The 56,209-nt window shown below is 73.7% G+C and carries 53 protein-coding genes, 3 tRNA genes and 1 riboswitch (2 of these 57 only partly in view); of the genes, 18 read left to right on the forward strand and 38 right to left on the reverse strand.

The window, feature by feature from the left end:
• A protein-coding gene (locus tag QP090_RS05945; protein WP_285937459.1) for a beta-propeller domain-containing protein crosses the window boundary here: on the forward strand, positions 1-681 show its end. The gene continues 1,290 nt to the left of window position 1, outside the view; the window shows 681 of its 1,971 coding nt (coding positions 1,291-1,971); the start codon falls outside the window, past its left edge; it ends in the stop codon at positions 679-681.
• A gap of 37 nt (positions 682-718) precedes the next feature.
• On the opposite strand, the gene QP090_RS05950 is transcribed toward QP090_RS05945, so the two are convergent.
• The 3 genes from QP090_RS05950 to QP090_RS05960 all read right to left on the reverse strand — a co-directional run bounded on the left by QP090_RS05950 (position 719) and on the right by QP090_RS05960 (position 3,814).
• On the reverse strand, positions 719-1,831 hold the full coding sequence (locus QP090_RS05950; protein ID WP_285937460.1) for a D-alanine--D-alanine ligase family protein: 1,113 nt from the start codon (positions 1,829-1,831) through the stop codon (positions 719-721).
• Between the two features lie 73 nt (positions 1,832-1,904).
• The gene (locus QP090_RS05955) at positions 1,905-2,894 is read right to left on the reverse strand and encodes an NAD(P)H-dependent glycerol-3-phosphate dehydrogenase (protein ID WP_285938589.1); all 990 of its coding nucleotides are present in this window, start codon (positions 2,892-2,894) and stop codon (positions 1,905-1,907) included.
• Positions 2,895-2,911: 17 nt separating this feature from the next.
• Positions 2,912-3,814, reverse strand: a complete 903-nt coding sequence (locus QP090_RS05960) for a lysophospholipid acyltransferase family protein (RefSeq protein ID WP_285937461.1) — start codon at positions 3,812-3,814, stop codon at positions 2,912-2,914.
• A gap of 88 nt (positions 3,815-3,902) precedes the next feature.
• On the opposite strand from QP090_RS05960, the gene cofC reads away from it, so the two are divergent.
• Together cofC and QP090_RS05970 are read left to right on the forward strand one after the other, a co-directional pair.
• The gene (gene cofC, locus QP090_RS05965) at positions 3,903-4,574 is read left to right on the forward strand and encodes a 2-phospho-L-lactate guanylyltransferase (RefSeq protein ID WP_285937462.1); all 672 of its coding nucleotides are present in this window, start codon (positions 3,903-3,905) and stop codon (positions 4,572-4,574) included.
• A 97-nt stretch (positions 4,575-4,671) separates the two neighbouring features.
• On the forward strand, positions 4,672-4,890 hold the full coding sequence (locus QP090_RS05970; protein ID WP_285937463.1) for a hypothetical protein: 219 nt from the start codon (positions 4,672-4,674) through the stop codon (positions 4,888-4,890).
• Between the two features lie 125 nt (positions 4,891-5,015).
• Here the strand turns inward: QP090_RS05970 and QP090_RS05975 are convergent, their stop codons facing one another.
• The 4 genes from QP090_RS05975 to leuC form a co-directional block, all read right to left on the reverse strand.
• Positions 5,016-5,294 (reverse strand): HU family DNA-binding protein, encoded by a 279-nt coding sequence (locus QP090_RS05975; protein WP_285937465.1) that lies wholly within the window; start codon positions 5,292-5,294, stop codon positions 5,016-5,018.
• 157 nt (positions 5,295-5,451) lie between these two features.
• Positions 5,452-5,685: an SCO5555 family protein gene (locus QP090_RS05980; protein ID WP_285937466.1), complete on the reverse strand. Its 234-nt coding sequence runs from the start codon at positions 5,683-5,685 to the stop codon at positions 5,452-5,454.
• A 226-nt stretch (positions 5,686-5,911) separates the two neighbouring features.
• Positions 5,912-6,508 carry a 3-isopropylmalate dehydratase small subunit gene (leuD, locus tag QP090_RS05985; protein ID WP_285937467.1) on the reverse strand — a complete coding sequence of 199 codons (597 nt, stop codon included), beginning with the start codon at positions 6,506-6,508 and terminating at the stop codon, positions 5,912-5,914.
• Positions 6,509-6,521: 13 nt separating this feature from the next.
• Complete coding sequence (gene leuC / locus QP090_RS05990; RefSeq protein WP_285937468.1) at positions 6,522-7,973, reverse strand: 3-isopropylmalate dehydratase large subunit; 1,452 nt, start codon at positions 7,971-7,973, stop codon at positions 6,522-6,524.
• Positions 7,974-8,069: 96 nt separating this feature from the next.
• On the opposite strand from leuC, the gene QP090_RS05995 reads away from it, so the two are divergent.
• The 7 genes from QP090_RS05995 to QP090_RS06025 all read left to right on the forward strand — a co-directional run bounded on the left by QP090_RS05995 (position 8,070) and on the right by QP090_RS06025 (position 14,112).
• Entirely contained in the window at positions 8,070-8,789 is a 720-nt protein-coding gene (locus QP090_RS05995) for an IclR family transcriptional regulator (protein WP_285937469.1), read from the forward strand.
• A 54-nt stretch (positions 8,790-8,843) separates the two neighbouring features.
• Positions 8,844-11,180, forward strand: coding sequence for a glycoside hydrolase family 3 protein (locus QP090_RS06000; protein WP_285937470.1), 2,337 nt, complete (start codon positions 8,844-8,846; stop codon positions 11,178-11,180).
• Between the two features lie 88 nt (positions 11,181-11,268).
• Complete coding sequence (locus QP090_RS06005; protein ID WP_285937471.1) at positions 11,269-11,898, forward strand: MerR family transcriptional regulator; 630 nt, start codon at positions 11,269-11,271, stop codon at positions 11,896-11,898.
• Between the two features lie 238 nt (positions 11,899-12,136).
• On the forward strand, positions 12,137-12,535 hold the full coding sequence (locus tag QP090_RS06010) for a YidH family protein (RefSeq protein WP_285937472.1): 399 nt from the start codon (positions 12,137-12,139) through the stop codon (positions 12,533-12,535).
• Positions 12,532-12,840, forward strand: coding sequence for a DUF202 domain-containing protein (locus tag QP090_RS06015; RefSeq protein WP_285937473.1), 309 nt, complete (start codon positions 12,532-12,534; stop codon positions 12,838-12,840). Before QP090_RS06010 ends, QP090_RS06015 begins: the two co-directional genes overlap by 4 nt.
• A 64-nt stretch (positions 12,841-12,904) precedes the next feature.
• Complete coding sequence (locus tag QP090_RS06020) at positions 12,905-13,705, forward strand: SAM hydrolase/SAM-dependent halogenase family protein (RefSeq protein WP_285937474.1); 801 nt, start codon at positions 12,905-12,907, stop codon at positions 13,703-13,705.
• Between the two features lie 8 nt (positions 13,706-13,713).
• The gene (locus tag QP090_RS06025) at positions 13,714-14,112 is read left to right on the forward strand and encodes an NUDIX hydrolase (RefSeq protein ID WP_285937475.1); all 399 of its coding nucleotides are present in this window, start codon (positions 13,714-13,716) and stop codon (positions 14,110-14,112) included.
• Positions 14,113-14,116: 4 nt separating this feature from the next.
• On the opposite strand, the gene QP090_RS06030 is transcribed toward QP090_RS06025, so the two are convergent.
• Genes QP090_RS06030 through QP090_RS06065 form a run of 8 tightly spaced genes read right to left on the reverse strand, consistent with a single transcriptional unit; the run spans position 14,117 to position 22,174 of the window.
• Entirely contained in the window at positions 14,117-15,493 is a 1,377-nt protein-coding gene (locus QP090_RS06030) for an NADH-quinone oxidoreductase subunit N (RefSeq protein WP_285937476.1), read from the reverse strand.
• The gene (locus QP090_RS06035) at positions 15,490-16,998 is read right to left on the reverse strand and encodes a complex I subunit 4 family protein (protein WP_285937477.1); all 1,509 of its coding nucleotides are present in this window, start codon (positions 16,996-16,998) and stop codon (positions 15,490-15,492) included. The genes QP090_RS06030 and QP090_RS06035 overlap by 4 nt, the downstream gene beginning before the upstream one ends.
• A complete protein-coding gene (locus tag QP090_RS06040; RefSeq protein ID WP_285937478.1) occupies positions 16,995-18,875 on the reverse strand; it encodes an NADH-quinone oxidoreductase subunit 5 family protein in 1,881 nt (626 codons plus the stop codon). The genes QP090_RS06035 and QP090_RS06040 overlap by 4 nt, the downstream gene beginning before the upstream one ends.
• Positions 18,872-19,177, reverse strand: coding sequence for an NADH-quinone oxidoreductase subunit NuoK (nuoK, locus tag QP090_RS06045; protein WP_285937479.1), 306 nt, complete (start codon positions 19,175-19,177; stop codon positions 18,872-18,874). The genes QP090_RS06040 and nuoK overlap by 4 nt, the downstream gene beginning before the upstream one ends.
• Positions 19,174-19,713 (reverse strand): NADH-quinone oxidoreductase subunit J, encoded by a 540-nt coding sequence (locus QP090_RS06050; protein ID WP_285937480.1) that lies wholly within the window; start codon positions 19,711-19,713, stop codon positions 19,174-19,176. Before QP090_RS06050 ends, nuoK begins: the two co-directional genes overlap by 4 nt.
• A gap of 19 nt (positions 19,714-19,732) precedes the next feature.
• A complete protein-coding gene (locus QP090_RS06055) occupies positions 19,733-20,674 on the reverse strand; it encodes a complex I subunit 1 family protein (protein WP_285937482.1) in 942 nt (313 codons plus the stop codon).
• Entirely contained in the window at positions 20,667-21,836 is a 1,170-nt protein-coding gene (locus QP090_RS06060; protein ID WP_285937484.1) for a hypothetical protein, read from the reverse strand. Before QP090_RS06060 ends, QP090_RS06055 begins: the two co-directional genes overlap by 8 nt.
• Positions 21,827-22,174 carry an NADH-quinone oxidoreductase subunit A gene (locus QP090_RS06065; RefSeq protein WP_285937485.1) on the reverse strand — a complete coding sequence of 116 codons (348 nt, stop codon included), beginning with the start codon at positions 22,172-22,174 and terminating at the stop codon, positions 21,827-21,829. The genes QP090_RS06060 and QP090_RS06065 overlap by 10 nt, the downstream gene beginning before the upstream one ends.
• A 747-nt stretch (positions 22,175-22,921) precedes the next feature.
• On the opposite strand from QP090_RS06065, the gene QP090_RS06070 reads away from it, so the two are divergent.
• The 4 genes from QP090_RS06070 (at position 22,922) to QP090_RS06085 (ending at position 29,207) form a co-directional block, all read left to right on the forward strand.
• Entirely contained in the window at positions 22,922-25,045 is a 2,124-nt protein-coding gene (locus tag QP090_RS06070; protein ID WP_285937487.1) for a beta propeller repeat protein, read from the forward strand.
• Positions 25,046-25,179: 134 nt separating this feature from the next.
• Positions 25,180-26,256 (forward strand): hypothetical protein, encoded by a 1,077-nt coding sequence (locus tag QP090_RS06075; protein ID WP_285937489.1) that lies wholly within the window; start codon positions 25,180-25,182, stop codon positions 26,254-26,256.
• Between the two features lie 84 nt (positions 26,257-26,340).
• Positions 26,341-26,967, forward strand: coding sequence for an ArsR/SmtB family transcription factor (locus tag QP090_RS06080; RefSeq protein WP_285937490.1), 627 nt, complete (start codon positions 26,341-26,343; stop codon positions 26,965-26,967).
• A 116-nt stretch (positions 26,968-27,083) separates the two neighbouring features.
• Entirely contained in the window at positions 27,084-29,207 is a 2,124-nt protein-coding gene (locus QP090_RS06085; RefSeq protein WP_285937491.1) for an MMPL family transporter, read from the forward strand.
• 43 nt (positions 29,208-29,250) lie between these two features.
• On the opposite strand, the gene QP090_RS06090 is transcribed toward QP090_RS06085, so the two are convergent.
• From QP090_RS06090 to QP090_RS06125, 8 genes are all read right to left on the reverse strand, one after another.
• A tRNA-Glu gene (locus QP090_RS06090) sits at positions 29,251-29,326 on the reverse strand.
• A gap of 146 nt (positions 29,327-29,472) precedes the next feature.
• A tRNA-Glu gene (locus tag QP090_RS06095) sits at positions 29,473-29,545 on the reverse strand.
• Positions 29,546-29,756: 211 nt separating this feature from the next.
• The gene (locus QP090_RS06100; protein WP_285937493.1) at positions 29,757-30,152 is read right to left on the reverse strand and encodes a hypothetical protein; all 396 of its coding nucleotides are present in this window, start codon (positions 30,150-30,152) and stop codon (positions 29,757-29,759) included.
• Between the two features lie 309 nt (positions 30,153-30,461).
• Positions 30,462-30,533 (reverse strand) — tRNA-Gln (locus QP090_RS06105).
• A 143-nt stretch (positions 30,534-30,676) separates the two neighbouring features.
• The gene (locus QP090_RS06110; RefSeq protein ID WP_285937495.1) at positions 30,677-31,312 is read right to left on the reverse strand and encodes a DUF2461 domain-containing protein; all 636 of its coding nucleotides are present in this window, start codon (positions 31,310-31,312) and stop codon (positions 30,677-30,679) included.
• 70 nt (positions 31,313-31,382) lie between these two features.
• Positions 31,383-32,147, reverse strand: a complete 765-nt coding sequence (locus tag QP090_RS06115) for a fumarylacetoacetate hydrolase family protein (RefSeq protein ID WP_285937496.1) — start codon at positions 32,145-32,147, stop codon at positions 31,383-31,385.
• 42 nt (positions 32,148-32,189) lie between these two features.
• Positions 32,190-33,311 (reverse strand): cellulose binding domain-containing protein, encoded by a 1,122-nt coding sequence (locus QP090_RS06120; protein WP_285937497.1) that lies wholly within the window; start codon positions 33,309-33,311, stop codon positions 32,190-32,192.
• Between the two features lie 112 nt (positions 33,312-33,423).
• The gene (locus QP090_RS06125) at positions 33,424-33,801 is read right to left on the reverse strand and encodes a tetratricopeptide repeat protein (RefSeq protein ID WP_285937499.1); all 378 of its coding nucleotides are present in this window, start codon (positions 33,799-33,801) and stop codon (positions 33,424-33,426) included.
• A gap of 214 nt (positions 33,802-34,015) precedes the next feature.
• On the opposite strand from QP090_RS06125, the gene QP090_RS06130 reads away from it, so the two are divergent.
• Positions 34,016-34,378, forward strand: coding sequence for an antibiotic biosynthesis monooxygenase family protein (locus tag QP090_RS06130; RefSeq protein WP_285937500.1), 363 nt, complete (start codon positions 34,016-34,018; stop codon positions 34,376-34,378).
• Between the two features lie 7 nt (positions 34,379-34,385).
• On the opposite strand, the gene QP090_RS06135 is transcribed toward QP090_RS06130, so the two are convergent.
• From QP090_RS06135 to QP090_RS06150, 4 genes are all read right to left on the reverse strand, one after another.
• The gene (locus QP090_RS06135) at positions 34,386-34,664 is read right to left on the reverse strand and encodes a GNAT family N-acetyltransferase (protein ID WP_285937502.1); all 279 of its coding nucleotides are present in this window, start codon (positions 34,662-34,664) and stop codon (positions 34,386-34,388) included.
• Positions 34,665-34,707: 43 nt separating this feature from the next.
• Positions 34,708-36,285, reverse strand: a complete 1,578-nt coding sequence (gene cimA, locus QP090_RS06140) for a citramalate synthase (protein ID WP_285937503.1) — start codon at positions 36,283-36,285, stop codon at positions 34,708-34,710.
• 295 nt (positions 36,286-36,580) lie between these two features.
• Complete coding sequence (locus QP090_RS06145) at positions 36,581-37,684, reverse strand: branched-chain amino acid aminotransferase (RefSeq protein ID WP_285937504.1); 1,104 nt, start codon at positions 37,682-37,684, stop codon at positions 36,581-36,583.
• Positions 37,685-37,857: 173 nt separating this feature from the next.
• Positions 37,858-38,913: a 3-isopropylmalate dehydrogenase gene (locus QP090_RS06150; protein WP_285937505.1), complete on the reverse strand. Its 1,056-nt coding sequence runs from the start codon at positions 38,911-38,913 to the stop codon at positions 37,858-37,860.
• Positions 38,914-39,032: 119 nt separating this feature from the next.
• Positions 39,033-39,217, forward strand: a riboswitch (cobalamin riboswitch).
• Between the two features lie 32 nt (positions 39,218-39,249).
• Between QP090_RS06150 and QP090_RS06155 the strand changes: the two genes are divergently transcribed.
• Positions 39,250-39,474: a CbtB domain-containing protein gene (locus QP090_RS06155; RefSeq protein ID WP_285937506.1), complete on the forward strand. Its 225-nt coding sequence runs from the start codon at positions 39,250-39,252 to the stop codon at positions 39,472-39,474.
• Between the two features lie 19 nt (positions 39,475-39,493).
• A complete protein-coding gene (locus QP090_RS06160; protein WP_285937507.1) occupies positions 39,494-40,240 on the forward strand; it encodes a CbtA family protein in 747 nt (248 codons plus the stop codon).
• A 116-nt stretch (positions 40,241-40,356) separates the two neighbouring features.
• On the opposite strand, the gene QP090_RS06165 is transcribed toward QP090_RS06160, so the two are convergent.
• The 7 genes from QP090_RS06165 to QP090_RS06195 all read right to left on the reverse strand — a co-directional run bounded on the left by QP090_RS06165 (position 40,357) and on the right by QP090_RS06195 (position 50,220).
• On the reverse strand, positions 40,357-41,079 hold the full coding sequence (locus tag QP090_RS06165) for a (2Fe-2S)-binding protein (protein ID WP_285937508.1): 723 nt from the start codon (positions 41,077-41,079) through the stop codon (positions 40,357-40,359).
• Between the two features lie 331 nt (positions 41,080-41,410).
• A complete protein-coding gene (gene serA / locus QP090_RS06170) occupies positions 41,411-43,000 on the reverse strand; it encodes a phosphoglycerate dehydrogenase (RefSeq protein WP_285937509.1) in 1,590 nt (529 codons plus the stop codon).
• Positions 43,001-43,249: 249 nt separating this feature from the next.
• Positions 43,250-43,891 carry a thymidylate synthase family protein gene (locus QP090_RS06175; protein ID WP_285937510.1) on the reverse strand — a complete coding sequence of 214 codons (642 nt, stop codon included), beginning with the start codon at positions 43,889-43,891 and terminating at the stop codon, positions 43,250-43,252.
• Between the two features lie 365 nt (positions 43,892-44,256).
• Complete coding sequence (locus QP090_RS06180; RefSeq protein WP_285937511.1) at positions 44,257-45,885, reverse strand: DUF2079 domain-containing protein; 1,629 nt, start codon at positions 45,883-45,885, stop codon at positions 44,257-44,259.
• Between the two features lie 84 nt (positions 45,886-45,969).
• Positions 45,970-48,615 (reverse strand): FtsX-like permease family protein, encoded by a 2,646-nt coding sequence (locus QP090_RS06185; protein ID WP_285937513.1) that lies wholly within the window; start codon positions 48,613-48,615, stop codon positions 45,970-45,972.
• Between the two features lie 244 nt (positions 48,616-48,859).
• Positions 48,860-49,576: an ABC transporter ATP-binding protein gene (locus QP090_RS06190; protein WP_285937514.1), complete on the reverse strand. Its 717-nt coding sequence runs from the start codon at positions 49,574-49,576 to the stop codon at positions 48,860-48,862.
• Positions 49,573-50,220 (reverse strand): PadR family transcriptional regulator, encoded by a 648-nt coding sequence (locus tag QP090_RS06195; RefSeq protein WP_285937515.1) that lies wholly within the window; start codon positions 50,218-50,220, stop codon positions 49,573-49,575. The genes QP090_RS06190 and QP090_RS06195 overlap by 4 nt, the downstream gene beginning before the upstream one ends.
• Before the next feature lie 139 nt (positions 50,221-50,359).
• Here QP090_RS06195 and QP090_RS06200 point away from each other — a divergent pair, with 139 nt between their 5' ends.
• Positions 50,360-51,145, forward strand: a complete 786-nt coding sequence (locus tag QP090_RS06200) for a hypothetical protein (protein ID WP_285937516.1) — start codon at positions 50,360-50,362, stop codon at positions 51,143-51,145.
• A gap of 86 nt (positions 51,146-51,231) precedes the next feature.
• On the opposite strand, the gene ilvC is transcribed toward QP090_RS06200, so the two are convergent.
• From ilvC to QP090_RS06220, 4 genes are all read right to left on the reverse strand, one after another.
• Positions 51,232-52,215 carry a ketol-acid reductoisomerase gene (ilvC, locus tag QP090_RS06205; protein WP_285937518.1) on the reverse strand — a complete coding sequence of 328 codons (984 nt, stop codon included), beginning with the start codon at positions 52,213-52,215 and terminating at the stop codon, positions 51,232-51,234.
• Between the two features lie 47 nt (positions 52,216-52,262).
• A complete protein-coding gene (gene ilvN / locus QP090_RS06210) occupies positions 52,263-52,787 on the reverse strand; it encodes an acetolactate synthase small subunit (RefSeq protein WP_285937519.1) in 525 nt (174 codons plus the stop codon).
• Positions 52,788-52,792: 5 nt separating this feature from the next.
• Positions 52,793-54,577, reverse strand: a complete 1,785-nt coding sequence (locus tag QP090_RS06215) for an acetolactate synthase large subunit (protein ID WP_285938590.1) — start codon at positions 54,575-54,577, stop codon at positions 52,793-52,795.
• Positions 54,578-54,825: 248 nt separating this feature from the next.
• A protein-coding gene (locus QP090_RS06220) for a putative bifunctional diguanylate cyclase/phosphodiesterase (protein ID WP_285937520.1) crosses the window boundary here: on the reverse strand, positions 54,826-56,209 show its final stretch. The gene runs 1,637 nt beyond the window's last position; only the last 1,384 of its 3,021 coding nucleotides appear in the window; the start codon falls outside the window, past its right edge; it ends in the stop codon at positions 54,826-54,828.

A 56,209-nucleotide genomic window follows, 5' to 3' on the forward strand; every position in this document is an offset into this window, starting at 1 on the left:
CCCTCGCCGCCGCGCTCCGAGAGCGCCGTGCGCGTGCTCGCGCAGCACGGCGCGCGGCTCGACCTCGCGGGCGAGATCGGCGGGCTGGGCAGGGGCGAGCGGATCTACGCGGTCCGGTTCCTCGGCCCGGCGGCGTACGTGGTGACGTTCCGGCAGGTCGACCCGCTGTACGTGGTCGACCTCAGGAACCCGGCCCGGCCGCGGGTCAGCGGCGAACTGAAGATCAGCGGCTACTCGGCGTACCTGCACCCGATGGCGGACGGGCGGCTGCTCGGCGTCGGCCAGGACGCCGGCCCGTCCGGACGCGTCCGGGGCACGCAGGTGTCGCTGTTCGACGTGAGCGCGGCCCCGCGCCGCGTCGGCGCGTTCAAGCTGCCCGGCTCGTCGGCCCAGGCCGAGTTCGACCCGCACGCGTTCCTCTACTGGCCGCGGACCGGCCTGACGGTCGTGCCGGTGACGCGCGGCGCCACCGGGGCGAGCGAGGCGCTGGTCCTCAAGGTCGACGGCGGCGGCGTGCGCCGGCTCGGGAGCGTCGAGCATCCGGGGAACGACTACGCGGGCTCGATCCGCCGCTCACTGCTCGTCGGCGGCACCCTCTGGACGTTCTCCGACGCGGGCGCCCGCGCCACCGACGCCGCCTCCCTGGGCCAAGGCGCCTGGCTCCCCTTCACCGCCGGCTGACCCGCCGCCCCTCCGCCGGGGGCGGGGGGCGGCACGGTCAGCGAAGGCCGGTGGGGCGGGTCAGGGCGGTCTGTATGAGGCGGTCGACGAGCGCCGGGTAGTCGAGGCCGCCGGCCGCCCACATCTGCGGGAACGCCGAGGTCGGGGTGCAGCCCGGCATGGTGTTGATCTCGTTGAGGATCCAGCGCCCGTCCGGGGTGTAGAAGAAGTCGACCCGGGCCAGCCCCTCGCAGTCGAGCGCGTCGAACGCCCGCGCCGCGAGCCGCTGGACCTCCTCGATCGCCTCGGCCGGCAGGTCGGGCGGGATCGACAGCCGCAGCGAGGCGTCGAGGTACTTGCTCTCGAAGTCGTAGAAGTCGTGGTCGCCGGCCATCAGCACCTCGGCCGGCGGGCCGGCCTCGGTGGGGGCGTCGTCGCGTCCCTCCAGCACGCCGCACTCGATCTCGCGGCCGACGATCGCGGCCTCCACGATCACCTTCGGGTCGTGCTCGCGGGCCGCCTCGATCGCGGCCTCCAGCTCGTCCTCGGCGGCGACCCGGGTGATGCCCATGCTCGACCCGGCCCGCGCGGGCTTGACGAACACCGGCAGGCCGAGCTCGGCGACCTCGTCGAGCTTGCGCTTGCGCTCGCGCCGCCACTCCCGGTCGCCGATCATGACGTACGGGCCGACCGGCAGCCCCTGCGCCTGCCAGACCAGCTTCATGAAGCCCTTGTCCATGCCGACCGCGCTCGCCAGCACCCCGGCGCCCACGTAGCGGACGCCGGCCAGCTCCAGGAGGCCCTGGATGGTGCCGTCCTCGCCGTACGGGCCGTGCAGCAGCGGCAGGACCACGTCGACGTCGCCGAGGGCGCGCGGCACCTGGCCGGGCTCGACCACCATCAGGCCGCCGGCGGACGGGTCGAACGGGAGGGCCAGCGCGTGGCCGGAGCCGTCGACCTCGGGCAGCGCGCCGTCCTCGATCGCCAGGCGCTGCGCGCCGGAGGCGAGCACCCACCGGCCGTCGCGGGTGATGCCGATCGGCACCACCTCGTAGCGGTCCCGGTCGATGGCGGCCATGAAGGCGCCGGCGGTCACGCACGAGATGGCGTGCTCGGAGCTGCGCCCGCCGAAGACCACGGCCACACGGATCTTGGAAGATACCTGGGACATGATGCCCGACCTTACCGGTGATCAGCCCGGACCGGCCACGAGCGGGCCGCGCCGCCGGTCGGACCCGCAGCGCTCAGACCCCGTAGCGCTCGGGCTTCGGCGACCGGGAGATGAGCGAGACGGCCGCCTCCTTGATCGGCATGCCGCCGTACAGCACCGCGACGACCGCCTCGGTGATCGGCATCTCCACGTTGTGCTTGCGGGCCAGCTCATGCACCGCCTCGGAGGACTTGACCCCCTCGGCCGTCTGCCGGGTGACGGTGATCACCTGGTCGAGGGTCATCCCGCGGCCCAGGTTCTCGCCGAAGGTGCGGTTGCGCGACAGCGGCGAGATGCACGTGCCGACCAGGTCTCCCATCCCGGCCAGCCCGGCGAAGGTGTGCTCGTCGGCGCCGAGCGCGGCGCCCAGCCGGGCGATCTCGGCGAGCCCCCGGGTCATCAGCAGCGCTTGGGTACTGGCGCCGAAGCCGAGGCCGGCCGCCATCCCCACGCACAGCGCGACGATGTTCTTCACCGCGCCGCCCACCTCGCAGCCGATCACGTCGGTGGAGGTGTAGACGCGGAAGTAGGGGGTCATGGTGGCGGCCTGGAGCCGCTGCGCGGTGCGCTCGTCGACGCACGCGGCGACGGCCGCGCCGGGCTCGCCGGTGGCGATCTCACGGGCCAGGTTCGGGCCGCAGAACGCCGCCACCCGTTCCGCGGGGACGCCCGCGACCTCCACGATCACCTCCGACATCCGCCGGGTGGTGCCGAGCTCGATGCCCTTCATCAGGCTGACCAGCACCGCGTCCGGGGGCAGCAGCTCCGTCCAGCCGGACAGGTTCTGCCGCAGCGTCTGGGCGGGCACGGCCAGCGCGACGAAATCGGCGCCGGCGAGCGCCTCGGCCGGGTCGAGCGTGGCGCGGATCCCCTCGGGCAGGACGACGCCGGGCAGGTAGTCGGGGTTCTCGCGCCGCTCGTTGATCGCCTCGACCACCTCGGGACGGCGGCCCCACAGGGTGACCTCGCCGCCCGCGTCGCGCAGCATCTTGGCGAAGGTGGTGCCCCAGGACCCCGAGCCCATCACCGCGGTACGGAAGGTCACGAGGCGGCACTCCCCTTCGCCCCGGCCTCAGGCTCAGGGTCGGACGCGGGCCCGGGCACGGGCTTGGCGGCGGGCTCGCAGGCGGGCTCGGCCTGGGCCCGGACGGTCTCGGCGGCGGCCGGCGCGGGGCTCTCGGCGGCCAGGGCCCTGCGGCGCTCCTCCAGGACCTTGTGGTGGTCGAAGGCCCGGCCCGGGGGCTCCTCGCCGCGCAGCTCGCCGAGCAGCGCGGTGATCTCGCGCATGATGTCCTCGGTCGCGGCGTGCAGCGTCTCCTTGGTGAGCGGCAGGCCGGCGTAGGGCGACAGGTCGACCGGCGGGCCGGCGATCACCTTCATGGTCTTGCGCGGGAACGGGTGGAAGCCCTTCTTCAGGCTCCCGGCCAGCCCGCGCTGCTCGGCCTTCTTGTACGGCAGCAGTTCGTGCGCGCCCCAGTTCGCGACCGGGACGACCTTCGCGCCGGTCTTCAGGGCCGTCCGCGCCACCCCGGTCTGCCCGGTCATCGGCCACAGCTCGGGGTCGCGGGTGCAACTGCCCTCGGGGTAGAACATCAGGCACTCGCCGTCGAGCAGGGCCTGCTCGACGTCGCGGAGCGCGTTCGCGGCGTCGGCGCTGTCGCGGTGGACGGGGATCTGGCCGGTGCCGCGCAGCACGCCGCGGAGGATCCCGACGTCGAAGAGCGTCGACTTGGCCAGGTAGACCGGGTAGCGGCCGGCCTCGAACACGAAGTGGGCCAGCGCCAGCGGGTCGGACTCGGAGATGTGGTTGGCGGCGATGATCACGCCGCCGGTCCCGGGCACGTTCCCGCGGCCCCGCCAGTCCCGCCGCAGCAGGCCGTGCAGCAGCGGGCGCAGGATGACGATCGTGAGCTTCCGCCAGGCCGGCGAATAGCCGTGGCCCATGCCCGTCCCCTCCTTGCCTGTCGGTCCCCCGCGTGAACGCGGGGTGTCCTCAAGTGTCGCGGTTGCGTGCGCATAGTGTCGAGTTGCCATGTCTACAGCAGGGGGCGGCGCGCCCCATCTCCAGTGGTCCCTCGTCGTGCCCGTCAAGGTGCTCGCGCGAGCGAAGACCCGCATGTCCGGGGCGGCGGGCCCGCACCGTGAGGCCCTCGCCCTCGCGGTCGCCACCGACACGGTCGCCGCGGCGCTGCGCTCCGCGCGCGTCCGCGATGTGATCGTGGTCACAGACGATCCCCTTCCGGCGGCCGAGCTGGCCGCCCTGGGCGCCCGGATCGTGCCCGACGAGCCCGATTCCGGTCTCAACCCGGCCCTGGTGTACGGGGCGGGACGCGGCCGGGAGGCGTTCCCCGGCGCGGGCGTGGGGGCGCTGTCGGCCGATCTCCCCGCGCTGCGACCCGGCGAGCTGGACCGCGTGCTGGAGGCGGCGGCGGAGGCGCCCGAGGCGTTCGTGCCGGACGCGCTGGGCATCGGCACGACCCTTTACACGGCCCGTCCGGGCGTGCCGTTCTCGCCCGCGTTCGGCGGCGACTCGCGCGCCGCGCACCGCGCCCGCGGCGCACGGGAGCTGTTGCTCCGCGATATCGACAGCGTACGTCGTGACGTCGACACCCTGGACGATCTGAAGGCCGCCCTGGCGCTCGGCACCGGCCCGCGGACGGCCGGCGTCGCCGCACTGCTCCCCGCCCTGCGCGCCCCCGCCTGACCGGAAGTCCGGGAGATGAGGGGGCTGGGAGCCGCAGGCCGGGCGTCGGTGCCACGGCCGGGCGGCGGTGCGGTGGGGCGGCGGATAGGCTGCTCGCATGCAGGCGACAGTGCGCGCTTACGACGCCGGGACGCGCTCGGGGAGCGTGCTGCTCGACGACGGGACCGAGCTGGCCTTCGACGGCGCGGCGTTCGCGGCGGGGGGCCTGCGCCTGCTGCGCTTCGGCCAGCGGGTCAATCTGGCGCTCGACGGCGGCGGCCGGGTGTCGGCCATCACCCTGTCGACGTTCCCGCTGCCCCCGTCCCCGCCCGCCTGACCGCCTGACCGCCTGACCGGCCGACCGGCCGACCTGCCGACCGGCGCCGCCGGAATGCGGTACATCCGTGAACGCGACAGCGCCCGGGTCCGTTTCGGAACGGTCCCAGGCGCTGTCGTGGCAGGTTACTTCTTCCCGGCCACCAGGTTCTTGAAGTCCGCACCGGCCTTGAACTTCGGCACGGACGTCGCGGGGACCTGGATGGTCTTGCCCGTTGCGGGGTTACGGGCCGTACGGGCAGGCCGGTCGGCCTTCTCGAACGATCCGAACCCGGTGATCGCGACCTTGTCGCCCTTGGCGACGGTGGTCTGGATGGTCTCCAGGATGGCGTCGACGGCCTCGGCTGCGGCCTTCTTGCTGCCCAGCCGGTCAGAGATGGCGTCGACCAGCTCACGCTTGTTCATGGGTTACTCCTCTAGTTCCCCCCTTGCCCGAACGAAACTAAGGGAGCCTCTCCATGTACACAATCACCTGAACACAAGAGTTGCCGTGTCGCTGGCGTTTATGTCGGTCTCGCCCCCGTCTCGCCGGGCAGCCGGACCGGATCCGGCCACTCGCACGTTACCGGGGCCCGGGGGCGTCGCGGAAATCGGCCAGGAAGGTCTCCAGCCTGCGCGCGGCCAGGTCGGAGTCCCTCTTGGCGAGATCGGTGATCGCCAAGAGGTGCCTGATGAGCCGCTGCCGGGTCTCCGCCGGCAGCGGCGCGACGAGCCGGTGGGCGTCCCGCAACTGCTCCGCGAGGAGCGTCAGGGCGGGGTCGTCCCACTCGGGTCGGGTCCACGGGACCGGGCTCACTGGCGCCCCCAAACGGTTCGAGCGTGTCTCCGCACCCGGGAATTGTCCTCTGTGCGGTGGAACGGCCGTTCATCCGGGGGGTCCGCGGCCGGGCGCGTCGTCCCGGGGCCGGCACGCCGGCACCCGTCCGGGACGGCCGGGGCGGGCCGTCCCGGACGGGCTCGGGACGCGGGCGCGGACACCGCCCGGGGCGGGCGGGGGCGACCCCGCCCGCCGTGCGGCGGGATCAGGCGGTGACCGGCAGCCAGGCCGGCCGGGCCTTCTCGAATTCGCCGACGCGATCGGCGTGGCGCAGGGTCAGTCCGATGTCGTCCAGGCCCTCCAGGAGCCGCCAGCGGGTGTAGTCGTCGATCTCGAACGGGGCGGCGAGACCGGTTCCGTCCGCGCCGCGGACCTCGCGCGCCTCCAGGTCGACGGTGAGCTCGGCGGCCGGGTCCCGCTCGGCCCCGGCCTGGAGCGCCTCGACGGTCTCGGCGGGCAGGACGACCGGCAGCAGCCCCATCTTGGTGGCGTTGTTGCGGAAGATGTCGCCGAAGCGCGGCGCGATGACGACCCGGAAGCCGTACTGCTGGAGCGCCCAGACCGCGTGCTCGCGGGACGAGCCGGTGCCGAAGTCGGGCCCGGCGACCAGGATTCCCGCGCCCTGGTACTGCGGCTGGTTGAGCACGAAGTCCGGGTCCTCGCGCCAGGCCGAGAACAGGCCCTTGTCGAAGCCGGTGCGGCTGACCTGCTTCAGCCAGACCGCCGGGATGATCTGGTCGGTGTCGACGTTGCTGCGGCGCAGCGGGACCGCGCGCCCGGTGTAGGTGGTGAACGCTTCCATTCGGCTCGTCCCTTTACAGATCGGTCTCGTTCTGGGGGGACGACCCCCCAGACCCCCCGGCGGCTGCGCCGAGGTCTAGGGGCGCAGCCAGGCGCCCGGTCACGGCGGTGGCGGCGGCTACGGCGGGCGACACCAGGTGGGTGCGCCCGCCCGGTCCCTGCCGGCCCTCGAAGTTGCGGTTGGAGGTCGAGGCGCTGCGCTCCCCGGGCGTGAGCTTGTCGGGGTTCATCGCCAGGCACATCGAGCAGCCCGCCTCGCGCCATTCGGCGCCGGCGGCGGAGATGACCTCGTCCAGCCCCTCCTCCTCGGCCTTCTTCTTGACCTCCATCGAGCCGGGCACGACCAGCATGCGGACGCCGTCCGCGACCCGGCGGCCGGCCAGCACGTCCGCGACGGCGCGCAGGTCCTCGATGCGGCCGTTGGTGCAGGAGCCGACGAAGACGGTGTCGACGGCGATCTCGCGCAGCGGGGTGCCGGCGGTCAGGCCCATGTACTCCAGCGCCCGCTCGGCGTTCTGCCGGGCGGCCGGGTCGTCGTAGGAGGCCGGGTCGGGCACCGAGGCGCCGAGCGGCAGCCCCTGGCCGGGGTTGGTGCCCCAGGTGACGAACGGGGTCAGCTCGGCCGCGTCGATCACGACCTCCCGGTCGAAGACCGCGTCGTCGTCGGTGCGCAGGGACGTCCAGTACTCGACGGCCCTGTCCCAGTCCACTCCCGCGGGCGCGTGCTCGCGCCCCTTGAGGTACTCGAAGGTGGTCTCGTCCGGGGCGATCAGGCCCGCGCGGGCGCCGGCCTCGATGGACATGTTGCAGACCGTCATGCGGCCTTCCATCGACAGCGACCGGATCGCCTCGCCGCGGTACTCGATCACGTGTCCCTGGCCGCCGCCGGTACCGATCCGCGCGATGATCGCGAGGATCAGGTCCTTGGCGGTGACGCCCGCGGGCAGCGCGCCGTCCACGGTCACGGCCATCGTCTTCGGCCGGTTCTGGGTCAGCGTCTGGGTGGCCAGGACGTGCTCGACCTCGCTGGTTCCGATGCCGAAGGCCAGCGCGCCGAACGCGCCGTGGGTGGAGGTGTGCGAGTCGCCGCAGACCACCGTCATGCCCGGCTGGGTCAGCCCGAGCTGCGGGCCGATGACGTGCACGATGCCCTGCCCGGCGTCGCCCATCGGGTGCAGGCGGAGGCCGAACTCGGCGCAGTTCTTGCGCAGCGTCTCGACCTGGGCGCGCGACACCGGGTCGGCGATCGGCTTGAGCAGGTCGGTGGTCGGGACGTTGTGGTCCTCGGTCGCGATGGTCAGGTCCGGGCGCCGGACCGGGCGGCCCGCCATCCGCAGGCCGTCGAACGCCTGCGGGCTGGTCACCTCGTGGACCAGGTGCAGGTCGATGTAGAGGAGGTCCGGTTCACCCTCGGCACGTCGTACGACATGCGCGTCGTACACCTTCTCGGCCATTGTGCGGCCCATCGCTCCACCTCACCTTGTCGTCTCCGGCGCGCCGGTGCGCCGTGGTCCGGGTCACCTCGACTTGCATCTCAAATTACGAGACGGCAATATCAAGACATGGACAACTCTAGCGGAGTCGGCGTACTTGACAAAGCGGTTCTGGTCCTGAACGCGCTGGAGGCCGGTCCGGCCTCGCTCGCCCAGCTCGTCCAGACCACCGCCCTGGCCCGCCCGACGGCCCACCGGCTCGCCGTCGCACTGGAGCACCACCGGCTCGTGCACCGCGACACGCAGGGCCGTTTCATCCTCGGCCCGAGGCTGGCCGAGCTGGCGGTGGCGGCGGGCGAGGACCGCCTCCTCGCCATCGCCCAGCCGATTCTCGCGCAGTTGCGCGACCTGACCGGCGAGAGCGCCTCGCTCTTCCGCCGCCAGGGCGACGTCCGGGTGTGCGTGGCGGCGGCCGAGCGGACCAGCGGCCTGCGCGACACCATCCCGGTCGGCGCGGCGCTCCCGATGACCGCCGGGTCGGCCGCCCAGATCCTGCTCGCCTGGGAGGAGCCGGACCGGATGCACCGGGGCCTGCGCGGCGCCAAGTTCGAGGCGACCACCCTCGCGTCGGTGCGGCGCCGCGGGTGGGCGCAGAGTGTGGGCGAGCGGGAGCAGGGCGTCGGGTCGGTGTCGGCGCCGATACGGGGCGCGGGTGGACGGGTGATCGCCGCGGTCTCCGTCTCCGGCCCCCTGGAGCGCCTCACCCGCTCCCCCGGCCGCCTGCACGCGGGCCCGGTGATGGCCGCCGCCGAGAAGGTCTCCGAGGGCATGCGCCGCACCGCCTCCTGACCGTCCTGGCATGAAATTCACGGTCCGCGGACACAAGGTCGGATGGGAGGTCCGATGACCATCGACGAATCCGGCCTGCGGGCGCGGCTGGCGGAGCTGACCCTCGACGAGAAGACCGACCTGCTGACCGGCGCCGATTTCTGGACGCTGCGCCCGATCCCCCGGATCGGGCTGAGGCGGCTGGTGCTGTCGGACGGCCCGAACGGTGTCCGCGGGACGCGCTGGGACGATCGCGAGACGAGCCTGCTGTTCCCGAACCCGACCGCGCTCGCCGCGACCTGGGACCCCGCGGCGGCCGAGCGGACCGGACGGCTGAACGGCGCGCAGGCCCGCGACAAGGGCGTCCACGTCCAGCTCGCCCCCACCCTCAACCTGCACCGGACCCCGCTCGGCGGCCGGCATTTCGAGAACTACTCTGAGGACCCGCTGCTCGTCGCCCGGATCGGCGCCGCGTTCGTCCGGGGCGTCCAGTCGGCCGGGGTGGCGGCCACGGCCAAGCACGTGGTCGGCAACGAGTCCGAGACCGAGCGGATGTCCTACGACGCGCGGATCGACGACCGGACGCTGGATCGCCTTTACCTGCGCCCCTTCGAGGAGGCCGTCCGGGCCGGGGCGTGGGCGGCCATGGCGGCCTACAACGGTGTCAACGGCACGACGATGACCGAGAACCGGCCGCTGCTGACCGGCGTCCTCAAGGAGCGCTGGGGGTTCGACGGCGTGCTGGTCTCGGACTGGACCGCGATCCGGTCCACCGAGGCCGCCGCCAACGCGGGCATGGACCTGGAGATGCCGGGCCTGCCGACCAGCCCGTGGCGCGGCAGGCTCGCCGCGGCGGTCCGGGAGGGCCGGGTCGCCGCGGAGCTGATCGACGACAAGGTGCTGCGGATCCTGCGGCTGGCGGCGCGCGTGGGCGCGCTGGACGGCTTCCCCGGGCCGCCCCCGGCGACCACCCCGGCCGACGCCCGCGATCAGCTTCGCGAGCTGGCCTCGCGCGGGATGGTGCTGCTGCGGAACGAGGGCGGCGCGCTCCCGCTGAACGCTCCCGGCAGGATCGCGCTCATCGGCCCGAACGCGGTGCGGTTCGCCGCCCAGGGCGGCGGGAGTGCGCACGTCACCCCCGCCCACGTGGTGACCCCGGAGGAAGGGCTCCGCCAGGCGCTCGGCGATGCCGAGATCATCGTCCGTCCCGGCGTCCACCCGCACGAACGGCTCGCGCCGCTGCCGCTCGCCATGGCCACCGACCCGGAGACGGGCGAGCCCGGCGTGCGGCTGGAGTTCCTCGGCGCGGACGGGGCGCCGCTCCGCTCCGAACGCCGGGCGGGAGCGCGATTCGTCCTCTACCAGGACGTCCCGGACGGCACCCGCGAGATCGTGGCGCGCACCCGGGTGACCCCGGCCGAGGACGGCGCGCACACGTTCGCGGCGTCCGGGGTGGGCGAGCTCCTGCTGACGATCGGCGGGAACACCACGGCGATCACCCTCGCGCCGGGCGGCGGCGACCTGGTCGAGGCGCTGATGCGCCCGCCGGAGCACCGCGTGGAGGTGGACCTGGCGGCGGGCCGCGCCGTCCCGGTCGAGCTGCGCCTCGCCTGCGCGCCCGACCGGCCGGCCCTCGCGCTCGGGCTCGGCCACTGGGCGCCGCACCTGACCGAGGACGAGGAGCTGGCCGCCGCCGTGGCCGCCGCCCGCGGCGCCGACGCGGCCGTGGTGGTCGTCGGGACCAACGACGCGGTGGAGAGCGAGGGCTTCGACCGGACCACGCTCGCCCTTCCCGGCCGCCAGGACGAGCTGGTCTCGGCCGTCGCGGCCGTTAATCCGCGCACGGTCGTGGTGGTCAACGCCGGGGCGCCGGTCCTGATGCCGTGGCGGGACGAGGCCGCCGCCGTGCTGTGGGCGTGGCTGCCCGGTCAGGAAGGCGGCGCGGCCATCGCCGACGTCCTCACCGGCGCGGCCGAGCCGGGCGGACGGCTGCCGACCACGTTCCCGGTGACGGGCACCGGCGTCCTGTCACCGGTCCCCGGCCCGGACGGGACGCTGGAGTACTCCGAGGGCACCGCGATCGGCTACCGGCACTACCCGCCGCACGACGTCGCGTACCCGTTCGGGCACGGGCTCGGCTACACCACCTGGGCGTACGAGTCGCTGGCCGTCGCGGGCGGGGTGGCCGAGGTCACCGTCCGCAACACCGGCGGCCGGTCCGGGCGCGAGATCGTCCAGTGCTACGCGTCGGAGGAGGGCCCGCCGGTCCGGCTGGTGGGGTTCGGCGTCGCCGAGGCGGGGCCGGGCGGCACCGCGACCGTCCGGATCGGGCTGGACGGTCCGCCGGCCGTCCCGTACACGCTGCGCGCCGGTTCCTCCATCGCCGACCTGCCCTTGACGGCACGGGTCTGAGCGACCGGGAAAGGGTGCCCGGGGATCGTTGGATTGTGCCGCTTTCCCATGGCTGGTTAGCGTTAATATCCAGCCGAGGAGGTGCTGGGTGCAGATCTCAGAGCTGAGCGATCGCAGCGGCCTGACGGTCCAGACGATCAAGTTCTACATCCGGGAAGGGCTGCTGGCCAAGGGTTCTGTGGTCAGCTCCACTCGATCGGACTACGACGAGCGGCATCTGGAGCGGCTCCGGCTGATCAACGCGCTGCGCGACGTCGGCGAGCTGCCGGTGTCGGCGATCCAGCAGATCATCGCGGCGGTGGAGGACCGGGACGCCGGGCTGCACGAGCTGTTCGGCACCACCCAGCACGCGCTCGGCCCGCACGTCGTCCCGCCCGACGATCCGCACTGGCGCGCGGCGCGCGAGGACGTGGACGCGCTGATCGGCGAGCTGGGCTGGCGGGTCTCCGGCCGGGCGCCCGCCCGCGACCTGCTCGCCCAGACCTTCGTGGCGCTGCGCCGGCTCGGCTTCCCGATCACCCTGACCGACCTGCGCCCCTACGTGCGGGCCGCCTCCGACATGGCCGAGCACGAGATGGGCCGGCTCGCCGACGGCGCCCCGCGCAGCCGCACCGTGCACTCGCTGCTGGCCTCGACCGTGCTGTACGAGCAGGTCCTCACCGCGTTGCACCGGCTGGCCCAGGAGGACGCCTCGGCCCGCCGCTTCGGCGACGGCTGAACCGGCGCCGGGCCGGGCACGGACATTCCGGGCGACCACCGGTGAATTGTCCGGCGGACACCGCCTGACCAGGGGGGTGGCCGGGCAGGGACCACACCGTCACCACAATTCCGGCCTAATGAGTCGGAATTCATCCTCGCTATCCCGGAAAATCACTAATCGTGCGGATCGCCTAATATAAGGATTCGTGACCGGTGTTCGCCGGGCACCCCGCCGAGCCTGGTGAAGTGATGCGCCCATGACCGCGACGGACCCCGCCGACCCCCCGGACTCCCCCGGCGCCCGGTGGACCGACCGCCTGCTGGCCGAGGGCGACGATCCCGACCCCCGCTTTACGCTCGCGAACGAGCGCACGTTCCTGGCCTGGATCCGGACCGCGCTCGCCCTGATCGCGGGCGGGATCGGGCTGGCGCTGAGCGGCCATCTGATGGACACCGCGCTGCGGCACGGGCTGGCGATCGGGTTCTCGGCCACCGGCGCGCTGGTCGCGGCGCTGGCGTTCCGCCGCTGGCTGCGCACCGAACGGGCGCTGCGGCGCGCGGAGACGCTGCCGCTGCCCGCGCTGGCCCCGGTGATGTCCTACGGGCTGGCGTTCGGGGCCGTGGTCCTCCTCGTCGCGCTGCTGGCCACCCGATGACCCTGTGGGACCGCGGCGCCCAGCCCGAGCGGACGGCGCTGGCCTGGTCCCGCACCACGCTGGCGCTGACCGTCGCGGGGCTGCTGTGCGTGCGGCTGGCGCCCTCGACCGCCGGGGCGGTGGTGGCGGCGGCGGTCGTGTGCGGCGGCGCCGCGCTCCAGCTCCGCCGCACGCGCGTGCAGTTCCGGACCCGGCAGCGGCGGCTGCTCGCCGGTGAGGCGGTCGTCGATCCCTTCTCGATCCTGCTGGCCACGGCCCTGACGATCCTGCTGGCCGCGGCCGGGGTGCTGTTCACCGTGCGCTAGCAGCCCGGTGCGCGGCCCGCGGGGATACGGTGACCTGGTCGCTTCCGCCGTGGGGGGATCCGCCGTGCCCGACCGCCCGTTCGTCAGCCTCGCCACCGACTTCGGCGCCGCCTACACCGCCGTCTGCGCCGGGGTCGTGTACACGATCGAGGCCGCGGCGAACCTGCTCGTGCTGAGCGACGAGATCACGCCGTACAAGGTCCGCGAGGGCGCGATGCTGCTCCGCGACGCGCTCCCCTACCTGCCGGTCGGCGTGCACATCGGGATCGTCGACCCGGGCGTGGGCACGTCCCGCGCCCCCATCGGGATCGCCACCGGGCGCGGCGACGTGCTCGTCGGCCCCGACAACGGGCTGCTCGTCCCGGCCGCGCACCGGCTCGGTGGCGTCGTCCGGGCGCACCGCCTGGACGACCCCGCCTACCGCCTCGCCACCGTGTCGACGACCTTCCACGGCCGGGACGTGTTCGCCCCCGCCGCCGCGCACCTCGCCCGCGGCGCCGACCTCGCCGCCTTCGGCGCCCCCATCGACCCCGTCCCCCTGGACGTCCCGGAGCCCACGACCGAAGGCGGCGGGCTGACCGCCGCCGTCCTCTACGGCGACCGCTTCGGCAGCCTGATCCTGTACGCCGACCGCGCGCACCTGACCGCCGCGCTCGGCCCCGTCGGGTACGGGACGGACCTCACCGTGACCTGGGACGGCGGCACGGTCCGCGTCCCGTTCGCCGAGACGTTCGGCAGCGTCGGGCCGAGCGAGCCGCTCCTGTGGGTCGACTCGTCCGGCCGGCTCGGCCTCGCCGTCAACCGGGGCTCCGCCGCGGAACGCTTCGGCCTCACCGACGAGAGCACCGTCGCGGTCCGCCGATAATGGCGGGCATGACTGATCTCGACGTCGTCGCCTGGGTGCAGGTCACCGACGGCAAGCTGCTCGCCGTCCGGGCCCGCGGGCGGGACCTGCTGTACCTGCCCGGCGGGAAGCGCGAGCCGGGCGAGGACGACTGGTCGGCGCTGTCGCGAGAGGTCCGCGAGGAGCTCGACCTCGAACTGGACGCCGCGTCCTTCCGGGAACTCGGCGTGATCCGCGCACCCGCGCACGACCAGCCGGACTTCGCCCAGGTCACGATGGTCTGCTGCACCGCCGGCTACCGGGGCGAGGTCACCGCGTCCGCGGAGGTCGACGAGTTCGTCTACCTCGCCCCGGACGACCGCGACCTGCTCGCCCCCGCCGCCCGATCGGCCCTGGACCTCGCCCGCGCCCGCGGCCTCCTCACCTGACCGGTCAGGTGGCGAGGACCAGACCGCTGCCGATGCCGAGGGCCAGCGACACGGCGGCGAGTGCGACGGCGACGACCAAGGCGCTCCGGGCCGGGCGGAGCGGGGCGGCGGGCCCGCCGAACGCCGGGACGATCCAGCGCAGGTAGTAGAAGACGCTGGCGACGGAGTTGGCCGCCGCCAGCGCGGCGAGCCAGGCGTAGTGCCCCTCCAGTGCCGCGCCGAACATCAGCAGCTTGCCGACGAAGACGGCGGTCGGCGGCGTCCCGACGAGGCCGAGCAGGCAGACGACCAGGGACGTCCCGAGGGCGGGCGAGGCGCGCAGCAGGCCGGTGTAGCCGGCCAGATCGTCCCGGCCCACGGCGACGACCACCGCGAACGCGCCGAGGTTGGTCACCGCGTACGCCGCGACGTAGTACAGCAGGGCGGGTTCGGCGAGGGCGGCCCGTCCCGCCATCGCGACCGGGACGAGCAGGTAGCCCGCCTGGCCGACGGTGGAGTACGCCAGCAGCCGGCGGACGTTGTCCTGCGCGAACGCGGCGAGGTTGCCCAGCGTCATCGTCACGGCGGCGACCAGCGCGACCAGCGGCGCCCAGGCGAACGCGCCCGGCGGGAGCACCTCGGCACCGATCCGGAAGAGCGCCGCGAACGCCCCGATCTTCGGGACGGTGGTGACGAACGCGGCCACGACCGGCGGGGCGCCCTCGGCGACGTCCGGGACCCAGTAGTGCCCCGGCACCGCACCCGCCTTGAACAGCAGCCCGGCGAGGAGCGCCACCGTCCCCACCGCGACCGCCGCGCCGGGCGCCGCGCCGAGCCCGTCGCGGAGCGCCGCGTAGGACGTGCCACGGCCCACCCCGTACAGCAGGGTGACCCCGGCGAGCATGAGGACGCCGAGGAACGCGCCCATCAGGTAGTACTTCAGCGCGGCCTCGGTCCCCGGCCCGTCCTTGCCGAAGCCCGCGAGCGCGTACGCCGGGATGCTCGCCAGCAGGTACGCCGCCACCAGCACCAGCAGGTCCGAGGACGCGCCGAGGAGCACGGTGCCGAGTGCGGCGAGCAGGATCAGCACGGAGAACTCGCTCTCCCGGGGGTGCCCGCGCATCCGCCCGGCGGCGAGGACGACGACGGGCAGCGTGGTGCCGAAGACCGCGATCCGGGTGACGTGCGTGACCGGGTCGACCGTGAACGCGTCGAACGCCATCAGGCCGGGCCGGGTCGCGGCGACGAGCGCGACCGCCAGCGCCGCCGCCAGGCCCGCGGCGCACACCGCGGCGACCCGCCACTGACCGGCGCGGGGCAGGAACATCCCGGCCAGCAGCCCGAGGACGGCCGCGAGCAGCACGCACAGCTCCGGCGCCAGGTCGGCCGGGTTCTCGTTCACCGCGCCACCAGCGCCACCACGGCGGCCGACACCGGCTCGATGGTGTCCAGGAGGGGACGCGGCGCCACCCCGATCGCCAGCGACAGCGCCAGCAGCGGCACGACGGCCGCGAGCTCGGGCCGCCGCACGTCGGTGACCCGGCCGGTGAGCTCGCCGGGCTCGCCGAGCACCGCCCGGTGCAGTACCCGCAGGAACAGCGCGGCGGTGATCAGGATGCCGAGGACCGACACCGCCGCGGCGACGGCGGCGGGCGTGGAGCCGCCGCCGATCGCGCCGGTGAAGATCTGGAATTCGGCGATGAACCCGGACAGGCCGGGCAGGCCGAGCGACGCGAACGCCGCCACGGCGGTCAGCGCGGCGAACACGGGTGCGCCCCGCGCCAGCCCGCCGTACCGGCCGAGGTCGTAGCTGCGCCCCCGGTCGTACAGGACCCCGCACAGCAGGAACAGCGACCCGGTGACCAGGCCGTGGCTGACCATCTGGGTGACCGCGCCCGTCACCGCCAGCCGCCGCGCGGCGGCGTCGCCGGACGCGTACCCGGCCGCGCCGAGTGCGAGGACGATGTAGCCCATGTGGTTGACCGAGGTGTAGGCGACCAGCCGTTTGAGGTTCTCCTGGGCGAGCGCGACCAGCGCCCCGTACAGCACGCTCAGCAGCCCGACGGCGAGCGGCACCCAGGCGTAGCGGCGCCACGCGTCGGGCAGCATCGGCATCGCGATGCGGACCAGGCCGTAGGTGCCCATCTTCAGCATCACCCCGGCGAGGATCGCCGAGCCCGCGGCGGGCGCGTCGGTGTGCGCCGGCGGCAGCCAGGTGTGGAACGGCACGACCGGCGTCTTGATCGCCAGGCCGGTGCCGATCGCGAGCAGCGTCAGCCCGGCGAGGCCCGGGGACCCCTCCAGCGGCGGGCGCCGGATCAGCTCGGCCATGTCGAAGGTGTGCGGGTCGGCGCCCAGGTAGAGGCCGATGAACCCGAGCAGCAGGATCAGCGAGCCGAGGAAGGTGTAGAGGAAGAACTTCAGCGCCGACCGCGCCCGGTCGCCGTGCCCCCACAGCAGGATCACGGCGTACATGCCGACGATCGACAGGTCGAAGAACACGAAGAACAGCAGCAGGTCCAGCGCCGCGAACAGCCCGAGGCACACCGTCTCCAGGAAGAGGAACAGCACCGCGAACGCGCGGATCCGGTACGTCTGCCGCAGCGAGTAGACCGCGCACGCGGCGAACAGCAGGGCGGTCAGCGCGAGCAGCGGCAGCGACAGGCCGTCGACGCCGACGTGGTACCCCGCGCCGACGGACGGGATCCAGCGCGCGTTCGTCTCGAACGCGATCCGCCCGGTCCCGGACGTGCCGTGCCGGGCCCACATCGCGGCGACGAGGGCGAGGTCGGCGGCGGTCGCCGCGATCCACACCGCCAGGACGGCGCGGTGGCCGGGACGCGGCACCGCCAGCAGGGCGAGCGCGGCGGCCAGCGGCAGGAAGATCACCAGGGTGAGCACGGTCATCGCCCTCCGGCCAGGACGGCGACGACGACGAGCGCCGCGAGCAGCACCGCCGCCTGGGCGTAGTAGGCGTGGACCTGGCCGGTCTGGGGACGGCGGGCCAGCGCGGCGAGGCCCCGCGCGGCGCGTCCGACCGCGGTGACGGCGCCGTCCAGCCGGATCTCGGCGCGGCGCGTGGTCAGTGCGGAGAGTGCCCGCCCGGCCTGCGCGGCGGCCCGCACGCCCCCGTCGACCACGCGGTCGTCGAAGCGGGCCAGGGCCCGCGCCAGCGCGAGCGTCGGGCCGACGAGGACGGCGCCGGCCATCGGCTCCAGGCGCAGCCACCCGAGCGCCCACCCCGCCGTCCGCCCCGCCCTCCGGTCCGGCAGCCCGTCCGGCACCCGGTCCGGCACCGTGAAGGTGCCGCGTCGCGCGAGGGCGACGGCGGCGAGGACGGTGGCGACGGCGAGGACGCCCGACACGGCGAGCCCGGCCGCGCCCGGCCCCGGCTCGTCCGGTACGCCGAGCACCTGCCGCCAGGGGCCCGCGACGGCCGGGAGCCCGAGGATCCCCAGGGTGCAGGCGGCCACCGCGAGCACCGGCAGCGGGACCACCGCCAGTCGGCCGGCCCGCCCGCGTGCGCCACCGCCGCGCCGCCACACCGCGATCAGCGCCTTGGCCGAGTAGGCGGCGGACAGCACGGCCGCGGCGAGCCCGACCGCGTACAGCGCGAGCGACTCCTCCCCTGCTGCGGCCAGCACCGTGTCCTTGGTGACCCACAGCGACAGCGGGGGGATCCCGGCCAGCGCGAGCGCCCCCGCCGCGAACGGGACGCCGACCGCCCGGTCGCGGCGCCCGGCGCCGCGCAGGCCGCCCAGGTCCTGGGTGCCGAGCGTGGCGAGCCACGCGCCCGCGCACAGGAACAGCAGGCTCTTGACGGCCGCGTGCGCGACCAGGTGCGCCGTCCCGCCCGCCACCGCCCCCACCCCGGCGCCCAGCACCATGAACCCGAGCTGCGCACACGTCGAGGCGGCCAGGAGCTGCTTGAGGTCGCGCTGCGCGAGCGCGACGACGCCCAGCAGCAGCGCGGTCAGCGCCCCCGCCCAGGCGACGAGGGACCCGGCCCAGCCGGTCGCGGCCAGCAGCGGCTGGAGGCGCAGCAGAAGGTAGGCGCCGGCGGCGACCATGGTCGCCGAGTGCAGCAGCGCCGAGACCGGGCTCGGGCCCGACATCGCCCGCGACAGCCAGAACGAGAACGGGAGCTGCGCCGACTTGCCGAGCGCGGCGACGACGACCCCGGCCGCGATGAGGCCGCGCCACGGCCCGGCGGTCCCGGCGAGGTCGGCCAGGCCCAGCGAGTGCGCCCCGGCGGCGGCGCAGCCCGCCGCGATGTAGAGGCCGAGGTCGCCCGCGCGGGTGGTGAGGAACGCGACGTCCGCCGACCGCACCCGCTCCGGATCGGCCCACCAGAACCCGATGAGCGCGTACGACATCGCACCCATGACCTCCCAGCCCATCAGCAGCACGGCCAGGTCGGCGGCGGTGACGGTGACCAGCATCGCGCCCGTGAACACCAGCATCAGCCCGAAGAACCGGGCCCGCGCCTCGTCCGGCGCGAACTCCCCCGCCGCGTGCACCAGGACGGCGAGCGCCACCGCCGCGACGGTCACCACCAGCACCGCGGACAGTCCGTCGACCGCCAGTCCCGCGTCCCAGCCAGGGAACAGCCGGAACCGCACCGCCGGACGGGTCACCGCCGCCGCGACGGCCAGGCCGAGGAGGACGGTCGCGACACCGGTCCCGACCGCCGGGGCCGCCCGGTCGGCGCGGCGCCCGGACAGCAGCAGCAGCGCCCCGGCCAGGAGCGGCAGCGCCGGCAGCGCCCAGGCGAGGACGCTCATCCCCTGAGATCCCCGGCGTCGTCGGTGAGGTCGACGTCACGGGCGCGGAACAGCGCCGTCACCACGGCGAAGCCCATCGCCATCTCCAGCGCCATCACCGTCACCGCGACCAGCACCAGCACCTGCCCGTCGGCGGCGCCCGGCGAGACGTAGAACCAGAAGCCGCCCCCGGCCGCCAGCAGCCCGTTGACCATCAGCTCCAGCCCCATCATCAGCATCACCACCGACTGCTGCGACAGCGCGCCGAACAGCCCGATCGAGAACAGCGCGGCGGCGAGCAGCAGAAACGCCTGGAGGTTCACCCGCCCCCCCCGCCTTCGGCACGCGCGTCCGATCCGGGGCGGTCGTAGCGGCCGCGGTGCGTGGCGAGCACCACCGTGGCGATCATCGTGGCCAGGATGGCGATCCCGATCACCATCATCACCAGCATCTTCGGCCCCATGACCGCCTCGCCGAGGGCGCGGGTCGGGTCGGCCGGCGGCGCGCCGCGCCGCTCCGGCCACGGGACCAGCACCGCGCCCGCCGCCAGCGCGGCGAAGGCCGTCCCGGAGATCGCCAGCGCGCCGCGCCGGTTGTGCACCATGCTCATCGGCATCAGCCCGGCCGGGTTCATCATGTACATGATCATGAAGACCGCCATCACCAGCATCTCCATGATCATCATCAGCATCACCAGCACGCCGAGGTAGTGCAGGTCGATCAGCAGCAGCTCCGCGCCGACGCACAGGAACGACCCGAGCAGCGAGAACGTCGCCCGCGCCATCGAGTCGACGACGAACACGGCCGCGCCGCTCCCGGCCGCCGCGGCGGCCAGGACCCAGAACGCGAACGCCTGCATGCCCCTCCTCCGATCCTCCTCAGTCCAGGACGACGACGCCGACGACGAGCATCTGGAGCAGCGTCGCCGGGATCAGAACCGTCCACGCGATCCCCATGAACCGCTCCATCCGCACCGCCGGGAACCTCCGCCGCGCCCACACCAGCGCGCCCAGCACCGCGCACGTCTTCACGAGCGTCCACGCCCAGGCGGGCAGCAGCGGCCCGGCGCCGCCGCCCAGGAACAGCGGCACGGCCACCGCCGCCGCGACGGTGAGCAGCAGGTACCGTCCGGCCAGGAACACCAGCCGGTCGGGCCCCGACAGCTCCAGCGCCGCGCCGCCCGCGAGGTCGCCGCCGAGCGGATGCCCGAGCGGCCCCCAGAACGCCATCGCGAGCGCCGAGACCAGGTAGACGGCGAACGCGACCGGCATCCACACCGCGAACCACAGTCCGTCCTGCGCGGCGGCGATCTCGCCGAGGTCGAGCGATCCGGCGCCGAGCGCCGCGGTGATGAGCACGAACATGTGCGGCAGCTCGTAGGCCATCCCCTGCGCGAGGAAGCGGTACCCGCCGGCCAGCGGGAACGCCGAGTCGGCACCCCATCCCGTCAGCCACAGCGCGCCCCAGACCGCGACCTCCATCGTGTTGAACCAGACCACCCCGACCGGGAGGTCCGCCACCGCGCGCCCGCCCAGCGGGACGACCACGGCGGCCAGCGTCGCCGCCACCGGCAGCACGACCACCCCGATCCGGGTCAGCGGCCGGTCGGCCATCAAGGTCCGGCGCCGCTGCTGCGTCAGCAGCCGGACGGCCTCGTGCAGCGGATCGCCGCACGCCCGCACCAGCCCCGGTCCCGGTCCTGATCCCGTCCCGCCGGCGGACGCCGCACCGAGCACCGCGTCCAGGGCCGCCGCCGCCCACGCCAGCGCGGCCAGCGCCAGCGGCAGGGCGACCACGGCCCAGACCGGCGACTCAGCCATCGGCCCGCCCCAGCCCGGCCAGATCCGGATCCAGGCTCGCGACGATCAGCCGCGCCGCCGCCAGCCCCTCCCCTTCGAGCAGCCCCGGAAGAACGGCGAGCGGCCCGGCGGCGCCGGACTCCCCGCCAAGCTCGAGCCGGTCGGAAGCGGGCTCGTCCAGGCGCGGCAGGCCGGCGGCGATCTCGGACAGCCATCCGTCCAGGCGGACCGCGACGTCCCCGCCGTGACGGGCGGCGAGGCCGTGCCGTTCGGCGGCCTCGGGTGCGATCCGGCCGATCCCGCCGGTCATCCAGCGCAGCGTCCGCGACCGTCCGACCCGGCGGGCGAACACGGCGAACCGCGGACCGAGGACGTCCCCGGACGCTCCGTCCAGCACCCCGTCGCGCAGCAGCGCGGCACGGCTCGCCGCGCCGTCCCATCCCGCGACGTACAGCAGCCGTCCCGCGCTGTCGAGACGCCCCGCGACGCGCCGCCGGACGCCCGCGCCGTCCCAGTACGGGGCGTCGCCCGTGGTGTCGACGGCCGTCACCTCGGCGAGCTGCACCACGTCCCCCTGAAGCGCGGTGTCGATCCGCAGCCCGGCGGGCCAGGCACGCAGCACCGGCCCGAACGGGACGTGCAGCACGTCGAGCCGCAGCCCGTCGCGGTCGTCCTCCTGCTCCGCCATGGCCAGCCCGCCCGGCCGCATCATCATGTGGTGCTCGTGCCCGCCGTGCCCCCTGTCATGGCCGGTCCCATGGTCCATGTCGTGGTCCATCGCGGACGTGTCGCCGCCGTCGTCCGGCGCGGCCGGGTTCCACGGTCCAGCGGTGATCCGGGCCTGCGCGTCCGCGTGCTGGGCGGCGACATCGGCGAGTTCCGCGACCGCCGCGTCCAGGACGCGGCGGGCCTCCGCCGCGGACGCCTCCGCCGGGAGCCGCACGCGCGCACGCGGGCCGGGCGCGTCCCGCCACACCGTCTCGATCGCCTCGGCCAGCGCGGCTCCCGGGTCCCCGCAGACCACCAGCAGCCCGGTCTCCGCCGGGGACCCGGCCTCCCGCCAGCCGCGCCGCCGCACCTCGGCCTCCGCGATGAGCCGTGCCCGCGTCCCCCCGGCGGACGCCACCACGAACGGCCTCGGCCGGGCGGTCCCGAAGCGGACGAGACGTTCCCTCAGGCCCACCGGAACACGCCCTCCCGCCAGGCGTACAGGACGCCCACGAGAAGCAGCGCGAGGAACAGGAACATCTCGACGACGGCTTTCGCGCCCACGGACGCGACGACGAGGGCCCACGGAAACATGAAGACCATCTCCATGTCGAAGGCCAGGAAGACCAGGGTGACCGCGTACCAGCGCACGTGATAGCGGGACATGGCGTGCTCCTGGGGCCGCGCGCCCGACAGGAACGGGCCCGCGCCGACCGTGCCCGGCGGCGCCAGCAGGAACGTACCGGCGTGGACGGCGGCGGCCACCGCCCCCACCAGGCCCGCGAGCGAGAGGATCGCGACGTACGGCTGCATCGCCGCCCCCTCCCGAGAAGATCGTCCTTCGGACGGTGTCACCTGATCTCGTGTCCCGGAAACCTCCCGGGGGTACGGGACATCGTCGGCGCGCACGGCGCCCGGCCGCGATCCGGGCTCCTCCTGACCACTTTCTCCGCGGCGGTCAGCCGACCGTTTTCGCCCAACGCTCGGCATATCCGCCGGTTTTGAGAATGGATCTCCCTTCTGTCAGCCGAATTTCGTACACTTCCCCTTTGTGCTGTCACAAAGGGGGCGAACGTGAGCACGTCCGACCGGCACGAGGGCCAGGACGCGTCCGCCCGCCCCGTCCGGGCGCGCTACGACGACACCAGCGACGACAAGCTGGTCGCAAGCTGGCGAAATGAACCCGCGCGGGCTCGGCCACAGCCACAGGCACCGCCGCCTCCGGCTCCGCCCCCTTCACCTCCCGCGCCACCGGCGCCCCCTCCCCTACCTCCAGCGGCCCCCGCACCCAGGCCACCGGCCCCCGTGACAGCACCGACGCCATGGCCACCGGCACGAACACCGCCCCCTCCGGCTCAAGCGGGCCCGACTCAAGCGCGTCCGCCCCAGGCACCACGCCCTCCACAAGCGCAAACACAACCCCCGCCCCCACCGGCTGCACAACGCACGCAGGGGCGTCCCCCCGCGGCGCGCGGCGGGCAGTTCCGGAGGCCGCACGCGACGCCGACGCCCCCGGGGACCGGCCCGCAGCGGGTCTTCCGGCCGGGGATGCGGTCCGGCGTGGCGGTCGCGGCACTGCTCGCCATGGCGGTCGGCGGCGGCGTCTACCTGGTCCGCGACGGCGGTTCCGGCGGCGGCACCGCGGTCGCGCCCACCGCGGGGGCCCGGCGGGCCGAGCAGATCTTCTCGGTGCCGCCCGCGCTGTACGACGGCCACGAGCAGGACATCAGCGGTGTGGCGGTGCGCGGCGGCGTCGCCGTGACCGTCGGCAGCGAGACCGTCGACCGGACGCGCGGGCAGTTCCTGGTGTCGACCGACGGGGGCCGCCAGTGGGGGGCCGCCGAGGTCAGGGCCGAGAACGGCGCGGACGCGTCCGGCGACGTCCCCCGGGTGGTCGCGGCGGGCGGGAGGTCCTGGGCGGCGCTCGGCGGCGGCCCGTCCGGCATGGCCGCGTGGACCAGCACGGACGGCCGCACGTGGACGCACCATGCCGGCGACAAGGCCGTGTTCAACGACGGCGACAAGGTCGCGTCCCTGGCCGCGACCTCCTCCGGCTTCGCCGCCGTGGGCGCGGCCAAGGAGGGGCAGCCGCTGCTGTGGACCTCCACCGACGGGGTCGCCTGGCAGCGGGCCGCGCTGTCCCTGCCGGACGCCAAGGGCGCGCGGCCCGTCCAGCTCGCCGCGAGCGGCGGCGCTCTCGTCGTGCAGGGCGACGGCGAGCACGAGCTGTGGCGGTCCGCCGACGCCGGACGCACCTGGAGCCTCGTCGAGATCCCGCAGAGCGACGGATCGTACGGCCGGGTCGTCGCCCTGACCGCGGGTCCCGGCGGCTTCTACGCCGCCCGTGAGGGCCACCGCACCGGCGGCGGGTCCAAGGGGTCCGACAAGCGCGGCCTCGCGGTGTTCTTCCGGTCCGCCGACGGGGTGAGCTGGTCGCGTTCGAGCACGACCGACCGCCGCACCTACAAGCGGCTCGCCGCGCTCGGCGGCTCCGACGCCGGGATCGCCGCGCTCCTCCCGCTGACCGACGGGCGGGTCGCGGTGCAGCGCAGCGACGACGGCGTCACCTGGCAGAACGTGGAGCGGCTGCCCACCGACGGCGGACGGGACGCGGCCGGCACGGCGGCGCTGCCCAAGGGCGTACTGGTCGCCGGACGCCAGGACACCGGCGCCTACCTGACCGCGCCCGGCGCCCGGCGCGGCGACATCGACCTGCTCGGCGTCCCCGGCGCCGTCACGCCCGACCGCACGCTGACCCGGCTCGCCTCCGCGGGCGGGACGACCCTGGCCGTCGGCAGCGGCGGCGGCGACGCGGCCGTGTGGACCACCAGGGACGGCGCCGCCTGGACCCGCGCCGGCGGATCCGGCCTCACCGGTCCGGGCCTCCAGCGGCTGGCCGCCGCCGCATACGGCCCGAGCGGCTGGATCGCGGCGGGACGCGGCGCCGAACACGGCCCGCCGATCCTGCTCACGTCCGCCGACGGCACCGCGTGGAAGCCCGCGACGCTGCCCGTCCCCGGCGACGGCGAGCTGTCGGGCGCCGCGTACGGCCCGCAGGGCTACGTGGCCGTCGGGTCCGCGGGCGGGTCCGCCACCGCCTGGCACTCGGCCGATCTCAGGCGCTGGACCGCCGCCGGAGGCGGCGACCTCAAGGACGCGCGCATGCTCGACATCGCCGCGGTCTCCAGCGGCTACGTGGCGGTCGGCGGGCACAAGGACGGCAGGCTCGCCGCCTGGACCTCGCCCGACGGCAAGGAGTGGACCGCGACCGGCGGCCCCGCGCTCCCCGCGGGCGTCACCTCGGCCGCCTTCACCCACGTCGCCGCGCGCGGCGACACGGTCGTGGCGCTCGGCGAGGGGAACGGCCAGGGCTTCGCCGCCACGTCCACCGACGGCGGCAGGACCTGGCGGGCGCAGGCGCTCCAGGCCGCCGCCGTCACGTCCGTGCTCGCCGGCCCGCGCGGCTTCGTGATCGCGGGCGAACCGTCCGGGCAGGGCCGCACGGACGTCGCGCTGTGGGCCTCCCCCGACGGGGCCTCATGGCGGGCGATCCGCCCGCACGGCAAGGGCCTCGACGGCGACGGCGCGCAGCGGCTCACCGGGCTCACCGCGGTGGGCGGCGACCTGCTGGCGGTCGGCACCGACGGCACCGCCCCGACCCTCTGGCGCACGCCCCTTCCCTAGCCGGACAGCAGATTCCCTGATCGGACACCAGATCACCAACCTTCGTCCGCGCCCGCCGTGTCGGAACCACCTGACCGCCGGCCGCTGATTACATCGGGTCACTGATCGCGGGTCATCATCGGGGGAGTGGCACTGTGACGGTTCGCCAGGCTCGCCATGCCCTGCTGCGGCGGGCGCTCGCCGGGGCGCCGCTGACCGGGGCCCTGCTCCTCGCGCCCCCGGCCGCCTGGGCCGAGACCGTCCCGGACGCGGCGGGGACCGCGACGCCGGCGGCCACCGCGCGTCTCGGCCACGGCTCCGGACCGGGCACGGTGACGCCGCCGTCCCGCCGGGAACCGCTGTGCGGGCCCCTCCACTCGAAACCGGCCTCGAAACCGGCCGCGGCGCCCCCTCCCCCGGACATGGCGGAAGAGGGCGGCCGGGTCCGCGGCGCGCTGCCCACGGTGATCGCCGTCGCCCTGCTCGTCGCGGCGTTCGTGCTGCATCAGCGGCTGAGCGGGACGTCGTCCTCGCGCCCGCACGCGTCCTCGCGACGATGGCCGTTCTCCTCCCGGTGGCGGCGCCCGGAGCGCCCGCCCCTTCCCCCCGACCCCGAGCCGCGCCCGCGCCCGCGGCCCGCCGACGCCGCCGAGGACCGCTCCCCCTCCGCCGCCGACGTGCTGTCCGACCTCGCGCACCCGGCCGGGCTCGCGGTCGCCGGGCCCGGCGCGGACGGCTTCGTCCGCGCCGTCCTGGTCGAGCTGCTGACCCGCGAGTCCCCGCACACCAGGGTCGTCATCTCCCGGCGCGAGCTGAACCGGCTGTTCGGGGGCGAGCTCGACGAGGCCGTCCGGCAGTCGCTGGAGTCCCGGCTGCACGTCTGCGGCCTCCTGGCGGAGGCCGTCGAGCATCTGGAGCTGGAGATGCTGATGACCGAGGCCGAACTGGCCAACCCCGACCTCAGCCCCACCGGCGGGCACCGGCCGCCCGCCACGTACTGGATCTGCACCCCCGGCGAGGACGACGAGACGATCCTCTCGCTCGTCCGGCGCGGGCCCGCCCACCGCCTCGTCGCGCTGATGCTCGGGCCCTGGCCGCACGGCCGGACCTGCACCGCGGGCCCGTCCGGCACGCTCGCCGAGACCGGCGGGACCGTCCCCACGCTGCCCCGCGCGGAGGCGCTCGCCCGCCTGCACTGGCACGCCGCCGTCGACCGCGACGACGGGTTCTGACCCGCCGCCGGCCCGACGGCGAGTTGCAAAGAGTCTTTGCCAAGGCTACTTGCAAACGCTCTTTGTAAGATCTAGTCTCGACCCATGACCGAACGACCGCCACCTCAGGAGATGACCGATCCGCAGCAGGTGCGGCTGCTCGCCCACCCGCTCCGGCAGCGCATCGCCGAGATCATGCGCAAGGGGCCGGTCTCCTCGACCTCGCTCGCCCGCGCCCTCGGCGAGAGCACCGGCGCGACCAGCTACCACCTGCGCCAGCTCGCCAAGCACGGCTTCGTCGAGGAGGTGCCCGAACTGGGGCAGGGCCGCGAGCGCTGGTGGCGGGCGGTGCCGGGCGACCGGCGCGTCCCGCCCCACAGCGCCCAGTCCGCCGAGATGCGGGAGGCCGTCGACAAGGTCGCCCGGCTGGAGTTCGCGAGCGAGATGGAGATGCTCGACCGGTTCCAGCGCGCACGCGGCGGGATGGGCGAGCTCGGCGAGGCGCTGCTGTTCTCGTTCGCGACGGTCAGCCTCACGCCCGAGCAGGTCCGCCCGTTCTTCGAGGACTACATCGCGCTGCTCTACCGGTACAAGGCCCGCGACGAAGACCCGCCGCCGGACGCCCGCACGTTCCACGTGCGGTTCCGTGCGTTCCCCGAAGTCAGCGACGCCGAACTCGAAGCGGGCGGGACCGGGCCGGGCCCGCCCGGGAAGGAGCCGGGCCGGACGTGAGAAGGCCCGGGTCGTCGAGTGGCCGCTCGACGACCCGGGCGCGAGGAAGCCCGCATCACCACGCCGAAGGCGTGTTCCAACGTGTACGAACCTCCCCCCGGAAAGGAGAGCACCTCGTGCTGCTCTCACGCAAACTCCCCGGCAGGCTGCCGGGCCTCCCGTCCGGACGGCGGGCGAAATGGGCGGTCCTGCTGCTCTGGGTCGCGCTCGTCGCCATCGCCGTCCCCTACGCCGGGAAGCTCTCCGACGTCGTGCAGAGCAAGTCGGCGTCCGAACTCCCCCGCGGCGCGGACTCCACCCGGGTCGAGGAGCTGAACCCCCGCTTCCGCGGCGGGGAACTCGCCCCCGGCATCGTCGTCTACGCCCGCGCAGGCGGCCTCACCGCCGCCGACAGGGCGAAGGCCGAGACGGACCGCCGCGCCCTCTCCCCCATCGCCGCCGGACGGATCGGGACCGCCGCCCCGTCCAAGGACGGCGAGGCGCTGCTCCTCACCGTCCCGCTCGCCGACGACGGCGCGCTCACCAGCCACGCCGAGAAGGTCCGCGACCAGGCGGACCTGAACACGCCGCCCGGCCTCCGCACCGAGCTGACCGGCCCCGCCGGGAACGCCCTCGACATGGGCGACGCCTACGGCAAGGTCGACTCGACGCTGCTGATCATCACCGCGCTGCTGGTCATGCTGGTGCTGCTGGTGACCTACCGCAGCCCCCTGCTGTGGCTGCTGCCGCTGCTCAGCGCGGCGGTCTCGCTCCAGGTGACCAGCGCGGTGGTGTACCTGCTGGGCAAGCACGCCGGGCTGTACGTGGCCGACGGGATGTCGGCGATCCTGAACGCCCTGGTGTTCGGCGTCACCACCGACTACGCGCTGCTGCTGCTGGCCCGCTACCGCGAGGAGCTGCGCGGCCACGAGGACCGGCACGCGGCCATGCGCGCCGCGCTGCGCCGCGCCACCGCGCCGATCGTCGCGTCCGCGGCCACGGTGAGCCTCGGGCTGCTCTGCCTGCTCGCCGCGCGGATGGGGTTCAACTACGCGCTCGGCCCGATCGGCGCGATCGGCGTGCTCGGCGGCCTCGTGGTGGTGATGAGCCTGCTCCCGGCGCTGCTGGTGATCCTCGGACGGTGGGTGTTCTGGCCCCGGATCCCCCGGTTCGGCGACCCGGCCCCCGCCCGCGCGGGCGTCTGGGAGCGGATCGGCCGCGCCATCGGCCCCCGCCCCCGCCTGGTCTGGATCGGCTGCCTGGCCGTCCTCGGCGCCCTCGCCGCCGGCGCCCTCGGCGTCCACACCGGGCTGGACCGCGAGCACTTCCTCACCAGCACGCCGAGCTCGATGACCGGCCAGCGGCTCGCCGCCGCGCACTTCCCCGGCGACCGGAGCCGCCCCCTGCGGATCATCGCGGACGCGCCCGCCGGGCCCGCGCTCACCGCGGCCGTCGCCGCCGTGCCGGGCGTCGAACACGTCGGCCCGGCCGTCCCGTCCGCCGACGGGCGCCTGGTCGGGACGGAGGCCGTGCTGGCCGATGCGTCCGACAGCCCCGCCGCCGAGCGCACGGTGCGCGAGGTCCGGTGGGCCCTCGCCGCGGTGCCCGGTGCGGTCGTCGGCGGCGGGGCCGCGAGCGAGCTGGACCTCGCCGCCGCCCAGGACCACGACCGCCGCGTGGTGATCCCGCTGGTGCTGGCCGTCGTGCTGCTCGTCCTGATGGTGCTGCTGCGGGCGCTGGTCGCGCCGCTGCTGGTGATGGCGACGGTGGTGGCCTCCTACTTCGCGGCCCTCGGCGGCGCCTGGCTGCTGTTCCGGCACGCGTTCGGGTTCCCGGCGCTGGACGTCCAGGTCGCGCTGATGGGCTTCCTGTTCATGGTGGCGCTCGGCGTCGACTACAACCTGTTCCTGGTCTCCCGCGTCCGCGAGGAGGCCGCCCGCGCCGGCCACCGCGCCGGGGTGCTGCGCGGGCTGGCCGTCACCGGCGGGGTGATCTCCAGCGCCGGGCTGGTGCTGGCGGCCACCTTCGGGGTGCTCGGCGTCATGCCGGTCACCTTCATGGTGCAGGTCGGGGTGCTGGTGTCGCTCGGCGTGCTGCTCGACACCTTCCTGGTCCGCTCGATCATGGTGCCCGCCCTGGCGCTGGACGCCGGCCGGCTCTTCTGGTGGCCCGGACGGCTCGCTCACACCCGCGACCGCACTCACGCCCAAGGCCAGGTCCTCACCCGCACCCGCACCCGCACCCGCACCCGCACCGGATAATGCGAAAGCCCTGATCATCAAGATGATGATCAGGGCTTTTCCGTGGTACCCCCGAGCGGATTCGAACCGCCGTTACCGCCTTGAGAGGGCGGCGTCCTAGGCCACTAGACGACGGGGGCCAGGCTCACGTTCTCGGCCCTCGCGGTCTCCCGCTCGGGCGTGCCCCAGCTTAGCGGACGTTCCCGCGTTCATCGAACCGGATTCTCACCGGCGGACCGCCGTGAAAACAAAAGACCCGGATCGATGATCCGGGTCAACTGCCGTGTACCCCCGAGCGGATTCGAACCGCCGTTACCGCCTTGAGAGGGCGGCGTCCTAGGCCACTAGACGACGGGGGCCTGAACTTGATCGTCCGACCGGGGCGGACGAAGCCGGGGTACCAGGACTCGAACCGGCATCCGGCCTCGTCCCCAACGGCCCCTACTGTAGCGCCTGATCACCACCATGCAAAACGGGTTCCGACCGGCCGGGCAGCGGCCGGAACCCGATGCGTGATCGTCCAGGGATGTCCGGCTACCAGCGGCCCTCGTGTACGTCTTGAGCAGGATCTCAGGCGTGGGTCGTGGCGCTGTAGGCGTCCCACTTGGTGTTGCTGCCCTCGTACATCCAGACGTGGACGCGGACCAAGGTGCCTTCGGGGATGTCCTGCGCGCACTTGGTCGGGACCGATTGCCCCTCCTTCGCGGTGCAGGAGAACAGGGCCTGCCACGCGTCCTTGCCCGAGTTGTACTTCTGGACTGAGGCTCGCACCCGCCAGCCACCAGCCGGCGTGTAGTCGTCGACCACCAGTTGGTCCCCGTTCGGCACGAATGATCCATAGCCAGTGCTGCCCGAGGGGAGCCACGCGTAGACCTGACCGCTCGCGGCGTGGGCCGGAGTCGGGGCGAGCAGGCAGGTGATGGACGCCACCGCACCCAAGCCGGCGAGGATCGATCGACGATTCATGGCTGTCTCCAATGCACGGGGATGTCGATGAAGCTCTTCACCCCGGGCCGGTCACTCCTGAGGGACGTGATGCGGCGCGCGAAGCGAATCGCCTAATCTTGGCAAGATCGACAGCCGGTGATCAAGAGGCAGCCGCCTACCGGTCATCAAAATGCCGCTTGCCGAACCCGGCGAAAGTGAAGGCCACCGAGAGTCCGCTCGCGTCGATGACCGGGCGAGGTCCGGGGTCGTTCCCCCTGCGTTCCCACGGAGGCCCAGAAACACGAAAGCCGCAGTCTCCCGGGAGACTGCGGCCTAGTGAGAATTTTGCTGGGGTACCAGGACTCGAACCTAGACTAACTGAACCAGAATCAGTCGTGCTGCCGATTACACCATACCCCAGTGCGGTACTCACTCCCGATCGTTTCCGCCCGGTCGCTCGCGCCTCAAGGAGAATACAGGACCAGGGGACCTGGACCAAAACGATGGCCCGACAGGCCCGGCGTACCCCGAGAATCCCCTGCTCACAGGCTTTTCGGCGCCGGTCAGCGACTGAAGTCGGGCGGGCCCACGTGGGCGTTGCCCCAGTCGACCAGCGGACGGAGCACGCGCCAGGACGCGCGGACCCGGTCGACGACCTCGCCCGTCCGCATCCACGGGTCGGCCGGCCAGCCCTCGTGCGCGTAGAGCGAGCGGTGCCGCAGCAGCGGCAGCCGCGGGTGGTCGGCGGAGGTTCCGCGGGGACGGGTCTTGAGCCGGTCGCCGTCAATCTCCATACCGGCCGCGCGCAGCCCGTCGACGATCGCCTCCAGCTCCTTGCCGGAGATGTCGGACCCGACGGCGGCCCGGTAGCGGCGGAGCTGCTCGGGCGCGGGCGCGAACAGGCCGCCCGCGACCATCAGCCCGTCGGCGTCGACCTGGACGTAGAAGCCCTCGCCGGTGATGCCGCCCTGATGGGTCTTGTAGGGGGTCTTGTCCTTGCTGAACCGTACGTCGCGGTAGGGCCGGAACAGCTTGGCCGGGCCGAACTCGTCCTCCAGCTCGGCGCACAGCTCGCCCAGCGGATCGCGCACGTGCCGCTCGTAGGTCTGCTTGTGCGCCGTCCAGTAGGCCCTGCCGTTGTCGGCCTGCAAGCCCTCGTAGAACTCGAAGGCCGCGTCGTCGAAGCCGCTGAATGCCACGGCAGTCCCCTCCCCGTCCTACGGCGTCCCCGGAGGACCACCCTAGGGACGCCGTACGACAACAGCGCGTTCAGTCGCGGGCGACGACCCGGTTGGTGAGGTCGCCGACGCCCTCGACGGACACCGTCACCTCGTCGCCGATCTCCAGCGGCCCCACGCCGGCCGGGGTGCCGGTCAGGATGACGTCGCCGGGCAGCAGCGTCATGACCTGGCTGACGTACTCGACGAGCTCGGGGATCCCGTGCAGGAGCTGGGACGTCCGGGCGTCCTGCCGGACCTCGCCGTTGACCGAGGTGGAGATCGCCAAATCGGACGGGTCGACCTCGGTCTCGATCCACGGGCCCAGCGGGCAGAACGTGTCGAAGCCCTTGGCCCGGGCCCACTGCCCGTCCCTCTCCTGGAGGTCCCGGGCGGTGACGTCGTTGGCGCAGGTGTAGCCGAGGATCGCCTCGGCCGCGCGGGCGGCGGGGATCTCGCGGACCATCCGGCCGATCACCACGGCCAGCTCGCCCTCGAAATCGACGCGCTGTGACAGCCTCTGCGGGTAGGCGATCGTCTCGCGCGGGCCGATCACCGCCGTCGACGGCTTGCTGAAGATGATCGGCTCGGCCGGCGGCTCGCCGCCCATCTCGCGCGCGTGATCGGCGTAGTTCTTGCCGATCGCGATGACCTTGCTCGGCAGGATCGGCGCCAGCAGCCGGACGTCGTCGAGCGGGTAGCGCCGCCCGGTGAAGGTCAGCTCGCCGAATGGATGCGCCGCGACGGCGGCGATGGTGTTCTCTTCGACCACCCCGAAGGACATGCCCTCATCGGTGGAGAACCTCGCGATACGCATGCTGGGAAGCCTAGTACGGCCCCGGGCCACGGCATCCCGGGGTCAGAACCCGCAGGGCCGCCCGCCGATCCGGCAGCCGCGCGGGTCGCCCGCCGTGCCGGCGGCGCCGAACCGGACCTCCCAGGTCCCTCCGGCCGGGATCGGCGCGGCGGTGCCGAGGCTGCTGATCCGCACCTGCTCGCCGCCGCTGTCGAGCTGCCCGCCCCAGACGTTCCGGACGTCGGCGTCGGGCGCCTCGAAGGTGATCTCCCAGCTCTCCATGGGCGCGGCACCCTGGTTGGTGATGACGAGCCTGCCCTCGAAGTAGCCCTCGTCCTTCTGCATGAGCTGGTAGGTGATCCCGTCGCCGTCGACCACGGCACCGGCCGGCGGACCGGACTGCCGCGGTCCGGAGGGCGCCTCCCCCGCCGGGGGCGTCCCCCCGGCCGCCGGGTCCTCCGGCGACACGGGTGTCTGCGGGCCCGTCGGAGCCCCGGGCTTCGCGGGTTCTCGTGGCTCCCCTGGCTTCCCGGGCGCCGCGGGCGCCGTCGGGCTCTGGGGTGCCGCGGAAGGCGATGCGGGCCGCGCGGCCTCCTTGGGCTCGGAGTCGCCCCCGCCCACCAGCACGACCACCAGCGCTCCGACCGACAGGACGAGAACGGCCACGACGAGCGCGACCAGCACCTTCGGACGTCCTGCCCCGGACGGCCTCGAAACGGCCCCTGCGCCCATCGTGGACTGCACCGCAGGCCCGCCACCGGCCGGGGGCCCTGCGGGCGGCGGCGCGAACTGAGCCGCCGCGTTCACCGCGCCACCGTTGGACGAAACGGCCACCGGTGCCTCCGGGGACTCCGGAACCTCGGCAGGCTCCGAAACCTCAACGGACGCCGGGGCCGGGGCCGCCTCCGCGGACACGGGTACCTCGGCGGGCGCGGGCGCCTTGACAAGCGCCGGCTCGGGCACCTCCGCAGGGGCGGGCGCCTCCTCGGGGGCGGGCGCCTCTGGGGGCTCCGGCGGAACGATCTCGTCTTCAGGGCTGCCGGCGGGGGGCCCGGCCGCCGGCCCGGACGGCGGCGGATCGTCGTCCACCTCGTCGACGGGGACGACGTCCTGCGCGGTCGTCTCGGGATCTGCGGCCGTGTCCTGCGCCGGGCCGCCCGGGATCGCGAAGTCCGCCGTGGTCATGTGGTCCGGGGGTACGTACCCGGAGTCTCTGCCGCTCAACTCGTCACCCTCCACCGTGCGCCGTCCTCATTGTTCGATGACGGGCGGAACGGTTCGGTTCGGGTGGGTCGGCTCAGCCCGCGGGAGCGGGTTCCAGGCCGCGCCGCGCCGCCTGCCTCTGGTGCCGGTTGAGCATGTCGGTGATGAGCTCGATGGCGTCGGGCGTGGTGGCGCCGTTGGCCCCGCTGAGCCAGCGGGTGGCCTCGGCCAGCAGCTCCTCGGCGGTGTCGTCCGGCAGGCCGCGGCGGGCGTCGGCGAGGCGGCCGAGGACGCCGCCGAGCCGCAGCGCGGCGTCGGCGCGGTCCGATTCGGCCGCGCGGCGGAACCAGTCGGCGGCCTGTTCGAGGTCGCCCTCGCGCTCGTACATCTCGCCCAGCCCGAACGCGACGTCGGCCCACGACCCGTCCGTGGGACGCCCAAGGTCCTCGGGGCTCCAGGGTCGGACAGGCATGGGGATCACTCCGGTCGTCGGTGGCGGGGGGCGCACGGGCGGAACGTCCGACCGTGCCCGTACATCGTGACCGGCAAACGCACCGTACGCCACCCTTTCAGTCAATTTCAGTGCAAATTTCAACGTGTGCTGCGGTGATCCGCCGCGGCGCCGGATCGGGGCGGGATCCGGCCGGGCCGATACCGTGGGCGAGACCAGACCAGAGGAGCCGAGCGTGTCCGTAGTGAAGATCAATGTCCTGACCGTGAGCGCCGAGATGCGTACGGAGCTCGAGCGGCGCTTCGCCGGCCGGGCGGGGCTGGTGGAGTCCGCCGACGGGTTCGAGGGGTTCGAGCTGCTGCGCCCCGTGGAGGGCACCGACCGCTACCTCGTCTACACCCGCTGGCGCAGCGAGGACGACTTCCAGCGCTGGACCGAGAGCCAGTCGTTCCGGAAGGGCCACGCCGACGCCGCCAAGGAGGGCGCCGGGCAGGGGCAGGGGCACGGGCACGGCGGGAGCGGTCCGGCCGCCGGCGCGTCCGAGCTGTGGAGCTTCGAGGTCGTCGAGAGCGCCGCGCCCAAGCCCGCCGGCGGCTGACCGGGAATCAGGCCACCAGGTCCGCGTAGTCGGGGTGCCGTTCGATCCAGCCCTTGATGAACGGGCAGAGCGGGACGGCGTTCAGGCCCTTGGCCCGGACGTCGTCCAGCGCTCCCCTGGCCAGCGCCCCGCCGACGCCCTTCCCCTCGAAGGCCGAGTCCACCTCGGTGTGGGTGAACACGATCTCTCCCTCTTGCCGCCGGTACTCGGCGAAGCCGGCCAGTGCGCCGTCCACCCGGATCTCGTAGCGGCTCCGGTCGGCGTCGTCGCTGATCTCTTTGCTCATGCCCCCTGTAATGCCCGCCGGACGAGGGTGATTCCCCCGACGGTCAGCCGGCCTCGTAGCCGGCGTGGAGCAGGCAGTACGTGACGGCCTCCTCCAGCGCCTGCCAGGAGGCGGCGATGACGTTGTCCTCGACGCCGACCGTGCCCCACTCGCGCACGCCGTCGCCGGACTCGATGAGCACCCGGGTGCGGGCGCCGGTGCCGTGCGTGCCCTCCAGGATCCGCACCTTGTAGTCGACCAGCTCCAGCCGGGCGAGCTCGGGGTAGAGCCGGCCGAGCGCGGAGCGCAGCGCGTTGTCCAGGGCGTTGACCGGACCGTTGCCCTCGCCGGTGGCGATGATCCGCTCGCCCTTGGCGCGCAGCTTCACCGTCGCCTCGCTGACCATGGAGCCGTCCGGGCGGCGCTCCACGATGGACCGCCACGACTCGATCTCGAAGTGGCGCTGCCGGACGCCGGTGAGCTCCTCACGGAGCAGCAGCTCGAACGAGGCGTCGGCCGCCTCGAAGGTGTAGCCGGTGGACTCCAGCTCCTTGACCCGGGCGACGACGGCCTTGGCCTTCTCCCCCGACAGGTCGTAGCCGAGCTCGCGGCCCTTCAGCTCGACCGAGGCGCGGCCGGCCATGCTGGAGACCAGCATCCGCATGTCGTTGCCGACCGCGGCCGGGTCGATGTGCTGGTACAGGTCCGGGTCGACCTTGATCGCCGAGGCGTGCAGCCCGGCCTTGTGCGCGAACGCCGACACGCCGACGTAGGGCTGCTGGGAGGCCGGCGCGACGTTGGTGACCTCCGAGACCGCGTGCGCGATCCGGGTCATCTCGGCGAGCTGGCCGTCGCTGACCAGCCGCATCCCCCGCTTGAGCTGGAGGTTCCCGACCAGGGTGAACAGGTTGGCGTTGCCGCTGCGCTCGCCGTAGCCGTTGGCGCAGCCCTGGACGTGGGTGGCGCCGGCCCGGACGGCGGCGAGGCTGTTGGCGACAGCGCAGCCGGAGTCGTCGTGGCAGTGGATGCCGACACGGGCGCCCACCGAGACCACCTCGTGCACGACGTCCGCGAGCTCGTCCGGCAGCATCCCGCCGTTGGTGTCGCAGAGCGCGACGACGTCGGCGCCGGCCTCGGCGGCGGTCCGGACGACCTCCAGCGCGTACGCCCGGTTGGCCAGGTAGCCGTCGAAAAAGTGCTCGGCGTCCAGGAACACCCGCTGGCCCTCCGCGCGCAGGTGGGAGACCGTGTCGCGGATCATCGCGAGGTTCTCCTCCAGGGTCGTGCGGAGGGCCAGTTCGACGTGCCGGTCGTGACTCTTGGCGACCAGGGTCACGACGGGCGCGCCGGAGTCGCGCAGGGCGGCCACCTGGGGGTCGTCGGCGGCCCGCACACCGGCTCGGCGGGTCGCGCCGAACGCGGTGAGCTGCGCGTTCCTCAGGTCGAGCTCGGTCCGGGCCCGCCTGAAGAATTCGGTGTCCTTGGGGTTGGCGCCGGGCCAGCCGCCCTCGATGAAGCCGACGCCGAGGTCGTCGAGGTGCCGCGCGACGACGAGCTTGTCGGCGACCGTGAGGTTGAGCCCCTCCTGCTGGGACCCGTCTCGCAGCGTGGTGTCGTAGACGTGGAATCCGTCGCCGTGCATGGTGCGACCCCTTCAAGGGATGGGTGTTTCGGCGCCGGGACACAAAAAAGACCCCTCACGGACGTGAGAGGTCTGCGCGCCGGCGGTGTCCCGTTAGATGCCGGCGCGCCAGCCGATAATGACGAGGCTGTGGCGCATGATGGTTCCCATTCTGCCATACCCGGTCCAGTGACAGGACACGGCGTCCCACATGGCGAGACGAGAGCCGTCCCGGAGGCCCGGTGCGCCGTGGCGGGCACGGGCCCCCGGGCCTCCCGAAAAGCGGACGGCGGACGGGCGGACGGGCGGACGGGGCTCAGGCGATCCCGTGCACCCAGCCGTACGGGTCCGGCCGGCTGCCGTACTGGATGCCGATCAGCTCTTCGCGCAGCCGCATCGAGACCTCGCCGGGCTCGCCGTCGCCGATCGACCAGGCGCGGTCGGTGCCCTTGACGTGGCCGACCGGGCTGATGATCGCGGCGGTGCCGCAGCCGAAGACCTCGGTGATCTGCCCCGACTCGCAGCCGGCCTGCCACTCCTCGATGCTGATCTTGCCCTCCTCGGCGGAGATGCCGAGATCGGGCGCGAGCCTGAGCATGGAGTCGCGGGTGATCCCGGGCAGCAGCGTGCCGGTGAGCGCCGGGGTGAGCAGCCGGGCGTCCGGGCCGGAGCCGTAGACGAACATCAGGTTCATCGAGCCGACCTCCTCGACCCAGCGGTGCTCCACCGCGTCGAGCCAGACGACCTGGTCGCAGCCCTGCTCGACGGCCTCGGCCTGGCCGGCGAACGAGGCAGCGTAGTTGCCGCCGAACTTGGCCTCGCCGGTGCCGCCCGGCGCCGCGCGGGTGTAGTCCCGCGAGAGCCACACCGAGACGGGCTTGATCCCGCCCGAGTAGTAGTTGCCCGACGGCGAGGCGATCACGACGAACAGGTACTCCTGCGCCGGCCGGTTGACGCCGAGGGCCCGGGTCGTGGCGATCATGAAGGGCCGCAGGTAGAGGCTGTGGCCCTGGGTGTCCGGCACCCAGTCGCGGTCGGCGCGGACCAGCACCTCCAGCGCGTCCACGAAGAGCTGCTCGGGGATCTCGGGCATCGCCATCCGCCGCGCCGAGCGGTTCATCCGGGCCGCGTTCATGTACGGGCGGAAGGTCACGATCGACCCGTCGGCCTGCCGGTAGGCCTTCAGCCCCTCGAACAGCTCCTGGGCGTAGTGGAAGACCTGGCTGGCCGGGTCCATCGCGAGCGGCGCGTACGGCTCGAGCCGTGCGTCGTGCCAGCCGCTCTCGGCCGAGTAGCGGATGGTGACCATGTGGTCGGTGAAGTACTGGCCCCACCCGGGGTCGGCCAGCACGGCCTCCCGCTCGGCGGCCGGCGTCCGCCGCTCGGAGGGCCGGAGATCGAAGTCCAGGGTCGTGCTCATCGTGAGGATCCTCTCGCGGATCGCCGGGGCGGCCCCGTAGCCGCACGGCATTCCTTAGTCCTTATTGTCGTACTCGTCTGGCCCTGCCCTCACACTCGCGGCGCGCACACGGAAAACCGGGCGCGCCGCTGAGGCGCGCCCGGAATCGTCCTACCGGTCGGAGAGGCGCGCCCCTAGCCGGATACTCGCTTGGCGATCGCGTCGCCGACCTGTGCGGTGGAGCGGGTGCCGAGGGCGGCGCGCTCGGCGAGGTCGGCGGAGACCGCCTCCTCGACGCGGCGGGCGGCGGCGGTGGCGCCGAGATGGTCCAGGAGCATGGCGGCCGAGAGGATCGTGGCGGTGGGGTCGGCCTTGCCCTGGCCGGCGATGTCGGGCGCACTGCCGTGCACCGGCTCGAACATCGAGGGGGCGGTGCCGTCGGGGTTGACGTTGCCGGAGGCGGCCAGCCCGATGCCGCCGGCGATCGCGGCGCCGATGTCGGTGATGATGTCGCCGAACAGGTTGTCGGTGACCACCACGTCGAAGCGCTGCGGCTGGGAGACGAAGAACATCGTGGCCGCGTCGACGTGGAGGTAGTCGGTGGCGACCTGCGGGTACTCCTCGGCGACCCGCTTGAGGGTGCGCTGGTAGAGGTCGCCCGCGAAGGTGAGGACGTTGTCCTTGTGGACGAGCGTGAGCTTGTGCCGCGGCCGGGCGGCGGCCTGCTCGAACGCGTACCGGACGACCCGCTCGACGCCGAAGGCGGTGTTGACGCTCTCCTGCGTGGCGACCTCGTGCCGGGTGCCCTTGCGCAGCACGCCGCCGACGCCGGTGTAGGGGCCCTCGGTGCCCTCGCGGACGACGACCATGTCGATGTCGCCCGGGGCCACCCCGGCCAGCGGCGTCGCGACGCCCGGGAACAGCTTCACCGGGCGCAGGTTGACGTAGTGGTCGAGCTCGAACCGGGTGCGCAGCAGCAGCCCGCGCTCGAGGACGCCGCTCGGCACGGACGGGTCGCCGACGGCGCCGAGCAGGATGACGTCCTGGCCGCGCAGCTCCTCCAGGACCGAGTCGGGGAGCGTCTCGCCGGTGCGGTGCCAGCGGGCGGCGCCGAGATCGTAGGAGGTGCGCTCGAAGGCGAGGTCGCTCACGGGCGCGACGGCGTCGAGGACCTTCAGCCCTTCGGTGACGACCTCAGGACCGATACCGTCGCCGGGGATGACCGCCAGGCGGATGCTGCGGGAAGCCATGCGCGCACTGTACTGCAAACGTCTCAGTGTTTGAGCATTGGTCTCACCATTCGATACACGAGGCCGGGCCGGGCCGCCGTCCCACCGCGGATCCCCACTTGACGTGAGACGCCCCAAAGAGGACGCTCTGGTCGACAAGTTCACATAGAGGCGACGGTGCGCAGGAACCTGGTGCGATTCCAGGACGGTCCCGCCACTGTGACCAGGGAGCCTCCCCGCGGCACGACCACGGCCACCTCGGCCGGAGCGTCCGCGGAGGCGGTGCGCTGGGAGTCAGGACACTGACCCGTCGTCCTCCCGTAACCGGGGCGAGTGCACCCCGTGAGGAGACCCGACATGGCCCAGTCAGCCATTCCCGCGCAGCAGGCCGAGCCGCGCCCGGCGCCGATGCGCGTCCCCGTCCGCGACGTCCTGCCCTGGGCGGTCTTCGCCGTGGCGCTGGCCGCGGTGCTCATCTACCTCGTCGGCGCCGAGCAGGGCGCCACCTCCCTGTTCGGCGGCACGTGGGTGCACGAGTTCACCCACGACGGCCGGCACCTGCTCGGCTTCCCCTGCCACTGACGGGCGGGCGAACCAGATCATGATGAGATCCCTGCTGGTCCGCGGCATGCTCGCCGGACTGGCCGCCGCGGCGATCGCACTGCTGATCGCCTGGCTCTACGGCGAACCGCAGGTCGGCCACGCGATCGCGTTCGAGGAGGCCAAGGCGCACACGGCGCACGAGGGGCACGAGGCCGAGGTGGTCGGCCGCACGATGCAGCGCACCGGCGGCCTGATCACCGCGATGGCCTTCTACGGCGTCGCGCTGGGCGGGCTGTTCTCGATCGCCTTCGCGTTCGCGCACGGACGGCTCGGCGCACTCGGCGCCCGCGCGACGGCGGGCGTGGTGGCGCTGGCCGGGTTCGTGGCCGTCGAGCTGGTGCCGTTCCTGAAGTACCCGGCGACGCCGCCGGCGGTCGGCGACCCCGAGACGATCGGCAGCCGCACCGCCCTCTACTTCGGGATGGTGCTGCTGGGCGTCCTCGCCACCACCGCCGCGGTGATCGCCCGGCACCGGCTGGCGCCGGGGCTCGGCGGCTGGAACGCGACGATCGTCACGGCGGTGGGCTTCGCCGTCGTGATCGCCGTCTTCTACCGGATCACGCCCAAGCCCGACGCGGTGGCGGACGGCTTCCCCGCCACCGTGCTGTGGGACTTCCGGGTCGCCTCGTTCGGCGTTCAGCTGGTGCTCTGGGCCACGCTCGGCCTGCTGTTCGGCTACCTCACCGAACGTGCGTTCCAGCGCAACGCGCGGTCCGCGGCGGAGCCGGTGCCTGCGGGCGCCTGAGACGCCTCACCGGATGCGGCGTGCCATCGGCGACGCCGGCGCGCCGCATCCGCCCCGGCACTCAGGCCCCAGGCCAGGCCCTCACTGCCCAGGACCCACGACTCAAGAGCCAGGACTCACTGCCCGGGACTCAGGGTTCCGGGGCCGGGCTCCGGCGTGCGGCGCTTGAGCGCGCAGTCGCCGCACAGGCCGCCTTCCGGGGGCACCCGGTAGTAGAGGCAGCAGCTCCGCCTGGTGAAGTCGCCGTGGTCGAACGATCCCGTACCGGTGAGGGGGTCACGGGCGAGCAGGTCGCGTACCAGGCCGTCCATGCCGTCCATGCCGGGACGGCCGGAGGCCACCCGCAGCGTGCCGGCCAGCGCGGACGCCGCGTTCCCCCACAGCAGGCCGTCGGCCAGCCGGACGAAACCCAGCATCGTCTCGCGCAGCGGCCTGAGCTGCCCGTCCACGACCTCGCGGTGCACCGGCCCGGCCGGGTCGCCGGTCCGCAGCCCGGCCGGATCCCTCAGCCACAACGCGATGGGCGCTCCGGGGGCCCACCGCCAGTGCAGCCCGCCCAGATCGGGGACGACGCCCTGGGCCGCCGCCGCGACCACGGGCGACCACAGGCGCGACGCCAGGCCCTGGAAGAGGATCGAGGCCGCGACCCGGCGCTCGCCGGTACCGAGCCGCTCGGCGTAGGCGTCGGTCAGGCCGATGAGCCGCGCGGTGTCGCGTTCGGGCAGCGGGCGCCAGGTGGGATCGGCCTCTTCGGCCGGATCGGTGACGACCTCGAAGTACGGGCCGAGCCGCGCCACGTCGCGCAGCACCCGGGCGACCTCGGCCCCCTCCACCCGCACCGAGCCTCCGGACGCTACTTGGTCGGGCTGCCGCCGTTGTCACGGCGGTCGAGGGCGATCTGGAGGGCGCGGGCTGCCTCTTCCCGGGCGTCGTCGGCGGCCGCGGTGAAGGTCTCGTCGTTCATGTGCGGGCTCCGTCTGTCGCTGGGCTGCGGGGATGGCCACGGGCCACCGTGGTTCACACCTGACCTCCGACCACGGTACCCGCGCCCGCCCGAAGTGTCCCGACCGGTGGCGGATGTTCTCACGATATGAGACATCAGTCGCTCTCACCTGCGGAAACGAAAAGGCCGTGGCCCCGCGAAGGGGACCACGGCCTCTCGGACGGGGGTCAGGCCTCCAGGTCGACCCGGCGGCCCATGTCGGCGCCCACCTCGGCGCCGATGGCGTCGATCAGCTGCGGCGGGACGGCCGAGTCGACGGTGAGCGCGATCAGCGCCTTGCCGCCCTTGGCGTCCCGGCCGACCTGCATGCTGGCGATGTTGATGCCGGCGTCGCCGAGCAGCTTGCCGACCGCGCCGACGATGCCGGGACGGTCGGTGTAGGCGAACAGGCCCATGTGCGCGGTCGGGACGATCTCCATGTCGTACCCGTTGATCTCGATGATCCGCTCGGTGTGCTTCGGGCCGGTGAGCGTGCCGGACACCGACACCACCGCGCCGTCGGCCATCGTGCCGCGCACCTGCACCACGTTGCGCCAGTCGGGGCTGTCCTCGCTGGTGGTGAGGGTCACCTCGACGCCGCGGCCGGAGGCCAGCAGCGGCGCGTTGACGAAGGTCACCGCCTCTTCGACCACGTCCACGAACACGCCCTTGAGCGCGGCCAGCTCCAGCACCTTGACGTCGTGGCCGGTGATCTCGCCGCGGACCACCACGTCGAGCCGGACCGGCACGCCGCCGGCGAGCGCGGTGAAGATGCGGCCGAGCTTCTCGGCGAGCGGCAGGCCGGGCTTGACGTCCTCGGCGACCGCGCCGCCCTGGACGTTGACCGCGTCGGGCACGAACTCGCCCGACAGCGCCAGCTTGACCGAGCGGGCCACCTGGGTGCCCGCCTTCTCCTGCGCCTCGTGCGTGCTGGCGCCGAGGTGCGGGGTGATCACGACGTTGTCGTGGTGGAACAGCGGGCTCTCGGTGCAGGGCTCGGAGCTGAACACGTCGATGCCCGCGCCGGCGACCCGGCCGTCCTTGAGCGCGAGGTCGAGCGCCTCCTCGTCGACGATCCCGCCGCGGGCGGCGTTGATCACGCGCACGTTCGGCTTGACCAGGTGCAGCTCGCGGTCGCCGATGAGGCCGAGGGTCTCGGGGGTCTTGGGCAGGTGCACGGTGATGAAGTCGCTCTCGCGCAGCAGCTCGTCGAGCGTGACGAGCTTCACGCCGAGCTGCGCGGCGCGGGCGGCCTGCACGTACGGGTCGAACGCGATCACGTTCATGTCGAACGCGGCGAGCCGCTGCGCGACCAGCACCCCGATGCGGCCGAGCCCGAGCACGCCGACGGTCTTGCCCTGGAGCTCGACGCCGGTGTACTTGGACCGCTTCCACTCGCCCTGCTTGAGCGCGGCGTGGCCCTGCGGCACGTTCCGGGCGGTGGCCAGCAGCAGCGCGATGGCGTGCTCGGCGGCGGTGACGATGTTGGACGTCGGGGCGTTGACCACCATGACGCCGGCCTTGGTGGCCGACTCGACGTCGACGTTGTCGAGGCCGACGCCGGCGCGGGCCACCACGCGCAGCTTCTTGGCGGCCTGGAACACCTCGGCGGTGACCTTGGTGGCGCTGCGGACGATCAGGGCGTCGACGTCGGCGACGGCGGGCAGCAGCAGCGCGCGGTCGGCGCCGTCTACCTGGCGGACCTCGAAGTCGGACTCCAGGACGGCGATGCCGGCCGGTGAGAGCTCTTCTGCGACGAGGACGACGGGCTTGCTCAAGGAACAGTCCTTTGAAAGTCGGTTTCCGGCGGGTGATGTGCAGCGAAGTTGCGAGTCACCTCGTCGTGCCCTCGCCCCCGAGCGAGTCTATCCCGGTTGGGGCGGGCGCTTCGCGGCGGCGGTGACACCCACCGGCATTCCCCGTTTTGTCAGGTCATCCGGCCCTCCGCACGCCGAAGACCGGACCGTCCGGAGCGGGCACCACCGGACCGTCCGGCCCCGGCGCCCGGGGGCGCCCGGCCCAGCGCGTCAGGCCGCGTTGGGCTCGGGCACGGAGGCCAGGACCGAGGCGACGTGCTCGGCGTCGGCCACCTCCACGTGCGGGACGTCGACGAAGATCCGCAGAGGTCCGGGCGGGAGCCCCAGCTCCTCGGCGACCCCCACCTGGACGCCGCGCAGCGGGATGTAGGACAGGTAGCCGCGCAGGACGTTCTGCGACCGGAACATCGCGGTCATGATCAGCCGGTAGCCGCGAATCCGGAACGAGAGCGCGACCAGGCACGGCACGTCCTCGGCGTTCTCGCCGGGCACCAACAGCGAGATCCACGCGCTGGTCGTCCACGGGCGGGCGCGCAGCAGACCGGTGACCCAGCCGAGCTGGTCGACGCCCTGGAGGTCGCGCAGCCGCGTGCCGTACACGCCGTTCACGGTGCGCCGGGTCCGCTCTTTGGCCCAGTGCACGATCCGGGCGTGGTCCCCGTGGTCGCGCAGGAGGGGGTCCTCCCAGCTCAACGAGGTGACCTCGAAGCAGAGCGGCGGGCCCTCGATGATGGGCCCGCCGTCGGCCATGCCGGCCTCGCCGGCCGACCAGACGTGCCGCAGCGCCGCGATCCACGCCTTCCCGCAGGTCTCATGGCGTGGGACGGGGGCGTCGTCTCTCGCCGCCGCCATGTCACGACTCCCCGCGGTAATTCGGCCCGCGGACCACAATGCGGTCAAGGGATTTACCCACCGGGGGCGATGCGGCGCGCGGGACGAATTCCCGGCGTGCGGTTCGGCGTACTCCCGGCCCGAGTGACTGATCACCTCGCATGGAACTCCGCCCCGCCGTTCCGGCAGCGGTCACGGGGTGTGTTTGCGCTGGTGCGCTGGAGGGCCGCGGCCGTCGCGACTTTCTTCTAGTATCAGGCAAACAACGCGAAAAAGGTAGGTCTATTGCACCGGTCGTGCTTTCTGACCGGCACCATGACCAACCCTTACGCTATACATCGTCCATGTTAGGCCGGGCTCGTCCGGAAAGGCGGGTGGGACTCCGCTCACCACGGATCGGGGGCGTCCCGATGGAGCAGCACGTAGCCGTACCGGCGGAAGACCTCCCGGTATCCGGCCTCGATCAGCGTCTCGACCCGCGCGCGCTGCTCGTCCACCGAGGTGAACGGGAACTCCAGCCGGTCCACGTCCGCGACGACCCACGGCGCGTACCGGGGCTCCCAGTCCCACAGCAGTACCCGGGTGCGGCCGGTGAGGGCGGGCCCGACGCCGTTGGCCGACTCGACCAGCACCCCATCGGGCACCCGGGCCGCCACCGCCGCCGCGGCCCGCGCGCGCTGGTTCTGCTTCCAGAGGGCCGGATCGGCCAGGTCGTTGAACGCGAAGAACGGCACGAGGACGATCCCGGCGGTCAGCATCCCGGCGGCGGGCGCGACCCGCGGCGCCGGCAGCCGGTGCCGGCGCGGGCGCGACCCGGGCACCGCCTGGCGGGACGCGCGCGAGCGCCGCGCCTGCTCCCCGGTCCGTCTCCGGGCCCGCGACACGATCAGGCCGCGGACTCTGACCGCCCCGTCCACCGCGGCGAGGACCAGCACCGCGATCAGGAAGGCGTTGTAGTGGTAGCTCGGCGCCCACCAGTTGCTGAAGCGGCTGGCCAGCATCCGCTCGGCCAGCAGCGGCAGGACGGTGAGCGTCAGCGGGGACGCCAGCGGCAGCAGCAGCAGCGGCAGCACCAGCAGCGCCATCGTGGCGAGCTTGCCCGGCGGCGTGGTGAGCGTCGCCACCACGTCCCAGGGGCGGGTCAGGGCGTGCGCGGCGGCACTCGGCAGGTCGGGCCCGAGCGAGCCGTAGGCCCAGTAGTAGTCGTTGTCACCGCCGAACGCCGCGATGATCAGCCGTGAGCACACCCAGGTCGCGACCAGCCCGGCCGCCAGGCAGGCGAACCCGGCGGGCCGGTCGCCGCGCAGCGGCCAGGCGCGCACTCCCCCCGCGCCCCGAGGGCGGCGGGCGAGCAGGAAGAGGCCGAACCCGGCGAGCAGCAGCCCCATGTCCTCCTTGACCAGCAGCAGCGCCACCGCGGCGACCGCCGCCTGCCCGCGCCTGCCCGCGTCGTACCGCTCCACCAGCAGCGCCGACAGCAGCGGGACGAACGCGACCTCGTGGAAGTCGAACGACAGGGCCTCGGCGACCGGCCAGGACAGCGCGTAGGCGCCGGCGGCGCAGTACGCGGCGCCCGCGCCGAGGCGGCGTTCGGTGTAGCGCCAGATCGGGACGATCGCCAGGGCGAACAGCGCCGCCTGGGCGATGAGCAGCGTGGCGGGCCCGTCGTGGATCCAGTAGAGCGGCGCCAGCAGCGCGAGGGCGGGCGAGAAGTGGTCGCCGAGGATCGGGAAGCCGGGACCGAAGCCGTTGTGCACGCCCTTGACCATCGCGACCGGCAGGCCGAACCCGCTGTACGAGCGGACCCCCTGATCGAAGATGACCAGGTCGTAGCTGGTCGTCCGAAACGCCCGCAGGCGCATCAGCGAGTACGCGGCGTACACGGCCGCCGTCACCACGATCAGCGCGGCGAGCGGCGGGCGCGGCCGATGGAGGCGGCGCGGACGGCGGAACCACCGCCGGCGAGCGGTGGGGGCCTCGTCCGCCGGCCCCTCCCCGATCACTCTCTCGGCCACGCGCCAGGACGCTACCAGCAGCCCGGCGCCCGACCGAACCACCGGACGGGGACGGGCCGGAAGCGGACCGGCCCGTCCCCCCACTCAGGCGGTCACGCGGCGGGCCATCGGGAGCCGCGAACGGGTGAACAGCCCGGCGGCGAGCATCGCGACCAGCGGGATCACGATCGCGATCACCCCGAGCAGCGTCCAGGGGATGTCGAGGATCGGACCGTGGCCCGCCGCCTCCAGCATCCCCCCGGCCCCATGGACGGGCTCCACCAGGGTGAGCGTGCGCGCGACCGCGATGCCCGGGACGAGCCCGGCCGCCAGGCCGAGCCAGCAGCCGAGCAGCGCGACGAACCCCGCCTGGCCCATCATCAGCAGCCGCCGGGTCCGCGGATGGGCGCCGACGGCGGCCAGGGTCGCCAGGTCCGGACGGGCGTCGGCGGCGGACAGGCCCGTCGCGATCAGCGAGCCGCCGAGCGCCAGCACCGCGCCGACCACCCCCAGCAGCAGCGTCGTCCTCCCGAACGAGCCGGTGAACCCCCGCTCGACGTACACGCCGCCGCCGTCCTTGCCGTAGTCGAGGAGGACCTCCTTCAGCCGCGCCTCCTCGGCGCCGGTGACCCGGTGCTCGGCCCGGTCCACTCCGAACGCCTCGGTCCGGGGCGGGACCCCGATCCGCCGCGCGACCTCGGGCGGGACGAGCACGCGCGCGTGCGGATCACCGGGGAGGGTGACCGCGGGCAGCCCCGGCACCGTCTTCAGCGTCCGCTGCCGCCCCCCGTTCGCCTCCCACACCGACACCCTGGCGGTGGTGACGGCGTCCTGCGGGGGTTTGGCGCCGAAGAACACCACCTTGCCCGCCGCGAGCGCCGCCGTGACGGCCGGATCGTCGCGGCCCAGCAGGAACCGCGCCTCCTTCGCCCCGGCCACCACGTTGTCGATGGTGATCTCCCCGGGTCCGTGCTCCGCGGTGAACGCGACGCCGGGGCACTCCTGCGGGCGGCCGGACTCGCACCCGCTCTCCTCGCCCGGCAGGGTCCGCAGCTCCACGAGCGGGACGCCGGGCAGCTCCCGCCGGACGGCCCGTCCGGCCTCGGCCGCCCGGTCAGCGGGCGCCCGGAGCAGTGCCGACCCGGGCGGGAGCCTCCGCTCGTACTCCCGCCGCTCCTGCTGGAAGTCGCTGGCGCCCCCGATGGCCAGCGCGGTGATCCCGGCGACCGCCGCCATGATCGCGGCGACCACGGGCGCGGACCGGGCCCGGTTGCGCGAGCCGTCCCGCACCGCGAGCCGCAGCGGCAGCGGCAGGAACCGGGCCGCGCGCCCGGCCGCCGCCACCAGCCACGGCGCCACCAGCACGCAGCCGATGGTGATCGCCGTGGCCCCGAACGCCGCGCCGAGCTCCCGCCAGAACCGCACCCCGACCAGGCTCAGCACGACGCCCGCCACGATCAGCACGGCGCCGGCGAGCGGCCGACCGAGGCGGACCCGGCCCCCGTCGCGCCGTCCGGCCAGCGCGGCCACGACCTCCGCCCGCGCGGCCTGCCGGGCGGGCAGGTACGCGGCGACCAGGCCGCTGCCCACGCCCAGCGCCATGGTGGCCGCGGCCAGCGCCCACGGCACCTCGAACGGGCCCATCCGCTCGCCGCCGGCCATGTGGACGCACTGCCTGGCCAGCGCGGCGGCGCCGATCCCGAGCCCCGCGCCGGCCAGCGCGGCGGCCGAGCCGAGCACCAGCCCGCCCGCGAGCACCACCGCGCGCAGGTGCCGGCGGTCGCCGCCCGCGGCGGCGATCAGCGCGAGCTGCCGCCGCCGGTGCCGGACGCCCACCGCGAACGCGGGCCCGGTCAGCAGCACCACCTCCAGCACGATCATCGCGACGGCCAGGGCCATGACCTCCCGCCCGCCCGTGTCCCCGGACCTCACCAGGTCCTGATCGACCTCACTCGCCGGCGGCGGATGCTCCACGGCGTCCCGGGACAGCACCGACAGCCCGGCCTTGTTGAACTCCTTGACGTCGGCCCAGGTGACCGGCCGTCCCGCCGAGACCAGCCACTGTGGCGGCTCGGGCGACCGACCCGGGAACGCGCCGGGCAGGCCCAGCGTGATCGCCGCATCGGGCCGCCTCGGGTCGATCACGTACCCGACGACCCGCTTGGGCGTCCCCTCCCGTCCGACCTGCGCCATCGAGCCGAGCGTGAAGCCCTTCCCGCGCAGCGAGGGCGCCAGGGCCACCTCGTCCGCCGACGCCGGCGCCCGCCCCGCGGTGACCTCGAACATGCCGCGCGCCAGCGGGTCGCGGAGATCGAGCTCCTTCAGGTCGGCGCGGACGTACCCGTGCGCGGTCCGCAGCACCCCCCGCGTCCCGGTCGAGACCGGCACGATCCGGACCCCCGGCCCGTACTTCGCGGCGACCGTCCGGCCGACCTCGCCGGACGTCCAGGGGCGGTCGGCATCACCCGCAGGCGCGGGCCGGGCCTGGAGCTCCTCCAGGCCCGGCGTCTGGTCCACGGGTTCTCGGCCGAACGCGTAGAACCGCGCGTCGGCCGTCCCGAGCTCGTACGGCAGCTCCTCCTTCGGCGACCATGCGGCCGTCTGCGCCAGCACCGCCAGCGCGACGACCGCGAGGACGGGGAGGCCGATCATGCACAGCACCAGGGCCGTGCGTCCCTTGGACCGCATCGCGTCCCGCCGCGCGATCCGCACCGCCGCCCGGTGCGCGCTCCCCCTGCTCACCCTGCTCATCGGCTCACTCCGTTCGCGCGTTCGTGGCCGCTTCACGCGGTGGCTTCCCTCGTCGCAGGCTCCTCAGTCCAGCCACCGCGCGCCCACTCACCCTGCTCATCGGCCCACTCCGTTCGCGCGTTCGTGGCCGCATCACGCGGTGGCTTCCCTCGTCGCAGGCTCCTCAGTCCAGCCACCGCGCGCCCACTCACCCTGCTCACCGGCCCACTCCGTTCGCGCGTTCGTGGCCGCATCACGCGGTCACTCACCGGACGTCCTGGAGGAGGGTCTCGGGGCCGGAGCGCGAGCCGGTCGTGTCGACCATGCGGCCGTCGCGGAGGAACACCACCCGGTCCGACCATGCGGCGTGCCTGGACTCGTGCGTCACCATCAGGCAGGCGGCGCCCGCGTCGCAGCGGGCGCGCAGGAGGCGCATGACGTCTTCGCCGGTGTTGCTGTCGAGGGCGCCGGTCGGCTCGTCGGCCAGGACCAGCCGGCGGTCGCCGACCAGGGCGCGGGCGATCGCCACCCGCTGCTGCTGGCCGCCGGACATCTCGTCGGGGAACTGGTCCGCCAGCTCGTCGACGCCGACCTCGCGCAGCGCGAGCGCGGCCTCGCGGCGGGCCCGGCGGGTGCCGGCGCCGTCGAGCTCGCGGGGCAGCATCACGTTCTCGATCGCGGTGAGGCCGGGGATGAGGTTGAGGTCCTGGAAGACGTAGCCGACGTGCCGGCGGCGCAGCGCCGACAGCCCGGACCGGCCGAGCGTCCCGAGGTCGGTGCCCTCGATGACGACCCGGCCCGAGGTGGGGGCGTCCAGGCCGCCGGCGAGGGTGAGCAGCGTCGACTTGCCCGAGCCGGACGGGCCCATCACGGCGACGAACTCCCCCGCCGCGACGCTGAGGCCGATGCCCGCGAGCGCGTGCACCAGGCCGGCGCCGGCGCCGTGGTCGCGGGACACCGCGTGCAGTTCCAGGACGTTCACCGGCGTGCCCTCTCGGCGCCGTCGGGCCGGGCGCGCACGCCGGATCCGGGACGTTCGGCCGCGCCGCCCGTACCGCCCGTGCCGCCCGCCGCGTCCGTGCGCTCCGCCGGGGCCGCGTCGTCGGCGCGGACCACGTACGCCTCGCAGTGGTCCAGCCAGCGCGCCTCGGCCTCGGCCTGGAAGATCATGGATTCGAGGACCAGCCGCCAGGCGCGGTCGGCCTGACCGGCCGGGACCGCCGGGGCGTCGGCCTTGAGCCGGGTGAGCTCCTGGAGCGAGCGCAGGGTGGCGGTGCGCTGGGTCTGGACGACGCCCACGACGTCGACGCCGGGCGTGGTGACCGCCATGGCCAGCTTGATCGACAGCTCGTCCCGGGGACGGTCGGTGCGCGCGATCGGGGTGGCGAACCAGCGCCGCACCTCCTCCTCGCCGTCCGGGGTGATCCGGTAGACGAACCGGCCCTCGTCGTCGGCGCCGACCCGGGTGACCCGTTCGTCGCGTTCGAGGCGGGCCAGGGTCGAGTAGACCTGCCCGATGTTGAGGGGCCAGGTGGCCCCGGTGGACGATTCGAACTCCGTGCGGAGCTGGTAGCCGTAGCGGGGCCCCTGGGACAGCAGGGCCAGCAGGCCGTGACGTATGGACATGCCTACCAAGTATGCATACCGAGTATGCTCATGGCAATACCGAGTATGCATGATGGGACACGCCGAACCGGATTGCACCGTGACAGAACGGCCGGGCCCTTACCGTGAACCGGTATTCCCGCCCCACCTGGAGAGCCCCGTGACCTCGGATTGCACCATCAGTGTCCTGCGCGACGTTCTGAGCGTTTACGACCACCGCTTCCTCGGCCTGGACGGCCCGCAGCGGGACCGCCTGGTCGACGGCACCCTCAGGATCCTCGGCACCGACGGGCTGGACGAGGCCACCCGGGCCGCGCTGCCCGCCTCCTACCGGCTGCGGGCGTTCTGCATCCGGCACGGCCTGCGCGAGGAGCTGGAGCAGCTGATCCGCGACGAGGCGGCCGGGAACCGGGCGGGCGCCGTCGTGGTCGGCGGCCGGGTCTACGCCCTGTACCCCTACCTGCGTGGCGTCTCCAGGCAGGACGCCGACATCACCGCCGAGGTCGGCGTGGAGCACCGGCTCGACGCGGTCGGCCGGCAGGGGTTCAACGCGCGGATCCGCGGACGGGCCGCGCTCGAGCAGGTCGAGACGCGCCGCACGGATGTGGAGCTGGTGCTGCGCAAGCGCGGCGGCTCGGGCGCCGAGCACCGCTTCCCCGCCGTGGAACGCGAGGACGGCTTCGAGGCGTTCGCCGACCTGACCCTGCCGGGGCCGGGCCGGTGGGACGTGCACGTGTCCGCCACCACGCTGGGCGTGACCCGTGAGGCGCGGTTCGGCACCGTGCGGGGCCCGAGGCTGAACACCGACACGTCCAAGCAGGGCATCGTCTCGGCCGGCGACGCGACCGTCTACTTCACCAAGGGCGGCCACCTGGCGGTGCTGGTCCGGGGCGAATCCCGGCCCGTGCCGCTGAGCACCCGCATCCGCCGCCGCCTCATCCGCTGAGCCCCACCTCTGAAGCGCGTCCGACGAAGAACGCGGCGTGCCGCCCTCGGGGGCGGCACGCCGCGTTCAGGCGTGGGGGAACGAACTCAGTCGTTCAGCCAGCTCATCATCGGGCGCAGCTGGGCGCCGGTCTTCTCGATCGGGTGCTCGGCGTGCTCCTGGCGGTACTTGGCGAACTGGGCCTGGCCGCCCTCGAACTCGCTCACCAGCTCCTTGGCGTACTCGCCGGACTGGATCTCGCCGAGGATCTTCTTCATCTCCGCCTTGGTGTCGGCGTTGATCAGGCGCGGGCCGCGGCTGTAGCCGCCGTACTCGGCGTTGTCGGAGACCGACCAGTACATCTTGGAGATGCCGCCCTCGTACATCAGGTCGACGATCAGCTTCAGCTCGTGCAGCACCTCGAAGTAGGCGATCTCCGGCTGGTAGCCGGCCTCGATCAGCACCTCGAACCCGGTCTTGATCAGCTCGGACGCGCCACCGCACAGGACCGTCTGCTCACCGAACAGGTCGGTCTCGGTCTCCTCGGTGAAGGTGGTCTTGATGCCGCCGGCGCGCAGGCCGCCGATGCCCTTGGCGTAGGACAGGGCCAGGTCCCAGGCGTTGCCGCTGGCGTCCTTGTCGACCGCGACCAGCACCGGCACGCCGCGGCCCGCGGTGAACTGGCGGCGGACCAGGTGCCCGGGGCCCTTCGGCGCGACCATCGCCACGTCCACGCCCTCGGGCGGCTGGACCAGGTCGTACCGGATGCTGAAGCCGTGCCCGAAGAACAGCGCGTCGCCCTCGACCAGCGCGGGGCGGATGTCCTTCTCGAAGATCTCCCGGTGGTGGTGGTCCGGGGCCAGGAGCATGATCAGGTCGGCCTCCTCGGCCGCCTCGGCGGGGGTGACGACGCGCAGGCCCTCGGCCTCGGCCTTCTCCCGGCTGGACGAGCCCTCGCGGAGTCCGACCCGGACGTCGACGCCGGAGTCGCGCAGCGACAGAGCGTGCGCGTGCCCCTGGCTGCCGTACCCGATGATCGCGACGTGCCGGCCCTGGATGACGCTCAGGTCGGCGGCGTCGTCATAGAACATCTCAGCCACAGTGCTGCTGCCTTTCGGTTGTGTGTGTCAGATTCGGGTCACGCGCTGCGCTCGATGGCGCGCAGCGAGCGGTCTGTGATGGAGCGGGCCCCGCGGCCGACGGCGACCATGCCCGACTGCACCAGCTCCTTGATGCCGAACGGCTCCAGAACCCGGATGAAGGCGTCGAGCTTGTCGCGGTTGCCGGTCGCCTCGATGGTGACCGCGTCCGGCGCCACGTCGACGACCTTGGCGCGGAACAGCGTCACGGTCTCCAGCACCTGCGACCGGGTCTCGGCGTCGGCGCGGACCTTGATCAGGATCAGCTCGCGCTGGACCGACGCGGAGGTGTCCAGCTCGACGATCTTGAGCACGTTGATCAGCTTGTTGAGCTGCTTGGTGACCTGCTCCAGGGGCAGGCCCTCGACGTTCACCACGATCGTCATCCGGGAGATCTCCGGATGCTCGGTGGTGCCCACCGCGAGGGACTCGATGTTGAAGCCGCGCCGGGAGAACAGGGCGGCGACCCTGGCGAGGATGCCCGGCTTGTTCTCCACCAGGACCGAGAGGGTGTGCAGGCTCATCGGGATCAGTCTCCGTTCTCCCAGTCGGGGGCCATGTCCCGAGCGATCTTGATGTCGTCGTTGGTGGTGCCCGCGGCGACCATCGGCCAGACCATGGCGTCCTGGTGCACGACGAAGTCGATCACGACGGGGGCGTCGTTGATCTCCATGGCCTTGGCGATGACCTCGTCGACGTCCTCGGCCCGGTCGCAGCGCAGCCCGATGCACCCGTAGGCCTCGGCCAGCTTGACGAAGTCGGGGATCATCGTGGTGCCGACGGCGCGCTCGGGCGACTTCTGCGAGTGCAGGGTGGTGTTGGAGTAGCGGCCCTCGTAGAAGAGCGTCTGCCACTGCCGGACCATGCCGAGGTTGCCGTTGTTGATGATCGCGACCTTGATCGGGATGCCCTCGATCGCGCAGGTGGCCAGCTCCTGGTTGGTCATCTGGAAGCAGCCGTCGCCGTCGATCGCCCACACCTGCGAGCCGGGCGCGCCGGCCTTGGCGCCCATCGCGGCCGGGACCGCGTAGCCCATGGTGCCGGCGCCGCCGGAGTTGAGGAACGCGCCGGGCCGCTCGTACTTGACGAACTGCGCGGTCCACATCTGGTGCTGGCCGACGCCCGCGACGTAGTAGGCCTCCGGGCCGACGAGGCGGCCGATCCGCTCGATGACGTACTGCGGGGACAGCGACCCGTCGTCCGGGGTGTCGTACCCGAGCGGGTAGGTGTCGCGCCAGGCGTCGAGCTGCCGCCACCAGTCGGTGTAGTCACCGGTGCGCCCGGCCTCGTGCTCGGCCTGGACGGCCACGATCAGGTCGGCGATGACCTCGCGGGCGTCGCCGACGATCGGGACGTCGGCGTGCCGGTTCTTGGAGATCTCGGCCGGGTCGATGTCGGCGTGCACGACCTTGGCGTGCGGCGCGAACCCGTCGAGATTGCCGGTGACCCGGTCGTCGAACCGGGCGCCGAGCACGACCAGCAGGTCGGACCGCTGGAGCGCGCCGACCGCGCCGACGCTGCCGTGCATGCCCGGCATGCCCATGTGCTGCGGGTGGCTGTCGGGCAGCGCGCCCTTGGCCATCAGGGTGGTGACGACCGGCGCGCCGGTCAGCTCGGTGAGGACCTTCAGCTCGGCGGCGGCGCCGGCCTTCAGCACCCCGCCGCCGACGTACAGCACCGGGCGCTCGGCGCGGGCGATCAGCCGGGCCGCCTCGCGGACCTGCTTGGAGTGCGGCCGGGTGACCGGCCGGTACCCGGGGAGCTGGAGCTGGACGGGCCACTCGAACTCGACGGTGGCCTGGAGCGCGTCCTTGGAGATGTCGACCAGGACCGGCCCGGGACGTCCGGTGCCGGCGATGTGGAACGCCTCGGCGACCGTCCGGCCGATCTCCTCCGCGTTGGTCACCAGGAAGTTGTGCTTGGTGATCGGCATCGTGATGCCCGCGATGTCGGCCTCCTGGAACCCGTCGGTCCCGATCAGCGAGGACGCCACCTGGCCGGTGATCGCCACGATCGGCACCGAGTCCATGTAGGCGTCGGAGATCGCGGTGACCAGGTTGGTCGCGCCCGGCCCGCTGGTCGCCATGCACACGCCGACCTTGCCGGTGACCTGTGCGTAGCCCTGCGCCGCGTGGCCCGCGCCCTGCTCGTGCCGGACCAGGATGTGACGCAGCTTGGTGGAGTCGAAGATCGGGTCGTAGGCGGGGAGGATCGCGCCTCCCGGAATGCCGAACACGGTGTCGACGCCGACGTTCTCCAGGGCACGGACCAGCGCCTGGGCTCCCGTCATCTGTTCGGTCGTCATGTTCCTGATTTCCTTGGGGAGAAGTCTGTGCCCGCTGGGGGCGCGCGGAGCGCGCGGTCTCCCAGGTCACACGGCCAACAAAAAACCCCCGCCGCCTAATGGCGGTCGAGGGGCGCGCGCAGGACGAAAAGCTTGATCAGCCTGCGCGCCGACCAAGTACTACGAGGATGATGGAACTGTTCTGCACGAGCCCCACTTTCGCCGACTTCAGGCCGCCGGTCAAATCCTTGGACAGTCTATCTCATCATCCGAGACGGCTAGAGCACGTCGACCGGGGGCAGCGCGGCGTCCTGGAGCGGCAGCCCGACCTCACCCGGCAGCCCCTGGGCCTTGAGGTTCGTCCGCACCAGCGACTCGACCCGGCCCGCCGCCATCGGCCGCGCCACCAGAAAACCCTGACCGCGCGGGCAGTCCATCGCGCGCAGCAGTTCGAGCTGCTCGGGCCGCTCGATGCCCTCGGCCACCACGGTCAGCCCGAGGTCGCGGCCCAGCCGGACGATGGTGCGGGTGAGCAGGGTCAGCGTCTCGTCGGAGCCGAGCCCCGCCACGAACGACGGATCGATCTTGATGATGTCGACCGGGAGCTGCCCCAGGTAGGCCAGCGAGGCGTAGCCGGTGCCGAAGTCGTCGATGGCGAGCCGGACGCCGAGGTCGCGCAGCGCCGACAGCCGGGCCACGTTCTGCCCCGCGTCCTCGACCAGCACCTCCTCCCGCACCTCCAGGGTGAGGGCCTGCGGCGGCAGCCCGGTGTCGGCCAGCGCCGCCGCGACCGACTCGACGAACCGCGGCGCGGCGATCTGCCGCGCGGTGAAGTTGACCGACAGGCCGACGTCCCAGGAGTCGCCGCGCCAACGCGCCACCTCGCGGCACGCCTCGCGCAGCACCCAGTCGCCGAGCGGGGTCATCAGGCCCGACTCCTCGGCGGGCCCGATGAACTCCTCGGGCGGCACCGCCTCGTTGCCCCGCCACCAGCGCAGCAGCGCCTCGACCCCGGTGACCCGGGAGGTCGCCAGCTCGACCACCGGCTGGAACTCCACCGAGAACTGGTCCTCGGCGAGCGCCCGCTGGAGATCGCTGCCGAGTTCGAGGCGGCGGACGACGTCGGCGTGCATGTGCGGGGCGAAGACCTCGACCCGCCCGCCGCCGAGCTCCTTGGCGCGAGCCATCGCCAGGTCGCCGTTGCGGATCAGGTCGGCGGCGCTGCGCCGCAGCCTGCGGCCCGCCTCGGGGCCGGTGCCCGGCAGGGGCGGCGCCCCCCGGGACGGCTGCTCGTCCTCGACGAAGGCGATGCCGACGCTGGCGGTGAGCACGATGCCCTTGGTGCCCACCCGGTAGGGGTCGGCCGAAAGGATGCGCAGGAGCCGTTCGGCCAGCTCCACCGCCGCCCGCGTCTCGCCGCCCTGGCCGCGCCCGCCGCCGGGGCCGTCGCCCTGGCCGCGGGCCGATCCGCCCGGGGCGTCCGCCGGGAGCTGGACCAGCACGGCGAACTCGTCGCCGCCCCACCGGGCCACGGTCCCGTCGGCCTGCACGGTGGCGCGCAGCCGCCGCGCGGCCTGCGCCAGCACCTGGTCGCCGGCGGCGTGCCCGGCCGAGTCGTTGACGGCGGTGAAGCCGTCGAGGTCGACGAAGACCACCGCGACC

The organism is Actinomadura xylanilytica (assembly GCF_030283145.1).
GTDB classification, from domain to species: domain Bacteria; phylum Actinomycetota; class Actinomycetes; order Streptosporangiales; family Streptosporangiaceae; genus Spirillospora; species Spirillospora xylanilytica.

What these genes read in the sequence shown, in the direction of transcription:
- QP090_RS05950 (WP_285937460.1), bottom strand. Translation starts at nt 1,831, where the DNA reads ATGTCCCAGGTATCTTCCAAGATCCGTGTGGCCGTGGTCTTCGGCGGG.
- QP090_RS05955 (WP_285938589.1), bottom strand. Translation starts at nt 2,894, where the DNA reads ATGGGCTCGGGGTCCTGGGGCACCACCTTCGCCAAGATGCTGCGCGAC.
- QP090_RS05960 (WP_285937461.1), bottom strand. Translation starts at nt 3,814, where the DNA reads ATGGGCCACGGCTATTCGCCGGCCTGGCGGAAGCTCACGATCGTCATC.
- cofC (WP_285937462.1), top strand. Translation starts at nt 3,903, where the DNA reads ATGTCTACAGCAGGGGGCGGCGCGCCCCATCTCCAGTGGTCCCTCGTC.
- QP090_RS05970 (WP_285937463.1), top strand. Translation starts at nt 4,672, where the DNA reads ATGCAGGCGACAGTGCGCGCTTACGACGCCGGGACGCGCTCGGGGAGC.
- QP090_RS05975 (WP_285937465.1), bottom strand. Translation starts at nt 5,294, where the DNA reads ATGAACAAGCGTGAGCTGGTCGACGCCATCTCTGACCGGCTGGGCAGC.
- leuD (WP_285937467.1), bottom strand. Translation starts at nt 6,508, where the DNA reads ATGGAAGCGTTCACCACCTACACCGGGCGCGCGGTCCCGCTGCGCCGC.
- leuC (WP_285937468.1), bottom strand. Translation starts at nt 7,973, where the DNA reads ATGGGCCGCACAATGGCCGAGAAGGTGTACGACGCGCATGTCGTACGA.
- QP090_RS05995 (WP_285937469.1), top strand. Translation starts at nt 8,070, where the DNA reads ATGGACAACTCTAGCGGAGTCGGCGTACTTGACAAAGCGGTTCTGGTC.
- QP090_RS06000 (WP_285937470.1), top strand. Translation starts at nt 8,844, where the DNA reads ATGACCATCGACGAATCCGGCCTGCGGGCGCGGCTGGCGGAGCTGACC.
- QP090_RS06010 (WP_285937472.1), top strand. Translation starts at nt 12,137, where the DNA reads ATGACCGCGACGGACCCCGCCGACCCCCCGGACTCCCCCGGCGCCCGG.
- QP090_RS06015 (WP_285937473.1), top strand. Translation starts at nt 12,532, where the DNA reads ATGACCCTGTGGGACCGCGGCGCCCAGCCCGAGCGGACGGCGCTGGCC.
- QP090_RS06025 (WP_285937475.1), top strand. Translation starts at nt 13,714, where the DNA reads ATGACTGATCTCGACGTCGTCGCCTGGGTGCAGGTCACCGACGGCAAG.
- QP090_RS06035 (WP_285937477.1), bottom strand. Translation starts at nt 16,998, where the DNA reads ATGACCGTGCTCACCCTGGTGATCTTCCTGCCGCTGGCCGCCGCGCTC.
- QP090_RS06040 (WP_285937478.1), bottom strand. Translation starts at nt 18,875, where the DNA reads ATGAGCGTCCTCGCCTGGGCGCTGCCGGCGCTGCCGCTCCTGGCCGGG.
- QP090_RS06050 (WP_285937480.1), bottom strand. Translation starts at nt 19,713, where the DNA reads ATGCAGGCGTTCGCGTTCTGGGTCCTGGCCGCCGCGGCGGCCGGGAGC.
- QP090_RS06055 (WP_285937482.1), bottom strand. Translation starts at nt 20,674, where the DNA reads ATGGCTGAGTCGCCGGTCTGGGCCGTGGTCGCCCTGCCGCTGGCGCTG.
- QP090_RS06065 (WP_285937485.1), bottom strand. Translation starts at nt 22,174, where the DNA reads ATGCAGCCGTACGTCGCGATCCTCTCGCTCGCGGGCCTGGTGGGGGCG.
- QP090_RS06080 (WP_285937490.1), top strand. Translation starts at nt 26,341, where the DNA reads ATGACCGAACGACCGCCACCTCAGGAGATGACCGATCCGCAGCAGGTG.
- QP090_RS06100 (WP_285937493.1), bottom strand. Translation starts at nt 30,152, where the DNA reads ATGAATCGTCGATCGATCCTCGCCGGCTTGGGTGCGGTGGCGTCCATC.
- QP090_RS06115 (WP_285937496.1), bottom strand. Translation starts at nt 32,147, where the DNA reads ATGCGTATCGCGAGGTTCTCCACCGATGAGGGCATGTCCTTCGGGGTG.
- QP090_RS06120 (WP_285937497.1), bottom strand. Translation starts at nt 33,311, where the DNA reads ATGACCACGGCGGACTTCGCGATCCCGGGCGGCCCGGCGCAGGACACG.
- QP090_RS06125 (WP_285937499.1), bottom strand. Translation starts at nt 33,801, where the DNA reads ATGCCTGTCCGACCCTGGAGCCCCGAGGACCTTGGGCGTCCCACGGAC.
- QP090_RS06135 (WP_285937502.1), bottom strand. Translation starts at nt 34,664, where the DNA reads ATGAGCAAAGAGATCAGCGACGACGCCGACCGGAGCCGCTACGAGATC.
- cimA (WP_285937503.1), bottom strand. Translation starts at nt 36,285, where the DNA reads ATGCACGGCGACGGATTCCACGTCTACGACACCACGCTGCGAGACGGG.
- QP090_RS06145 (WP_285937504.1), bottom strand. Translation starts at nt 37,684, where the DNA reads ATGAGCACGACCCTGGACTTCGATCTCCGGCCCTCCGAGCGGCGGACG.
- QP090_RS06150 (WP_285937505.1), bottom strand. Translation starts at nt 38,913, where the DNA reads ATGGCTTCCCGCAGCATCCGCCTGGCGGTCATCCCCGGCGACGGTATC.
- QP090_RS06155 (WP_285937506.1), top strand. Translation starts at nt 39,250, where the DNA reads ATGGCCCAGTCAGCCATTCCCGCGCAGCAGGCCGAGCCGCGCCCGGCG.
- QP090_RS06160 (WP_285937507.1), top strand. Translation starts at nt 39,494, where the DNA reads ATGATGAGATCCCTGCTGGTCCGCGGCATGCTCGCCGGACTGGCCGCC.
- QP090_RS06175 (WP_285937510.1), bottom strand. Translation starts at nt 43,891, where the DNA reads ATGGCGGCGGCGAGAGACGACGCCCCCGTCCCACGCCATGAGACCTGC.
- QP090_RS06185 (WP_285937513.1), bottom strand. Translation starts at nt 48,615, where the DNA reads ATGAGCAGGGTGAGCAGGGGGAGCGCGCACCGGGCGGCGGTGCGGATC.
- QP090_RS06195 (WP_285937515.1), bottom strand. Translation starts at nt 50,220, where the DNA reads ATGTCCATACGTCACGGCCTGCTGGCCCTGCTGTCCCAGGGGCCCCGC.
- ilvC (WP_285937518.1), bottom strand. Translation starts at nt 52,215, where the DNA reads ATGTTCTATGACGACGCCGCCGACCTGAGCGTCATCCAGGGCCGGCAC.
- ilvN (WP_285937519.1), bottom strand. Translation starts at nt 52,787, where the DNA reads ATGAGCCTGCACACCCTCTCGGTCCTGGTGGAGAACAAGCCGGGCATC.